The sequence below is a fragment of the Sphingomonas tagetis genome (assembly GCF_024211275.1).
GTDB classification, from domain to species: Bacteria; Pseudomonadota; Alphaproteobacteria; order Sphingomonadales; family Sphingomonadaceae; genus Sphingomonas; species Sphingomonas tagetis.
The window spans coordinates 1-57,671 of sequence record NZ_JAMLDX010000022.1 but is presented as its reverse complement, the minus strand read 5'-3'; the positions used below and the strand labels follow the sequence as shown (position 1 = coordinate 57,671).

Sequence of the window (57,671 nt, the reverse complement as noted above, 5' to 3'; positions counted from 1 at the left end):
TGGCTCGCTGCATGCGCACGGCTTCGACAGCCGCTATTTCGGCCTAGTGCCGATCGAGCGACTCAAACGCATGGAAAGGCTCTTCTGAGTAACCTGGTGGCAGGGGCTAGAAGTGACGGCTCGCAGGTGCTTCGCAACTTACGGCCACACCGGTGCAATCGCTGCTTCGCGCGGTCTCGTAGCTTCCTCGGCGCGACAACGGCGCAATTGGCCTGCCACGCCGGCTAAAAGCCAGGCTTATCGAGTTGTTGCTGTCGGCGCTCGCGGGACGCCTGCGCATGTCCGCTTCGACTCGGTCAACCTTGCTCGATGATCGGGTGCTCAAGCCTCACCTTATCGAGCAACCGCTCGACCTCAGCCACCTCCCGCGATGCGCCTGAAGGCGCGATCGATCAGTTGCAGTGCCAATGCGTGGACAGGTCGAGCAGTTCGGCGGGGCCAACGACTGCGCGCCAGCGGCGCTGCGTGCCTCCGGCCATTCTACAAGCTGCCCGACCAGCATATCCCGAAGCGCGCCAGCGAACCCCGCGCCATAAGACATAAGCCTCGGCGTCGCTCAAGTCCCATGACCTGCGGTGAAATGCGCCTCAATCCGCGAACAGCAGCACCGGCGTCTCGAGCAGCTTCTTCACCGCCTGGACATAGCTCGCCGCGTCCCAGCCATCGACCACGCGATGGTCGCAGCTGATCGACAGGTTCATCAGCTTAGCACGGCGAATTTCATCGCCGTCAAACACTGGCCGCTCGACGATCTTGTTCGGGCCGATGATCGCGACTTCGGGCTTGTTGATCACCGGCGTCGTCGCGATCCCGCCGAGCGGACCGAGCGAGGTGATCGTGATCGTCGAGCCCGACAGTTCCTGCGAGGTTGCCTTGCCGGTCCGCGCCGCCTCGGCGAGCCGCGTGATCTCGGCCGCCAGCTGCCACACATTCATGTCCTGCGCGTCGCGCAGCACCGGCACCATCAGGCCGGCATCGGTCTGCGTCGCCATTCCGAGATGCACCCGGCCATGCCGCGTCACCACGCCGGCTTCGTCGTCATAGCGCGCGTTGAGCATCGGGAAATCGGGCAGCGTGCGGCAGATCGCGACGATCATGAACGGCAGCATGGTAAGCTTGGGCCGCTGCCCACGATTGGCGTTCAGGTCGGCGCGCATCTCCTCCAGCGCGGTCACGTCGATCTCGTCGACATAGGTGAAGTGCGGTATCGTCCGCTTCGCCGCCGCCATATTCTCGGCAATGCGGCGGCGCATCCCGATGACCTTGACCGGCACGTCCTCCCGCGCCCGGCTGGCGTGCGGGGCGTGATAGCCCTGGCCCGAACCATAGCGCAGGAATGCGTCAAGATCGGCGTGGCGGACATGCTGGCCATCATGCTTCACGTGAGCGAGATTTACGCCCAGGTCCTTCGCCCGCTGCCGCACCGCGGGCGAGGCAAGAACCTGTCGCTCTTCTCCCCTCCCGCTCGCGGGAGGGGTCGGGGGTGGGCCTTCTTCTGCGACGGGCGACGGTGCTGCCTGAACAGCCCTACCCCCAGCCCCTCCCGCAGGCGGGAGGGGAGCAGTGACTTCCTCGACGCCCGGATTCTCGGCCTCGATCGTTTCCTCGACCTGCTCGCTCACCGGCGCAGCTTCAATCTCAGCCGCATCCCCCTCGATCTCGACCACCATCAGCCCCGACCCGATCGGCACCATGTCGCCGACCTCGCCGGCCAGCTCGACCACCACGCCCGACACCGGCGACTCCATTTCGACCGTCGCCTTGTCGGTCATCATGTCGGCGACCTGCTGGTCTTCCTCGACGCGATCGCCAATCTTGACGTGCCAGGCCACGATCTCGGCCTCGGCGATGCCTTCGCCGATGTCGGGCAAACGGAACGTGAAACGAGCCATCAACGGGCCTCCATGACGCGGGACATTGCCTTGATCAGCCGCGCGGGCCCCGGGAAATAGTCCCACTCGAACGCGTGAGGATAGGGCGTATCCCAACCGCAGACGCGCTCGACAGGCGCTTCAAGATGGTAAAAGCAGCGCTCTTGAACCAGAGCGGACAATTCGCCGCCAAAGCCGCCAAAGCGCGACGCTTCGTGAAAGATGATGCAGCGGCCGGTTTTTTTGACTGACGCCTCGATGGCTTCGATGTCCAGCGGGACGATGGAGCGTAGGTCGAGCAATTCCGCGTCAATCCCACATTCCTCGATGGCTGACAGCGCGACATGGACCATCGTGCCATAGGCGAGGATCGTCACCGCTTCCCCGCTGCGGATCGTTGCCGCCTTGCCAAGCGGAAGCCGGTACAAGCCATCGGGGACCTCTGCGGCAGGATGCCCATGCCAGCTCGCCACCTTCTGATCGGGCCGTCCGTTGAATGGGCCGTTGTAAAGCCGTTTGGGTTCGAGGAAAATGACCGGGTCGTCATCCTCGATCGCCGAGACCAGCAGGCCTTTAGCATCATAGGGTGTTGATGGGATCACCGTCTTGAGCCCGGTGATGTGAGCGAAGATCGCCTCGGGCGATTGGCTGTGCGTTTGCCCACCGAAAATGCCCCCTCCATAAGGGGATCGGACCGTGATTGGTGCGGAAAACTCGCCGCCTGAGCGATAGCGCAGCCGCGCAGCCTCGCTCACCAGTTGGTCGAATGCCGGCAGGATATAGTCGGCGAACTGAATTTCGGGGACCGGGCGCAGGCCGAAGGCGCCCATGCCGATCGCCGCGGCAATGATGCCGCCTTCGGCAATCGGCGCATCGAAACAGCGCTGCAAGCCGAACCGCTCCTGCAATCCATCGGTCACGCGGAAGACGCCACCGAAATAACCGATGTCCTGGCCGAACATCAGCACGTCGGGATCTTGCTCCAGCTTGTTGGCGAGCGCCGAGTTCAACGCCTGGATCATGGTCATCGAAGGCATCGGCTAAATTCCCAACTCGGCACGTTGCTCGATCAGGCGCCAGTCGGCGGTGCTGAAAACGCCTTCGAACATCTCGCTTACGGGTGGCTTGGACGCGCCCAGCGATCCGACCGCTTCGCCGGCTTTCATCGCCTGCTTCACCTCATGACCCAGCCGCTCGATCAGCTCCTGGTGCCGGTCCTCGCTCCATGCCTGCCGGCGCATGAGGTAGGTTTTCAACCGCTCGACTGGATCGCCTAGCGGCCACGCCTTCGCTTCATCATGCGGCCGGTACTGAGTTGGATCGTCGCTCGTTGAATGACCTTCGGCACGATATGTGACAAACTCGATCAGGGTGGCACCTAGATTGGCCCTGGCGCGCGTGGCGGCCCACCGAGCCGCGCCCCAAATCGCGAGCAAATCGTTGCCATCGACGCGCAAGCCGGGGATGCCATAAGCCAGCGCCTTGGCTGCAAAGGTCGTCTCCTCCCCGCCGGCGATGCCAGCGAAGCTCGATATCGCCCATTGATTGTTCGTGACGCACAGAATGGCAGGCGCGTGATAGACTGCGGCAAATGTCATCGCTTCGTGAAACGCGCCCTCGGCCGTGGTGCCGTCACCAACAATTCCGAGAGCCAGCGAAGTCTCGCCGCGATAAGCCGATGCCATCGCCCAGCCCACCGCATGACCGATGCGGCTGCCCAGGTTACCCGATAGCGAATAGAAACCGAAGTCGCGTGCCGAGTAGAGGATCGGCAGCTGACGGCCCTTCAATGGATCGGCCGCATTCGAATAAATCTGGTTGACCAGATCGGTCAGCGGGTAGCCGCGTGCCATCAGCCAGCCGAGCATGCGATAGGTCGGAAAGCACATGTCGGACTTTCCCGACGCCAGGCTTAGTCCGACCGCGATCGCCTCCTCGCCAGTCGATTTCATGTAGAAGCTGGTCTTGCCCTGCCGATGCGCCCGAAACATGCGTTCATCGAACACCCGCGTGCGGACCATCGCTTCGAGCGCAGCCAGAACGACCGTGTCATCTAGGCGCGGATCCCACTCGCCCCGAGCATCTCCTCCGTCATCCAGCACGCGGACCAAGGTGTGGGGCAAATGCCGCAATTGGTCCTCCGGCGTCGTCGGTGCAGGACATGAAACCACCCCGGCATCGGCGAGCCGAAGATGTGCGAAACTGGCCTTGTCCCCTGGGCGGGCCTTGGGTTCCGGAATGTGAAGCCTGAGGGGCGCGTCGGGCAGGTCGTCATTCATTCAGCTTGACTAGCATCGCATCGCCGCAAGAATTTTGCCATTTCTCCTCGCCACGCGAGTTCCTTTCGAACTATATTTCGGATGGATGGCTAACGACGAAATCTCATCCTCCGACTCGCGCAAATCTGCGGAACCCGCGAAGCTCGATGCGATGGATCGCAAGTTGTTGCGGAAGCTTCAGGCTGAGCCGCACCTTACCATGGCTGAGCTGGCCGAGCGGATAGGCCTTTCGCACACGCCATGCTGGCGACGTGTCAAGCGGCTGGAGGATGCAGGCATCATCCTGCGACGACCGCTCATTCTGGATCCAGTCGCGCTGGGCTATCCGGTCAACGTGCTGGCCTTCATCAAGATCAAGAACCACGAGTCAAAGGTACTCGAAGCGTTCGAGCATGAGGTGCTGGCACATCCCGAGATCGTGGCCTGCTACACGATGAGCGGGGAGAGCGACTATGTCCTGCGCGTGATGGCCCGCAGCATCGAGGACTACGAGACATATCTGAAGCGGATTCTACTGCATCTACCGGGCGTCGGGTCGATCAACTCAAGTTTCGCGATGAAGCAGATAAAGCAGACAACCGATGTTCCGATCTGAACCTTGAACCAGTCAACCTTTTCACCTCGTTGCGGCACGCTTCACGGTGAGCGAGGTCACCGTCCCGCCAGGCATGTTGCGCTCGCGATCTTGCGGGATCGCACAAGAAGCCGTTGGCTCGGCGCGTTCGCGTCTGGTCGGAGGGCGGCCCCGGCAAAGTCGCCAGCGTGGCATTGCGTCATCCATGCCTGCAAAGTGACGTTCGAAGGCGCGTTGCGCGCGACCGCGTGTGCGCAGAGGTTTACCGCCCGCCGTTTTTAAACGACGCGACGGCATCGGTGAATTGGCTACGCACATGTTCGTCCCGATAAAACATATGGCCTCCATCGTAACAGCTGAACGTCATGGCGGCACTGAGCGAGACTGGTAGGCGGCGCTGCTGCTCGTCATTGCCCGCGCAACTGGCGAGCGAATCGAAGCGTCCGGCAACGACCAACACCCGCAGCCGAGGATTGATCGCAACCGCTTCGTCCACCGCAGGCAGTGGCGGCCCGAGCTTTGGCGGGCCGTCACCGCTCGCCGCCGCCGCTTTTACCGCTTCGGCGACTTCCGCCTCTGACATCGAGGCAGTCGCATCATTCAATCGTTCGCCGACTCTTGGCTCGGCCTTGCCATTTTGGCAGGTACATTCCCGGGTGTCCCACAGGCCCACATAAGGCAAAGCGGTGACATAACGCAGGTCGCGACGCAAATAGCGCTCAACCGCCGCGCTGAACGCCACTGGCGGCTCGGCGGTAAGCCGCATGTCGAACATATTGAGTGTCTTGCGCTCTGACTTCAGAAGTGATTGCAGGAATTTGCGAGGCGAGATCGATAGCGTCGTTCGATCGACCGCATCCGCTGGCACCCCCGTAAGTCGCGCGAGTCCGGCTACGATGCGTGTCCGGTCCGCGGCGGTGAGCTTAGCAGGGCTTTCCAGCGCGAGCAGACAGACCGTACGCGGCTAGGCTTCCGCCGCACGCCGTTCATCCGCGGGCGTGCCGCTCAATTTGCGGTGATAAGCCGCAGTCTCGGTATAGTCCGCCACATTGAGCGCAGTTGCCGGGGGACGCGGCAAGGCCCGGCCGGGCAGGCCCGACCGGGCAGGCCCGGCCCGCCCGAGATGAGGATAAGCCCGGCAACCGGTATCTTCTGTTCAAGCAGACGATGACCGACGCTCGCCGCCCGGCCCCCACCCCAGCTCTCCCCGGCGCGGAACACTGGCGTGTCGGCCGCGTCGTTGAGGTGGCGCCATGCGCGGACGAACTCCGCTACCGAAGCGACATCGCCAACCGTGTTGCAGAATTCGGCAGCATATTCCCGCTTGTGGGCCGACTAAAGCCGGTGCCGATCGGATCGACGAATACCAGATTAGGGTAGGCGAGCCAGGTCTCCCGATTGGCAACCAGCCCCTCTCCATGTCCGGGCAGAGGGCCGGCAACTTCGAAGTGCAATGTCGAAGAGTTTGCATCGGGTCCGCCATTTCATACGAAAATTACCGGGCGCGGCATGCGTGAGGGAATGCGATAGGCGATATAGCCCATATGGCCATGCGGCGCGCCGGTTTTCCCCGTCGCGAATGGCAATCCGCCCAATTTCGGCCTGATAGCTTGTCTCGCGTCCTGCGATTGGGCCGGAATGGACCGACTTGACAGCAGGCGGCGCCCCGTAATCAGATTCGCCTGAAGCCGCGCCCGGCCCGCTTACGCACGCAAGCGCCGCCATCATCGCTACTCGTCGAAACGTCCGCGTCCCTCGCATTCACGCAGCCCCGAAGCAGGGCAATGGGCTAATTACGTTGATGTGTCGGGCGCCTCGCGCGTGCCGTCAGCGTCCACGCCCAGCTTGCCGCCATTCAGGCAAGTTTCCTGTTGGCACGTCAAGACATGTGTGTATCCTCGCTGCACCGAGGAGAGCATTCGTGAACGCCCAAACCAGCCTGATCGTGCCGGAACTGCTGCGCACGTCGTTCGTGTGGGACACGCATTCCGGGTTCATGCCTGATCCGCGCGCCGATCTTGCCAACCTGTCGATCTGGCGCAACGCCGGTGTCGATTTCCTATCTGTCAATATCGGATTCGACCTGATGCCGTGGCAGGACACGGTGGCGACGATCGCGTCGTTTCGCCACTGGTTGCGTCGACACGAGGACGAATATCTGCTCGTCGGTCGCGTGGAGGACTTGGCCTTGGCGCGCGAAACCGGTCGCATGGCGGTCGCCTTCGATCTCGAAGGCATGGCCGCACTGGACGGCCGTATCGAAATGGTCGAATTCTATCATGCGCTGGGCGTTCGGCAAATGCTGTTCGCGTATAACCGCGACAACGCCGCGGGTGGCGGCTGCCATGCCGATGATACTGGCCTCACTCCGTTCGGATTGGCTGTGATCGACGAGATGAACCGCGTCGGCATCACGGTCGACGTCAGCCACTGCAGTTATCGTACCAGCATGGAAGCGATGGCGCGAAGCAGCGCGCCCGTGATCTTCTCCCACTCAAATCCTCGCGCGGTTCATGATCACCAGCGCAACATAGTGGACGAGCAGATCCTTGCGTGCGCGGCAACTGGCGGCGTCATTGGCGCGGTCGGGGTGACGCTGTTCATTGGCAGCGAGGGACCTGACATCAAGCGGTTCGCCGATCACATCGATTACCTGATCGACCTCGCCGGCCCTGATCATGTCGGTCTCGGCCTCGACTATGGCTTTCCGGTCGATGCGGGTGACCTCGGCGAGCTCGTGGCGAACAATCCGCAATTCTGGCCGGCGGATCAGGGCTATTTCGACTTCCACCCAGAGTTCGTGTCGCCGGCGCAGCTTGCCGACCTGATCGAAGAGATGCTGCTCCGGGGATATGACGATTCCGTTGTCCGAGGCGTGTTGGGCGGCAATTTCCTGCGCGTGGCGCAGGCTTGCTGGCGCTGATCGTTCTTAGTCGCCTTCGGGATCGGCGAATTCGGCAAAGCCAGTGAGCACATAGCTATAGGCTCTCCGCAGCTTGCGACGTGCCTCGCGAGTCTCGTCCAGTGCCAGGGCATAATAGCCGACCTGCAAAAAATAGGTCGTGCGTGCACGAACGAGAGCGATGGTCGGATCGTAGCCGGCATCAAGGAACAACGCCACAAACGCGTCCACGCGCTGCTGGTCTATCCGGCGTACCACATCGGCGGCGCGTGCATCATGTACCGCCCAGCCCCGCACAGCCGTGTCGAAGCGAGGGTCGAACTGCGTTTCTTCGAGCCACAGCGACGCGACGCGTTCGAACCGCTCGGCTGGCGTGCCGGTGCTGTTCAGCGCATCCAGCAACGGGGTCGTGTTGGTCTGCACCCACTCGTTGAGCAGTTCGTCGAGCAGTTCCGCTCGATTGCGGAACCGCCAGTAGAAGCCGCCGCGCGTCACACCGCACATCCGGGCGATGCGATCCACTTTCACCGCGTCGATGCCTTCGCGTATCAGCAATGCTTTCGCGGCATTGATCCAGTCGCGGGTCGACAGCGTTTCGGCATCCCGCTCGGCCAGCATATCGCTGCCGGAATCAACTCGTTCAGCGGCGTTCGGCAAATCCCATCCTCATCAATTGGGTCGGCGACGCCATCTTGCATGGCCTGCCCCACGATTCAACGTCTGCGGCCCGCCCGGCGCTCGGCATTGAGTTATAGCACCCCTTGCGCCCATTGGAAGGTGAGATACACTGCTGTATTCAAAGTGTCCGATCCGCGCAGCGGGGCAGCGGAGGTATGGCCGCCAGCCCGCCTCCAACAGGTCCAAGGAGTGTCACGTGAAGCGACTTGCAAACATTTTGCCGATACTATTGCTGGCTGGCGCACCCGCTGGCGACGCGATCGGGCAAACTGCTCCGGCAGCACAGGCACCAGCCAAGTCGACCTGGCTCCCAATCACCAATTCGGCCAAGTCTGGCAGGCGTTTTGTTCGTGAGCGGGTCGGCCGGTTCAACGGTGAGATCGTTCGCTACCAAGCGATTCTCGCGGAAACGATCCTGGCGGACCCGAGTGGCGTCCCGGCATCTTCGATGTTCACGACATCCTTCATCGCCAAGTCGAGAGAGGACGCGCAACGTCCAGTCACCTTCGTATTCAATGGGGGCCCGGGTGGCGCGTCGAACATGCTCATGTTCGGCGCTTTCGGACCCAAGCGCATGGCCCGGTTCGATACCTCCGCGCTTGCCGATGTGAGCGTTCCGCTGATCGACAATCCGGACTCGCCGCTTGACGCCACCGATATAGTCATCATCGACCCGCCTGAAACGGGGTTCGGGAGACCCCTGCCTGGCACTGATCCCAAGCTGTTCCGATCCGTGGATGGCGACTCCTACGCCGTAGGGCAATTCATCCTGCATTGGTTGACTACGCATCGGCGGCTTAACTCGCCGGTCTATATCGCCGGCGAAAGCTATGGCGGGCATCGCGCCGTTGCGCTCGCACGCGACTTGGCCAGGGCCGACACGCCGGTCAACCTCGCCGGCCTGATCCTGATCTCCCAAGCGCTCAACTATAACGGTCCATCCGGGGCCGGGGTCATCCCCCGCCTCCCCGACCCGCTGCGCAATCATGGCCGGATCCAGGATGCCGCCGGGCTCGCCTGGTATCATGGCAAGATCGACAACAAGTCCCAGACGCTGGCGCAGGCAATCGAACGCGCCGCGAAATTCACTCGTACCGAATATGCCGAGGCGATGCTGCTGGGCAACAGGCTGGACGATCTCGCCCGCCAGCGAATCGCCTCGCGACTGGCCGAATTGACGGGCATCCCGGCCAGCTACTATCTTGGCAACGGCCTACGTGCGCCGAATGTCCGCGCCGAGTTGCTCCGCGCAGAGGGCAAGGCGCTTGACCAGTTCGACGGCCGGGACACCGAGCCCGCAAACGAGAAGCGGATCGATCGTGAGCGAGACTGGGACGCGATACTGGCAGGCCTTACCGCCACGATGGAGCGTTACGCCACCGGCGAACTGCGCGCGACAGGGCTGCCCAGCTATCGTACCATCGTGCCTGATCCCTATGGCTATGAAGATACCTGGACCTACATCCAGCCGCCGGCGCCGGGGCTTGACCTCGTCTTGTCGCAGCAGCTGCGTGCGCAACCGAAGCTGCGCGTCATGGTGCCCATGGGCGTATACGACACGACGAGTTCCGTCGGAAGCGCGCAATCTCTCTTCGCGCAGATGGATGCACCTCGCGAGCAGGTCGTCCTTACCTATTATCCCGGCGGGCATGCTCTGTATTCATCGCCTGCCGGACTGAAGGCTTTCGCGAACGACGTACGGTCGTTCGTGGCCGGCCGCGCGCCATCCAGCACCGCCATTCCGGTGGATGCGCCGCGCCTCCTTTGCTGCTGAACGCGATGGCGACACCGACAATTCGCGACGGAGTCCGATATTGATGACCGATCAGCCAGGCGCGTTGGCGCCGCTTACCCGGCGGAGCGCGCTCGTTGCCGCCGGCACGTGCTTCGCGATGGCGAGCCAGCAGGCGTCGGCTGCTCAGCGCCTGCTCGACAAGGGAGTGCCGACCGTGTCCAGAAAGCCGACCTATGCCAAGATGTCGGAAGCGGACGGCATGCGCGAGATCGTGGGCCTGCACGATGGCTCTGGCACAAGCAAGATCAGGTTCTTTGGCTTCGACGGCGCGCCAGCGCCTGCCCATTTCATCATCTACGACTTGCCGCCCGGGGCCAGCGAGGGCACGCACACGCATTATCTCGACGACCGCAACAAGGAAGGCTCGTTCGACGAATATTATTACATCATCAGCGGTCAGGGCCGTATGGAGATCGACGGTGAGCAAGTGCCGGTTGTTAAGGGCGATCATGTCCACACGCCGCTTGAGGTCTCGCATGGCATCGAGAACACGCATGCGACCGAGCATCTGCGCGTGTTCCTGACCTTCATCCGGCGCGGCACTGAACAGCCATCGGCGCGCATGAAAGCGGCGCACAGCGAGCGATAGCATGACGCCGCCCCAAAAGAACGGCCACGATCGGTAGATCGTGGCCGTTTGCGTTCGAATCAGGCGCCTGGAGAACGGACCTCAGGGTGCGTCTCTTCGATCAGCTTCGTTCAGAACGTAACGCTCGCATTCAGGCCGATCGTGCGCGGGCGGCTGAACACCGCCAGCGGCAGCTGAGTCCCGTTGCGCGTATCGACGCTGGTAATCCCGGCTTGATCGAACAGGTTCTGAACAAAGGCATTCAGCTTCCACATCTTGCTCAAGGTCAGGCTCGCTCGAAGATCGACCGTCGTGTAGGCGGGGATGCGCACACGTGGGATGCGGGCCGTGGCAGCGTCCTGATTGAACAAGGCGTAGCGGTCCCCGACATGGTTGACGTTGAAGCCCAGCGACCCCTCGGCGTCCGCACCGATTGCGAAACTCTGTTGGGCACCGATATTGCCGGTGAACTTTGCCGAATAGGGCAGCCGATCGCCGTCCGTGCCCCTCAGGCGCTGGACAATCGGTGCCGTCGTCGTGGTTCGATCCAGCGTCTGTGTGAGCGCGGCATCCAGCAACGTCGCGTTGGCATCAATCGTCATGCCTTCCCACGGCCGAACGCTGCCAGTGAACTCGATGCCACGACTGCGCGCCTTCTTGCCGTTTACGAAGAACACGAACTGTGAGGGCAAGGCCGTGTTCTGGAGCTGAATGTCCTTCCAGTCGATCTGGAACACCGATGCGTCGATTGTCACGCGGTGGTCGGCGAACTGCCCTTTGAACCCGAGTTCATAGTTGATCACTGTATCGGCGCCGAATGTCGGCAATGCGCCCGGCGTTTGCGTGTTCGGCCCGCCTGGACGATAGCCTGATGCGACGCGCGCGAACAGCATCATGTCAGGTGCCAGACGGAAGGTCGGCGTGACCAGCCAGGTGATTGCATCCTCCTTTGAAGTGAAGAGCCGGTCCTCGCCAGGACCGAAAATTGGCTGCGCCGGTGCTGCGATGGTGCTGCTCACACGATAGGTCTGCTCGTTCGCAGCGTAACGTCCCCCCAATTGCAGGTCGAATTTCTCGCCAAGATGTAGCGTGACATCGCCGAATACCGCCTTCTCCCCATAGGTCGAAGCGTTGTTGCCGTCATAGATGCGCACATTGGGTGCTGCACCCGTGCGATCGATCGTCTGCTGGATCAGCGAACGCTCGTTGGTGTAGAAGGCACCAACCAGATAATCGGCAAATGCGCTCACGCCTTGAAGCCGCAGTTCCTGCGTGAACTTGTAAGTGACGATTGGCTGACCGAACAGATACGTGCCGCCCGCCGGATAGGGCGAGCCGAACGCTGGATTTTCCAGCAGGGGCGGTCCAAATCGCGATGTCGAGTCAGTCGTGTTCAACTGCTCGCTGTGACCCCAGGCACTGATTGAAACCAGGTCGATATCGCCGAGGTCGAGCGTGGCGCGCGCGGTGTAAAGTTCCTGCTTGTCCGTGCCCGGAACGACCGCGGAACGCACCGTGCGAACGTTGGGCACCGTGCGTGGGTCGAACACGACGGGTGTGCTGCTGCCGACCGCGACGCTGCATCCGGCGCAGACCGCCACCGCTGCCGAGCCAGCATATTCACGGCGCTGGATCAGCGCCGACCCCGTCAGCGTCAGCGATTCCACGGGGCTGATAGTCACTGCGGCACGGCCGCCCCAAACGACGTTACGATTGGCGTCGGGCACAGTCGTACCCGCCGGCGTGATGCTGTCGATATAGCGTGGGTCGTCGCGATAGTAGGCACTGATGCTGGCGCCAATGCGATCAGCGAGGATCGGGACGTTCAGCGCGCCCCGCGCCGACCAACCCTCACCGCCATCGGCGACCGAACTAACGCCGATCTCCGCACGGCCCGACCATTCGGTCGAGCTTGGATCGCGCGTCACATATTTGATCAGGCCGCCGAGGCTCGAGGCGCCGTACAAGGTTCCCTGCGGACCTCGAAGCACTTCGACCCGCTGGAGGGTTGCTGGGTCCAGGTCCGGAATTGGCGGGCGCCCAAGGTAGGTGGACGACCCGAACTGCACGTCGTCGATCAGGATCGCAACGGTCGGATTGGTGCCCCCACCCGCGTTGATCCCGCGCAGCGAAATGTCCTGAGTGGTATTGCCTGACAACTGGATGCCCGGGACGCGCGTGTAAAAATCGCGGATCGACACGAGGTTCTGGTCGATCAGATCTTCTGCGGCAACGGCACTGACGGCGACCGGCACGTCGAGCAGCCGCTGCTCGCGTTTTTGCGCGGTCACGACGATCTCCTCATCGGCCGGAATGCGGCTTGGCGCGCTTTCCTGCGCGAACGCGCCCGACGACAGGGTCATGATTGGCGCCGTGGACGCCATCACCGCAACCTTGAAAATGCTCTGCATGTCTCGCTCCCTCCCCGAGGAAGCAATGCTGCCTGGAATGACGAGCATCGCGCCCTCAGATGAGCAACGCTACGATACACTACTGTATTGTCAAGACAGATATGTATTGCAATACTCGAAATTTGTCGATAACCGCGCCTGCACCGCGCGACTTAGCCCCGCTCTCGAAGCGCGCGTGCAGCCAACATGAAATGAATTGCTCCCCATATTCCGGTGAACGCACATGCCAAGAGCGCGTATCGCAGCGAGGACTCGGGATCGGCTAGCAGTGGACGCAAGCGATCGGAGAGAAAGCCTATGCCTTGCGGCGCGATCACAAGATTGGCGATGTTGGCGGTGAACAATACGATCGCTACCGCGGTCGCGCGCATCGTCGGCGGGAACAGATTGTTCAACAGCGCGAGCGTCGGCCCGATATAGATGTTTGCAAGTGCGATCAGCAGCCAGAGATTAATCAGCGCGATCTGCCTGTCCGACACGGCATGCGCCGTCACGGCGGGGATCGTGATCATACCGGTGATGACTGCCAGGAAGGTCGCGAGCGCCGCAGTGGGACGTCGAGCCAGCACGATCATAAAGGCCGCGCTCGCCAGCATGGCGATGGTTCCGCCGATGCCGTTCATCAGGCCGATCTGAACGCCCGCGTCCCCTACGCTCATCCCGTGAGAGCGCGCGAGGAAGGCCGGACTCCACCAGACCAATCCCATGCCGGAAAATGTCGCCACGGTCGCCCCGGCGATGACATGAAACACAGCGTTGTTGCCCAGGATGAACCGCAATGTCGTCCGGAGCCCCACCCCAGTCGGCGCGTCTCCCGTCGTCGGCTGCGGATCGAATCGGCCGCGACGCGGCTCCTTGAGTGTAAGAACCAGCAGCACCACCGGGATGCTCATGGCAGCTGCGACAAGCAACGCTGACCGCCAGCCATGAACCTCAGCCACGCTGGCTGCGACAATGCCGCCTACCGCCGATCCGATAGGCACGCCCAGCGAGAACAGCGAGGCGGCCAGTGCGCGACGTTCGGGCGGAAAATAGTCCGCCATCAGCGATTGCGAAGGCGGCGTGCCGCCCGCTTCGCCGACGCCGACGCCGGTGCGGGCGATCAAGAGATGCCAGAAATTCTGCGCCATTCCGCAGAGTGCCGTCATGACCGACCAGGCCGTAAGCGCTGCCAGGATCATCCGACGGCGATTGACCTTGTCAGCCAGCACCCCCAGCGGGATTCCGGCCGTGACGTAGAAGATGGCCAGTCCCACCCCGGTTACGAGCCCCAGGGCGCTGTCGGACAACTGGAACTCATGCCGTATCGGTTCGATCAGCGTCGAGAGGATGTACCGGTCGGCAATGTTGAGCGCATAGACTGCCGTCAGCACGAACAGAGCCCAGTAGGCCGCTTGCGGGCTCATATGCGCATCGTCCTGGGGCGCCACTGCTACGTCTATCTGCCGGCTCTGCATGTTACCCCCTCGTCTCGAACACAGTTGATATCCGGCCCAGTCAGTACAGCTGCCGACGCGGCGCGCTAAGTGGATGGGCGACGCGCGGATAGCGCATGCAGTGCCACCGTGCTGACAATGGCGATCGGTACCAGCGCCCCAAGCACCATCGCGCCGCTGACACCGATCGCGACGAGCCCGGCCGCAAGCAAAGGACCCAGGATCGATCCCATGCGGCCGACCGAGACGACCGCGCCGACGCCCAGGCCGCGTATATCGGGCGGATAGCAGACGGGCGCGGTAGCGTAGACAATCGACTGGATCGCCATCACCCCGCCGCCGGCGATCGCCGCAGCAGCATACAGGCCGAACGGCGGCGCGACTGCCAGCATCCCCAACGCGACGATCGTCGCGGCACCGGCAAGCAAGGCGACTCGACGTGGATCGACCCGATCGAGCGCAACGCCGCAAAGATAGGCTGTGGCGGCACCGCATAAATTGAAGATGATTTGTATCGCCATCGCCTGTTGCCGCCCGATCCCGCGCTCGACCAGCAGCGATGGCAACCAGTTGAGCAGCAGGTACAGGACGATCAATGCGCTGAACGACCCAGCCCATAGCAACAGCGTGCGCGTGACCCTGCCATTTGCGAACAGCGCCCGGCTCAAGCTCGTCCCCGAACGTCTCGCTGGCCGAGGCTGATGATCCGGTCGCCACATCAACGCCGGCACGAGCATGAGTAACGGCACGATCCCGCCCACAATGAAGACGGTCGCCCACCCGGCGTGGAGTCCAGACCAAGACAGTGCCGCCGCAGCCGCGCCGCCAGTCGGCATCCCGGCATAGACTGTGGCGACCGAAGCAGACAAGCGCGAGGGCGGGCTGGCATCTGCCACGATCGCGATGAGGATCGGAAACGCGCCACCGAGGCCCAGCCCGGTGAGAAATCGCATCGCTACCAGCATCGGCACGTCGACCGACGCAGCCGTCAGCAACGAGAAGGTACCGAACAGCAGAAGCGAGCCAATCAGTAAGGGTTTTCGGCCGAACTGGTCGGACAGCCGCCCGCCGGTCACCGCGCCCAGCGTCAACCCGATGATTGCAGCGCTGAACACCCATCCCATTTGCGGAGGCGTCAGACCGAAGGCTGGTCCCATCAACGGCGCAGCCACGCCTGCCGACTGCAAATCGAAGCCCTCGATCACAGCGAGCGCAAAGCACAGCGCCAACGTGAAAGTGAAACTGCTCGACTGCCTGTTCACGTCCTGCTCCCCACAACGCGCATTGCCTCGTAACCGTACCCTCTCGGGCAGAGACAATTAGCAATACAGCTGTGTACTGTGAACTCGCCGACGCGTAGCGTCAATTGTCGGAGGATTTGCTGAAACAGCCATGAAACTCCGGGCCGTAATTGCTCTCCTGACCTCCATGACCGCCGGCACCGATGCAGCGGTGTCCAAGGTTGCGGCCGCTGCGGCGGCAAGCGCACCGCCGCGCGTCACGGCGCTGCTCGGGCCAGTCATCGAAGGTGGCGCGGTCGCGCGCATTCGGATCGCAGACCTTTGTCGGACTCGATGGCGAGCCTGGGCGAGTTCTGGTTTCAGTTCCGGCGCGTGTCGCATTGACGTTGGGACAAGCCTATCGCGAAAGCGATGTCGTGTTTCGCAATGATGCGGGCAGCCTGCCAATGCGATTGGCAGTTGATACGCCGGCGCCCGGTATGCCCTTGCAACTGCGCAGCTTCACGCAGCTGCGCCGGACGCGCGGCCCGACCAGGCGCGCTTATGAAGACCTCGTCACGCCGGCGCTTGCTCCGCGCAAGCCAAGCTTCATCTTTTGACCTGCGCGGCGCGGAGGGCGGCGCGGGCGGCGCCTATTTCTCCTTCCTGCTTCTCCCGCTCGAAGCGCCGAAGGTACGACTCAACTCGAGTAGGGGCTTGACCGCGCGATGCTGGGTGCACGCGCGTTATCGACGCGTGGCGAGGCGGGCTTCGACGGCGATTTCGCCCCGATGGAGGCCTACCCGACCTTCTTCCTGGCGGGCAAGCTCAACGGCATCGATGATCCGGCATGGGCATTCAACGCATATTGGATCGGTTCGCCGCCCTTGGACGCCGGGCGCGCAAGTGCCTGGTCGGTCCGATCCTTCGATGTCTTCCGGCAGTTCTTCGCGGATCCTTCGAGGCGACCCTATACGCTGCTCGTGCGTCCTTATGCACGCCCGCGGGATGGCGGTGGCGCCTCGAATGGTGGCGTCATGCTCGAATATGGCTAGGCGCGATGAGCGACGCCTCGCGGCGCATCATGTCTACGCATGAAATGGTTCGTCATTTCTTCGGTGGGCTGGATGGTGATAATGGCGCCACCGCGTTCTTCTGAGAGGGCTTGGTCGCATTCTACAAAATCCGGTTGCCGCTTCGCGCGGGTCTGATCGATGTCGTGGATGCCGCACGTGAAATCGGGATCATGACCGATGCCTAAAATGTTAGTCCCTTGATCAACGTTCCGTATAAACAGAGCAACGAACAAAGCTGGGCGGGTGGCGCGGCCCAGTCAGTGCCTTAAAGTCAGGGCTTCGTTTACATCAAGACGCTTGATGCCGCAGTGCGGGCGCGGTCGCGGGATAAGCGCTCGCTCGACGATCTGGTGCTCGCCATGCTTGCCCGCCGCCGTGGCGGCCAGCGCTATCACCAGACGAGCTGGCGCGCGCTGTTGGCTGCCGAACTGGGTGCGGGTGGCACAACTGGATTGAATGATATGCCTGCCGGGAAGCTGACGGTGCCGCGCGAGAGCGCCTTTGGCCCGTGCTTCACGCGCCAGCCGGACAAGCGCGCTCGGCCGGAACGCGGCATGTCGGAAAATTCGTTTCTGGTTGCACCTACAAGGTCACTGGACTCCTTCCGGCATCACGCGCCGCAGCGAGCGGCCGGGTCGAGGGTGACTCGATCCTCGTCCTTCCAAGCGGTAACCGCACACGTCGCGCACAGCGCACCGAATGTCCTCGTCGATCCGCAGGTAACGTGGGTCGTGAAGCGGGCCGGATCTCCCGTCGTGCATCGCTATCTGGTCGGAGGACCGACAGTGATCAGCTACAAATGACGTAGCAACCCTCAGTTGGTGATTTGCGATGTTCGGCACGGAGCGCTTGCCGGTCGTGGCTGAACGCGTTCTCACGTGTCGGACACATCAGAAAGTGTGACGTTTTCCTGTGCGACACTCGCCAGGCCCGCGCGAAAGCGGAGCGACACCGCAAGATAGGCGAGGCCTGAAATGACGTAGAGCGGTGGCACGACGAACAAGGCATAGCGCAGCGAATCATCGCCAAAGCGGGCATGCAACAGGTCGCTGATGCCACCGATCAGTACGGGCCCCAGCCCGAGGCCGATGATATTGACCAGAAAGGTCAGAACTGCCGTCGCGGTCGCGCGCGACCGCGCGCCGGCCAATGTCTGAATCATCGCGTAAGCAGGGGCGAGGTAGAGGCCGCATGCAATCGACGGTATGATCAGCATCGCCAGTGCCAACTCCTTGCTGCGCAGCAGAAACAGCAAACACATGGACGCCGCCGCGACCAGCGTGCCAAGCGCGGGCAGCCACGCCATCCAGCGCATGTCGCGCCGAATCAGTCGATCGCACAGCACGCCACCTAGCATCGTGCCCGCAAGCAGCGGCACGCCCTGAAACAGGGTCAGCTGAGTCCCGATGGCAATGGTCGTTTCGCCGAAGGCCCGGGCAAAATAGGAAGGCAGCCACAGAAAGAAGCTGTATTCGGCAAGCCCGGTTGCCACCATGGCAGGTACGAGCAAGGCGAAGGATGGCCGCGCGAACAGCCGCTTGATTGCGACCATGAACGGCGGCGGCCTGCTCGCCGACCCACTCAGCCCGTCGCTATGCCCGCGCGGCGGATCCTTGGCCATCGCTAGCACGAGTACAGCCACCGGCAACCCGATCGCGCCGAGCGCCAGAAACGCCCCGCGCCAGCCGAACTTCGTCTCCAGCGCGCCGCCGATCGCCGGAGCCAAGGCGGTGCCCAGCGCACCTCCTGTGCTTAGGATGGCGAGCGCGCTGCCGCGTCGAGCCAACGGCACGCCATCACCGATGATCGATTGCGCCGGCGCGATGGCGCCGGACTCGCCCAGCCCCACCAGCATCCGCGCGAGGAACAAGCCGACAAAGCCGCCGGCAACACCGCACAACGCCGTACCGGAACTCCAGATCAGAACAGCACCGACAAGCACATAGATGCGGTTCCCATGCTCCGCGAGCCGCGCCACCGGCAGCGCCATGGTTGAATAGAGCAGCGCGAACGCCGCGCCAGTCAGCAAGCCGATCTGCGTGTCCGACAGGCGCAGGTCCGTCTTGATTGGTTCAAGCAGGATCGAGAGCGCGTACCGATCGAGATAGTTTAAAAATACAAATAGTGTGAGGACGGCGAGCGTACCGCGCATCTCGAAAGCCGGTGTCCTTCCACCGGTCAGGTTACGCCCTGCTTTCTGCTCGAGATCCGTCATTTCGGCAGCTTCATGTCGCGGTCCTGGGTTGTCAAGACAGTAATGTATCGAGACTAACCAACCAGCCGGCCCATTATTTCAAGGTAGGATGCCACGAAGGAGGCGGACTGCGATTCCAGTGCAGTGTAGGGCCCCGGCCGATAGGCACGCGAGCGCACGCCAGCGGCATTGTCTTCGATGATCCGCTTGTCCTGCTTGGTCGTCACGTCCCACATGAAGGTTAGCGAGCCGATGTCCAAGGTGCCGGGGTCCGCATCGGCATCGACCAGCCAAGTCGCGACGACATTCGTTTCCTCCACGCCGCGCGGCATGAACTGGAAGATGACGGCATGGTCGTTGTAGCAGCCGGCAAAGCTTAGCCGTCCGAGATGCATGGCGGTTTCCCCGCCGTCGTAGTGCGTGAAATCGCCCATCAATGGCGCGATTGGCTTGCCATCGTGCGACTGGGTGTCACGGCCAAGCCCGATCGGCTGGCGGTACAGCGAGTATTTGACCTCGTCGATATCGCCGGCATGGCGCACGACGCGATCGAGCGCCGGTGCAACAGCCTGCTCGCGCCATGCGCTAACGCCCCCTTCCCACTCCGCGGCCGCCACCTCGTCGCTGACCGCGGTCGCCGCAACATGTCCGTTCATCCGGAAATATTCGGGGTGCGATGGCCGGCAATGATAGCACTCAAAGAAATTCTCGAGCACCAGCTTCCAGTTGGCCGATGTCGGATAGGAACGGCGTTCGGCAATGCGCGCGTTATGGAACCCGTGATGGCGCAGCGCAGGGAGCAGCGTGTCTAGCGCTGGCGCAAGGTCAGGCAGACTTTCCTCGTCCAGCCCGCAGAAGATCAACCCGCCGGCCTCCCGCACGCCGATCCGGTGCAGGCCGAGTTCAGCCTTGTCGGCACCCTCGGGCAAGTCCCGGCCGCTCAGCAGCTCGCCAGTCAGGCGAAAGCCCCACGCATGATAGGGGCAGACGAGGTTTGGCGTGCGCGTCTCGTCGCGACAGATACGTGAACCGCGATGCGTGCAGACATTGTAAAAGGCGTGAAAGCCATCCGTGCCGGCATTGACGATGATGATCTCTTCACCAAACAGGTCGCGAACGATGCGATCGCCGCGTCGCGGCAGCTCGGACACATGCGCCATCACTATCCATTGGCGCGGAAACCACAATTCGCGCTCAAGCGCATAGATTGTCGGATCGAGATAGAAGGGCTGCTCGAGCGACCAGCCAGGCCGTTGCCGCCCGAGCAACGCGGCAAAGCCGGCACGACGATCGGCGGTCCATTCCTGTTTGGTCAGCATGTACCTCTCCTGTGCTCGCGATCGATCGCCTTAATCGTTTCGCGTGACCGCGCGCGCGTGAAGGTAGCGCACTGCCGCCAGATCCTGCACGATATGGCCCAGTGATTTGTAGAAGGTGATGTCGAGATCGCCGGTGCGGCCCGCAACCTGACCCAGCAGCACTTGGCCGATTTCCGCGACGATATGGTCGTCCGTCAGCGCGCCCGCCTCGCGCGCGACGATAAGCTCCGCTGCTGCCGCCCTCGCCGATGCGCGGCTATCGGCGATGTACCGGCTGGCCAGGACGAGCTCGGTGTCGACCTCGACCGGACCGGCGTGGCTTGATCCCACCGCGTTGACATGCGTGCCGGGCGCGACCCACTCGCCCAGCAGCACTGGCGTCGGCGAGCCGGTGACCGTGCAGATGATGTCCGCCTGCGCCGCCGTTGCCCCGTCCGGCTCGGCGCGGACATCGAGCCCGCTCTCCGCCGCCATGCTCGATGCAAAGGCCGACGCGCGCGCCGCGTCCCGTCCCCAAACCGTCACGCGTTCAAGCGACCTTACGCGCGCAATCGCGCGCAAATGAGTCCTGGCCTGAGCCCCGCAACCGAAGATCGTAAGCGAGGTAGCGTTGGCACGTGCCAGCGCATCCGTCGCGACAGCGGTTGCCGCTGCGGTCCGGATATGCGTCACCTCGCCGGCATCGGCGATGCAGACCGGCGCGCCGGAGCTCGCGTCGAACAGAACGACGATCCCCTGATGCGGCGTGCGCCCAGGGGCGTCCGGATCGGCAAAGGCGGTGATCACCTTCGCGCCGAAGCCTTGCGGCTCAGGCAGCGTGCCAGGCATCAGCGCGAACAGTCGACCCGGTGAAAGCTGCATGATCTGGCGGAGCGGCTGGACGGTCCCGGCGGCGGTAAATTCTGCCATCGCTTCTCTCACTGCCGCGATACATCCGTCATAATCGAGAAGCTCACGCACCGTGGAAGCGTCGTAGGTGGGGCACAACATTGGCGATCCTCCTGTCGTGCTGACAGCCTCACCAGGTCGGCGAGTGGCCAGCAATTCGCTGATTGCAAACACGATACACATGTGCATTGTACCTGTTCAAGCGCATTTTGCGGCGCGCGGCCAGATTGGAGAGATGGCGTGAAATCACATGTTCGGGTGGCAGTGATCGGCGGCGGCGTGGTCGGGTGCAGCATCCTGTATCACCTGACGAAACTCGGCTGGACCGATGTCGCCCTCATCGAGCGTAAGGAATTGACGGCCGGTTCGAGCTGGCATGCTGCAGGCGGCTTCCACGCGTTGAACAGCGATCCCGGCATTGCGGCACTGCAATCCTATACGATCAGGCTGTACAAGGAAATCGAGGCGTTGTCCGGGCAGGATGTCGGGATGCACATGACCGGCGGCCTCAACATCGCCGCGACGCAGGCCCGATGGGATTTTCTCCGCGCCGATCATGCGCGCCATCGTGTGCTCGGATTGGAGACCGAGCTGCTCGGGGCAGCCGAGATCAAGGCGCTCTGCCCACTGGTCGACACGACCGATGTGCTGGGCGCGCTGTACGATCGCAACGAAGGCCATGTCGATCCGTCCGGCGCAACCCATGCCTATGCGAAGGCTGCGCGCATGGCGGGCGCGGAAATCTATCGCCACACCCGCGTCGTTGACCTCAAACCCACCGGTCGCGGCAGCTGGCACGTCGTAACTGATCAGGGTACGATCGAGGCCGAGCATGTCGTCAACGCCGCCGGCTTGTGGGCGCGCGAGATGGGCGCGATGGTCGGGATCGATCTGCCGTTGATCCCCATGGAGCATCACTATCTGCTGACCGACGACATCCCTGAGGTGATGGCGCTGGGCAAGGACGAGCTCCCGCTGATCCTCGACCTCGACGCCGAAATCTACATGCGCCAGGAGCGCGGCGGCATGCTGGTCGGCGTGTACGAAAAGGATGCCACGCCGTGGGCGGTTGCGGGTACACCGTGGGACTATGGCGACACCGAATTGCTGCCGCCGCAGCTCGAACGGATCGGCGACGCACTGGTGAAAGGCTATGCCCGCTTCCCGGCGGTGGCCGCGGCGGGCATCCGGCGCATCGTCAACGGCCCTTTCACCTTCGCCCCGGACGGCAACCCGTTGATCGGGCCTGTGCGCGGCGTGCCGAACTATTGGTCGGCATGCGGCGTCATGGCCGGCTTCGCCCAAGGCGGCGGTGTCGGCCTTTCGATCGCCGAATGGATCATCAACGGCGAGCCCTCGACCGACATCTTCGCAATGGATGTCGCGCGCTTCGGCCCCTATGCAAGCGAAGCCTATGTCATCGAACGCGCCAGCGAATTCTATTCCAAGCGCTTCGTGCTCGCCTATCCGAACGAATATTGGCCCGCCGGTCGGCCAGCCAAGACCGATGTCCTGTACGATGCGCTCAAATCGCGCCGCGCGGTGTTCGGGGTCAGCTATGGGCTGGAGATGCCGCTCTATTTCGCGCGCGAGGGCGAAGAAGCCGTGGAGATTCCCTCGCTCAAGCGCTCGAATGCGTTCGAGGCGGTCGCTGCCGAAGTCGCAGCGGTGCGTGACGGTGTCGGCGTGCTCGACGCCTGCTCGTTCGCGAAATACGAAGTCAGCGGCCCGGATGCCGCCGGGGCGCTCGACCGCATCCTAGCCTGCAGAATGCCGTCGATCGGCCGGGTTCGGCTGGCGCCGCTGCTGTCGGAAAGCGGCCGCCTGATGGGCGATCTTACCGTCATGCGGACCGACGAAACCCGGTTTCTGCTGTTCGGATCGGGCTATCTCCAGACCTGGCACGGCCGCTGGTTCGACCAGCACCTTCCAGCGGACGGCGCTGCATTTCGCAACCTGACCGACGAGCTGGCGGGCATCCATCTGGTCGGACCCAAGGCGCGCGAACTGCTCCAATCGCTGACACGTGCCGATGTTTCGGCGGCAGGCTTCACCCCCTTCACCGTCCGCCGCATCGACATCGGTCTGGTGCCGGCGACGGTTGCCCGCCTGTCGCTCACTGGCGAACTGACATACGAGATCTATGTCGCGGCGAACCAGGGCCGCGTCCTGTACGACGCAATCCTCAAGGCTGGCGAGGCGTTCAGGATCACCGATTTCGGAGTGCATGCGCTCAATTCGATGCGGCTGGAAAAAGGCATCGGGATTTGGTCGCGTGAATTCAGCCGCGACTATACGGCCGGGTCATCCGGACTGGATCAATTCGTCCAGTTCGCAAAGGACAGTTTCGTTGGCAGGGACGCGGCGCTGTGCGAACGCGACACGCCTAGCGCGCGGCGGCTGGCGACCTTTGCGGTTGATGCGAGCGACGCCGACGCGGCAGGTTATGAGCCGATCTGGCGGGGCACCGAGATGGTCGGTTTCGTGACCTCCGGCGGCTATGGTCATCGTGTCGGGCACAGTATCGCGATGGGCTACGTCGCGCGTGACGCGCTCGCGCACGCGGATGGGTTCGAGGTGTCGATCCTGGGCGAACGCCGGCCGGCACGGCTGCTCGACGCACCGGCCTATGACCCAAGCGGCGCACGCGCTCGCGCCTAGCCGAGCCGGGCAATCGCCGGACGCTTCAGGACGCGCTGCCTATCGGCAGTGCGTCCTTTGCTATGCGCGCAACGCACATGCCCCTACCCGATCGCCATCCGCCACGATCGCACAAAAAAGCGAGCAGGGCGCGGTGCGCCCTGCTCGCCAATGGGACGCCGATGCGTCCTGAACGTGCTCGTCAGAAGTTGACGCTGGCGGTCAGACCGATGGTCCGTGGCTGGGTAAATGTCGCGCGGGGCAAGTTGACGCCGTTGCGGGTGTCCACATTGGTCACGCCCATCTCGTCGAAAAGGTTGCGGACATAGGCGTTGAGCTTCCACATCCTGCCAATGGTGATGTTGGCATTGAGATCGACCAGGGTGTAGGCCGGGACACGGACACGTGGAATGCGGGCAGCCGCGGCGTCCGTGTTGAAGAAGGCCAGCCGGCTGCCGACATGGCTCACATTGAAGCCGAACGTTCCTTCGAGATCGCCTCCAAGCGGCACCGTCTGCTGCGCGCCGATATTGCCACTGAACTTAGCAGAATAGGGAAGGCGATCGCCGGCCACGCCGCGCAGCCGTTGCGTGGTCGATGTCGATCGATCGAACGATTGAGTCAGCACGGCATCGAGCAGCGTCGCATTGCCGTCGATCACCATCCCCGTCCATGGACGGATGCTGGTTGCGAACTCGATGCCGCGGCTGCGCGCCTTCTTGCCGTTCTCGAAGAAAACAAAGTTCGACGGCAATGCGGTGTTCTGCAGCTGGATGTCGCGCCAGTCGATCTGGAAGATCGACGTGTCGATCGTGATGCGGCGATCCGCGAACTGGCCCTTGAAGCCGAGCTCGTAATTCAACACGGTGTCGGGACCGAAGGTCGGCGCTACGCCGCTCAACTGCGTATTCGGCCCACCCGGCCGATAGCCGGACGCGATCCGCGCGAACACCATCGCGTCGCGCGAGAAGCGGTAGGTCGGCGTAACCACCCAGGTGAAGGAATCCTCGTCCGAGTTGAACACCCGGCTCGAGCTTGGCCCAAAGATCGGCACAGCGGCCGGGTCAATGGTGCTTACAACGTTGTAAGTCTGCTTGTTGGTGGCGTAGCGTGCGCCGATCTGGAAATCGAACTGTGATCCTGCGTGAAACGTGACATCGCCGAAAACAGCCTTTTCCTCGTAGGTCGAGATATTCGATCCGTTGTACGCCGTTACGCTCGGCGCCGCCCCGGTCCGATTGACTAGCTGCGCGAGGGTGGAGCGCTCATTCGTGTAAAATCCGCCAATCAACCACTCAGCATCACTACCAGCCCCTGACAAACGCAGTTCCTGGCTGAACTTGTGCGTGATCGTGGGTGCAGAAAGAAGGTAGACGCCGCCAGCACCGTAAACGCTGTTGAGCGGGGCAGCGAACACGGCGCTCACATCTTGCGCGGTGTTCAAGGCGCTGCGCCCCCAGGCACTGATCGAGACCAGCTGCACCTTGTCCAGATCAAGGGTCGCCCGCGCGGTGTACAATTCCAGATCAGCGTCCGATGGAACGACAGCTGCCGCTGCCGTGCGCAGGTCAGCTACCCCGCGCGGATTGAACACCACTGGGCTCGTCGATGGGGCGACGCAGCTGGTACACACGGGGATCAAGGTATCGCCGGCCGAATCGCGTCGCTGGATCAACGCGGAACCGACGATCGTGAGCGCGTCAAAAGGCTTGACCATCAGGGCGGCGCGTCCGCCCCACACTTGCACCTTATTCGCGTCCTTGACAGTCACGGTGCCGAGCGTGCTGTCGATATAGCGGGGATCGTCACGATAGAAGCCGCTGATGCTCAACGCGACGCGATCCGCGATAATCGGCGCGTTCAAAGAGCCGCGTGCTGACCAGCCTGTGCCGCCATCGGCAACCGAAGCGATGCCGGCTTCGGCCCGACCGGACCAGGCCGTAGCGTCCGGATCGCGCGTCACATATTTAATCAACCCGCCCAGGCTCGAAGCGCCATATAGCGTGCCCTGCGGGCCGCGCAGCACTTCGACACGCTGGAGCGTGCCGGGGTCAAGGTCAGGGATCGGCGGCTGGCCGAGATAGGTCGACGAGCCGAACTGAACGTCATCGATCAGGATGGCGACCGTCGGGTTGGTGTTGCCGCCGGTGGTGACGCCGCGCAACGCGATGGATTGGACGCCACCTGCGGAGATCTGGAGGCCGGGAATGCGAGTCGCGAAATCTCGCAAGGTCACCAAATTCTGATCGACCAAGCTGTCCGCTGTCACGGCCGTGACAGCCATCGGTACATCGATGAGACGCTGCTCGCGCTTCTGCGCAGTCACCACGATCTCGTCATCCGCCGAGGCAGCGGGTGAGACCGGACCGGCGTCCTGCGCCCAGGCCCCGCTGACGGTTACGAACAACGCCGGCATTGCCGGCAACATCAGTGACTTCTTAAAGGCGCTGGCCATCGATTGTCTCCCTCATCCTCCGAGTTGCGCCGCCGCCCCCTTTTGGCTTGATCTTCGCCAGCTCGGATATTGCACGCTACGATACATCAATGTCTTGTCAAGACAGATATGTATCGCCTGGCCCGATTCTGAAGGGTTGTGACTTTGCTGCGGCACTTGGCGCACTCGCGCCGCAAGTGGGTTCATGAGATGCAGCCATGTCCGGCGACGCTGGACTCGCGCCGGGCATATGGGCCACGGGTGTCGCATGAACCTGGTCGCAAAGTCGCCTACTGCTCGTCGCTTTACGCGCGAAGACTGGATTGCCGCCGCCCGCAAGGCGCTGGTAAACCGCGGCATCGACGACGTGAAGATTGACCGCCTCGCGCGGCAGATGCGCGTCACGCGCGGCAGCTTTTACTGGCACTTCAAACATCGGCGCGACTTGACCGACGCGCTGCTTACCGACTGGGAAGCGCGCAACTATTTCGAGATGGCGCAAGTTCGCGCACGCTGGGCGCGTACCGTGCCCGACATGGCCGAAGTGATCGGGATCTGGCTGAGCGAGGATGCCAACGTACTCTCGTTCGATTTCGCGGTCCGCGCCTGGGCACGTCGCGACGCAGCCGTCGCTGACTCGGTAAAGCGTATCGATGCCGGCTGGATTGTACTGTTGCAGGAAAGCTTCGTCCGGGAAGGCGGCTCGGAGGATGAAGCACTGGTGCGCGCGCGGATCACCTATTTTCACCAGATCGGCTATTGGGCACTCGACCTCGACGAGGATCCCGCGATGCGGCTGCGCCTGGTCCCGCTCTACTATCGAATTCTGACCGGCCGTGAGCCTCCGGCTGACCTTGTCGACACGCTGGAGCGACAGCTGTCGCCAGCCAAGGGAAAACGCACGGTCACGACTGCCCGGCGCAGGCCGGTGGCGCAAGCGACCTGACGGCCGCGAAGGCGGCGCTTCAATACACTCTTGTATGGATACAGGACTGTATGTAGCATTGCCCGGTGCCCAGCATCATCAAGCTATCGCCACGGCGACTCCAATGAACCGGTACTCCGCCTGGTCGTTGTTTCGCGCGGGCCTCGAACGTCAGCGCAACTGGCAGCCTGCCTGGCGCGATGCCGAACCGAAAAAGGCATATGACGCGATCGTCATCGGCGGCGGCGGCCATGGCCTCGCGACGGCTTACTATCTTGCGAAGGTGCATGGCATCCGCAACGTAGCACTGCTCGAGCGAGGGTGGATCGGCGGCGGCAACACCGGCAGGAACACCACGGTCATCCGCTCGAACTATTTCTTCCCGGAAAGTACCCGCTTCTACGATCACGCATTGACCCTTTACGAAGGGCTTTCGCGCGAGCTGAACTACAATATCATGTTCTCGCGCCGCGGGATGTGGACGCTGGCGCATGATCGTCATGGCCTCGAAGTGCTGCGGCGGTCGGTCAACGCGATGCTGCGCAATGGCGCCGAAGTCGAACTGGTTGGCGGCGAGGAAGTATTGCGCCGCATCCCTGGACTTTGCCCTACCCGCTTTCCGGTGCTGGCGGGCCTGCTTCAACCACGCGGTGGCACTGCTCGCCATGACGCCGTTGCCTGGGGCTATGCGCGCGCCGCCGACGGGCTGGGCGTCGACATCATCCAGAATTGCGAGGTGCTCGGCTTCGACATCCGGGGCGGTGCGATACGCGGCGTGCGCACCTCTCGTGGCGATATCGCGAGCGATCGCGTCGGCATGGCCGTGGCCGGACATAGCTCGGCGATGGCCAAGCTCGCAGGGTTTCGCCTGCCGATCGTATCCTACGCCCTCCAGGCCTTTGTGTCGGAGCCGATGAAGCCGGTGCTCGACACCGTCGTGTTGGCTCCGGCGACAGGCGTTTATGTCAGCCAGTCGGACAAGGGCGAACTGGTACTCGGCGGCGCGCTTGATCTCTTTCCGTCCTATGCGCAGCGCGGCAGTTTGCCAGCGCTGGAACAGGTGGCCGGCGGGCTGATCGACATGTTCCCGCAATTCTCTCGTGTGCGCCTGTTGCGACAATGGGCAGGGATCGTCGATGTTGTGCAGGATTCGACGCCGATTCTCGGTCAAAGCCCGATCGACGGCCTGTACCTCAATTGCGGCTGGGGCACTGGTGGGTTCAAGGCGATACCGGCCGGCGGCCACTGCCTTGCGCACGTGATGGCGACGGGTAAGACGCACCCCTTGGCTGCCGCCTTCACGCTCGATCGCTTTCGCACCGGCGCGCTCATCGACGAAGCCGCGGCTTCGGGCATCGCGCATTGAGGGGCCAACCATGCTGTTGATCGATTGCCCTTGGTGCGGGCCGCGTTCCGAGCGGGAATTCCGCTGCGGTGGGGAAAGCCATATCGTCCGCCCGGAGACGCCGGATGCGGTCGATGACGCGGCTTGGGCCGACTATCTCTTTTATCGTCACAATACCAAGGGCGTCAGCTTTGAACGCTGGCTCCATCGGTTCGGCTGTGGTCGCTGGTTCAACGTTGCCCGCGCGACGACCGATCACCGGCTCGCGGCGGTGTATGGCATGACCGATCCGCGTCCTGAACTGGAGGACGGTCGATGAGCGGTACGCGCGTGGCGGGCGGCGTCGCCATCGACCGGTCGCATAGGCTCGACTTCAGATGGGCTGGCAAGCAATATCGCGGCTTTGCCGGCGATACGCTTGCATCGGCACTGCTCGCCGATGGGGTGCGACTGTTCGGGCGCAGTTTCAAATATCACCGCCCGCGCGGGCTTATTGCCGCCGGCCTCGACGAGCCGAATGCAATCGTCCAGATCGAGCGTGGCGCGGCTACCATCCCTAACCTCAAGGCACCCTATATCGAGCTTTACGATCAGCTCGATGCGCAGCCGGTGAATGCCTGGCCCAGCCTCGGATTCGACCTGATGGCAGTCAACGGCCTGTTCAAGCGGTTCATCCCAGCCGCGTTCTACTACAAGACGTTCATGTGGCCGAACTGGCTGCTGTTCGAGCCCCTGATCCGCAAGGCCGCCGGGCTGGGCCGCGCGCCGCAAGAGCGCGATCCCGATCTCTATTCGCAGACATCGGCGCATTGTGACGTTCTGGTCGTCGGCGGTGGCATTGCCGGTTTGGCTGCGGCTCTGGCGGCGGGGCGTCGGGGCGAGCGCGTGATCCTGGCGACCGGGGGCGCGCTGTGGGGCGGACGCCTGGCGGGAAGCGACCAACTGGTCGAGGGCCAGCCGGCAACTGACTGGATCGCGCATACGCTGGCCGAACTCGATACTTTGCCGAACGTCCTGCGTCGCAATCGCATGCTGGCGACGGGCCATTACGATCAAGGGCTGGTCGCGCTGTGTGAGCGCATGACCGATCATCTGCCAATCGATGCGCGCATCGGTCCACGCCAGCGGCTGTGGCATGTGCGGGCGGGCCAAGTCATCCTTGCGACCGGCGCCTTCGAGCGCCCGCTGGTTTTCGCCAATAATGATCTCCCCGGGGTGATGCTGGCAGGCGCCGCGACGGCCTATCTTCACCGTTACGGTGTGCTGGTCGGTCAGAATATCGTCGTTGCAACCAATAATGACAGCGGTTGGCATGCGGCGATGTCGCTCGCACAGGGGGGCGCCCGCATCGCGGCGATTGTCGATGCCCGACCTTCACCGGCGACAAGCCTCCTTGCCGCAGCCGAAGCGCTGGACATTACAGTTCGTTGTGGCACCGCCCCCGAAAAGGCGGTCGGCGGCAAGCAAGTGCGCGCAGTCGACGTCGCTCGGCTCGATGCGGCGAGTCGGCTCACCGGCCGCACCGAGCGCCTGGTGTGCGATACGCTGCTGATGTCGGGTGGCTGGAACCCCGCCGTCCACCTTCATTCACAAGCCGGCGGCGCGCTGCGCCTCGATCCCGCACAGCATAGTTTCATGCCCGCCGCCCTGCCCGGTTCGCCCAGCATCGGTGCTGCCGCAGGCGATTTTGCTATTAAAACCAGTCTCGCGGCGGCGCGCGGCACGGAATTCGTACCGGTCAGCACGCCCATTCGTCCGCTATGGTCGCTGGCGCGGACTGCCGAACCCGACCCGCTTGCCTGGGTCGATTTCCAGAACGACGTCACCGCTGCTGACGTGGCCCTGGCCGCGCGCGAGAATTTCAGGTCTGTCGAGCATCTCAAGCGCTATACGACGCTGGGCATGGCGTCCGACCAGGGGAAGACGTCCAACGTCAACGGCATCGGCATCTTGTCGCAGTTTCTGGGGCGGCCGATGGAAGCGATCGGCACGACGCGTTTCCGCCCGCCTTATGACCCGACCACGATTGGCGTCTTCGCCGGGCACCGTATCGGCGATGGCCTTGCTCCTCGCCGCCGCCTTGCACTCGACGCATGGCATGTCGCGGCGGGTGCCAAGCTCGAGGAATATGGCGGCTGGATGCGACCAGTTGCCTATCTCCAGGAAGGCGAGACAGAGGCGCAGGCGGTCGCGCGCGAGGTAATTGCGGTGCGCACCAGGGTCGGGTTGTTCGAAGCCTCACCACTCGGCAAGATCGAAGTCAAGGGCCCGGATGCTGCGCGCTTCCTCGATCGCATCTATGTCAACACGATCAGTACGTTGAAGGACGGCCGCTGCCGCTATGGCGTGATGCTCGACGAAAACGGCACGATCTTCGATGATGGCGTGGTTACGCGGCTGGCGGATGACCATTTCCTGGTCGGTACGACCAGCGGCCATGCCTCGGCGATCGCCGAGATCCTGGAGGAGTGGCTGCAGTGCGAATGGGTCGATCTGCGCGTTCTGGTGCAGGACGTCACAACATGCTGGGCGGTGCTGACCGTCGCGGGCCCCAAGGCGCGCGATGTGCTGCAAACGCTTGAAGGAACGATTGACTGGAGCGCTTCCGCCTTCCCGCATATGCAACATCGCGCGGGATTGATCGCCGGGATGAACGCCCGGGTGGCGCGCGTAAGCTTTTCGGGCGAATTGTCTTATGAAGTTAGCGTCCCTTGGCGTCAGGCCGATCGGCTAGGCGAACGCTTGACCGCTGCAGGCGCTGTGCACGGCCTCACCCCGTTCGGGATCGAGGCGCTGATGACCATGCGTATCGAAAAGGGGTTCCTGCATGTCGGGTCCGAGACTGACGGCACGACCCAGCCGCAGGACGTCGGCTTTGCCGCGGTGCTCGCCAACAAGAAAAGCGACTTTGTCGGCCGCCGCTCGACGCGCCGCCCGGACTCGCTGCGTGGCGATCGGCGACAACTCGTGGGCGTCGCAGTCGATGGCCCACTGCCCGTCGAGCCCGGCGCTCATGTCGTCACCCCGGGTCGCGAAGATGCGATCGGCAGCGAGGGGTGGATCACTTCGAGCGCCTGGTCGCCGACGATCGGTGCGCCGGTCGCGCTCGCGATGGTTAATGGGGGCGCAGCGCGAATGGGGGAGACCGTCAAGATCTGGGATCTGGGCACTTGGCGCAAAGGCCGGATCGTCCCGCCTTGCCGCTACGATCCGGACGGGAGTCGGCTCAATGGCTGAGATCGTGGCGCCGCGCACGAGCGAAATAGGCGTTGGGATAGGCAAGGTGCGCCTGCTCGCCGACGATGTCGAGACACGGCTCGGGGCAGCACTGGGTTTGCAGGTGCCCGCAGCTGGACGGCGCACCTCGAACGGCGCGCTGTCGTGCATTCGCCAGGGTCCGGCGGAATGGCTGCTGGTAGGCGAGCAAGACCTTGTCTGCGCAGCGCTGGATCGCGTCGCCGAGCGGTTCAGCGACGATGTCTGCCTCGCGGTCGACATGAGCGACGGCGCCGTCGTCACAAACCTGGTGGGCGCGCGTGCGGTCGAGCGGCTCGCCGCCTATTGTGACCTCGACCTCGACCCGACCGCATTTGGCATCGATCATGCGACAAGGACTCGATTCGGCGATGTCTCGGTGACGCTGGCGCGGCTCGCCGACGGCGACAGCTACTGGCTGATCGGGGATCAAAGTCACGCGCCCTATATCGATCGGCTGCTCGACCATGGTGCGCCGACGCGCTAATTGTCCACGGAGAAGATATGGCCAACTCACCCGCATCCTGCGTGTTGCGCTTCCGGTGTCCCGATCGCCCTGGCATCCTGGCGCTGGTGTCGCCCTTTCTGGTCGAAGGTGGGTGGGATATCCGCGAAGCAGCGATCTATGGCGACCGGGACAGCGTCGCTTTCTTCGTGCGCATGGAGCTTGCCAGCGAGACGGCCACCATCGCTCAGCTGGAGACCGGCCTGCCGCAGCTCGCCGCCGTCCTGCAGCTCGACTGGGAAATCCACGATCTGGGCCGGCCTTTGCCCGTGCTCCTTGCGGTCTCAAAGTTTCACCACTGCCTGATCGACCTGATCCACAAGACCGAAATCGGGCAATTGCCGATCCGCATCGTGGGCGTCGTCTCCAATCACGACACCGCTCGTGCTCTCGTCGAATGGCACGGCTTGCCATTTCATCACCTTCCGGTCGATCGCGCCGCGAAAGCCGCGCAGGAGGCGCGATTCCTCGACATCATCGAGGCGAGCGGCGCCGAACTCACCGTGCTCGCTCGGTACATGCAGATCCTTTCGGACAATTTTGCGGACCGGTTGGCCGGGCGCTGCATCAACATCCACCATAGCTTCCTGCCGAGCTTCAAAGGCGCCAAGCCCTACCATCAGGCGAAGGCGCGAGGGGTCAAGCTCATCGGGGCGACGGCGCATTATGTGACGTCCGAGCTCGATGAGGGACCAATCATTGAACAGGATGTACGTCGCGTCACCCATGCTACATCGGCCGATGAAATGGTCGCGATCGGGCGCGAGGTCGAAGCTTCGGTGCTGTCGCGAGCAGTGCGCTGGCATGCGGAGCATCGCGTTCTCCTGAACGGTAGCCAGACCGTGGTCCTAGCGTGATGGTCGAGCCCTCGCAAATCGGTCCATCCGCGCAGATAATCGACGGTAAGCGGATCGCGTCCGAGCGAGCGAACGTCCTGCGCAAGCGAGTCACCAAGTTCGTCGCCGTCAACGGCGCCCCGCCTGCACTCGCAGTCGTGCTCGTCGGCAGCGACCCCGCCAGCGCAATTTACGTCCGGCGGAAAGGCGAGCAATGCCAAGCAGTCGGCATCGAATCGATTCAGCATCGGCTGCCGCACGACACGACCGAAGCTTCGCTGCTTTACCTCATAGCACAGCTCAACCGGGATGCCGGTGTCCATGGCATGCTGGTGCAATTGCCATTGCCGGCGCATATCGGTGCCGACAAGGTCCTCGCGGCGATCGACCCCGACAAGGATGTCGACGGGTTCCACGTCACGAACGCCGGGCAGCTGGCGCTCGGCAAGCCTCGCCTAGCGCCGTGCACGCCTCTTGGGTGCATGCTCCTGTTACGCGAACTGGGCACTGAGCTGCGCGGAAAGCACGCTGTTGTCATTGGGCGCTCGACGATCGTAGGCCGTCCGATGGCGCAGCTGCTGTTGATCGCCGACTGCACGGTTACCATTGCACACCGTCACACGACCGACCTTGCCGCCTTGTGCCGCGCCGCCGACATCGTCGTGTCCGCTGTTGGCATTCCGGCGTTGGTGAGGGGCGACTGGATCCGGCCGGGCGCCATCGTCATTGACGTGGGGATCAACCGAGTGCCCGATCCACGATCAGGCACCGGCGCAACGCGGATCGTCGGCGATGTCGCGTTCGAGGAAGCGGTAGGCCATGCCGGCGCGATCACACCGGTCCCAGGCGGCGTCGGCCCTATGACGATATCATGCTTGCTCGAGAACACGCTCCAGGCTGCCGAGCTGATCGAGGGGCGGCTGGCCGGCACGCTCGGATGAAGCCTACCGATGGCAGAGCAAAACTCGCAGCTTGATGGGCGCAGATGCCGCGAAGGCGCTGGTCACGCATCGATGCGTCGAGCGTTCAGACCGGCAGCGCCGTCGTATATTTGGTCATCGACAATGCGAAATGTGATGAACCGCCATCCACCGAGGGATGGTTGAGCAAGCGACCCATTAAGAACGCGTTATAATCCGCGACATCGATCGCGACGATACGGAGCAGATAATCCCAGTCGCCCGACATGGAATAACATTCGATCACCTCGGGGCAATCGTCGATAAAGGTCTCGAAGTTCCGCCGCGCATTGCTTTCATGACTGCGCATGCGAACATTGCACATGACGTTGACGCCCAAGCCGATCGCCGTCTGATCCACGAGCCGGACTGTCCTCACGAAGACACCGGCCGCTTCGAGCGCGCGAACGCGGCGCCAGCAGGACGCCGGCGAGGAACCGACTTGCTCCGCCAGCGCAGCATGACTCATATTCGCATCCGCCTGCAACGCGGCGACGATTCTACGGTCGATCGGATCCATGAGAAACGGTTGGCTCATAAAATAAGGACCCTCGCGAATTTCAGTTCAAAATGCATGTCTGTATTGTCGATATTGAAAGGTAATCGCGGCTGCAATCTGAGATTCTGCCCATATGGCAGACGCGACACGCTCCCGACCCCCAGAAGCCGCCGAGGACTGGACGGTGCCGCAATGCTGGCACGAATATTCGGCGCAAGATCACGCGACATGGGACAAGCTGTTCGCTCGCCAATTGGGGATGCTCCCGCATCGCGTGACGCCTGAATTCATGGCCGGTCTCGACGTGCTGCGAATGTCCAAGCCTGGCATCCCGGATTTCGCGGAGCTGTCCGATCGCCTGATGACGCTGACCGGATGGCAGGTCGTCGCTGTGCCCGGCCTAGTCCCTGACGACGTGTTCTTCGATCACCTCGCCAATCGCCGGTTCGTGGCGGGCAATTTCATTCGACGGCCCGATCAGCTGGACTATCTCCAGGAGCCTGATGTCTTTCATGACGTCTTCGGCCATGTCCCGCTGCTCGCGCACCCTGTGTTCGCCGACTATATGCAGGCCTACGGCAAGGGCGGGCAGCGGGCGACTGCCCTAGGCATGATCGACCGGCTCGCGCGCCTCTACTGGTACACCGTCGAGTTTGGCCTGATCCGGTCCGGTGATGGCCTCAAGCTCTATGGCGCGGGCATCGTCTCTTCCTATGGAGAGTCGGTCTTCGCGCTCGACGATCCCTCGCCGCATCGTATCGGCTTCGACCTCGAACGTGTGATGCGCACAAAATATCGTATCGATGATTTCCAACAGAATTACTTCGTCATCGAAAGCTTCGAAGACCTGCTCGAACGCACGCTGAACACCGATTTCGGCCCGCTCTACGACCGCGTCGCTCAACTCCCGGATATCGAGATCGACACGATCCTGTCTGAGGACGGGGTCTACACGCGCGGCACGCAGGCCTACGCTCATGGAAAGGTCGCGGCATGACGCTGACACTTGAACGCACGACGCCGGCCGCGCTGTTCGACACCCTCGATCGGCAACCGCCTGACGCACTGCTGGCCGTGATCGGCATGCATCGCGCCGATCCGCGTCCCGATAAGATCGATGTCGGTGTTGGCGTGTACCGCGATGAAACAGGCACCACGCCTGTGATGGGCGCGGTCAAGGCAGCCGAGGCACGGTTGCTGTCCGAGCAAGTCAGCAAAAGCTATCTGGGTGCCGAAGGCGACCAGACCTTTACCGATAGCCTGGCGCATGTCGCACTTGGCGAGGCGCTCGCGGCGGATTCACGGATCACGGGGATCCAGACGCCCGGTGGGACGGGCGCCTTGCGGCTCGCCGCCGAGCTGCTCGCACGCACCGAACGGCGCCCGACCGTGTGGGTCGGAGCGCCGACCTGGCCCAACCATGCGCCGATCTTCGGCGAAGCGGGCTTGAGGGTCGCGAGCCATGGCTATTTCGACGCGGCGCGCGGCGACCTCGATTTCAACTTGTTCGTCGATGGCCTGACCGGCGCTCAGCCGGGGGATGTCGTGCTGCTCCACGGTTGCTGTCACAATCCCACCGGCACTGCTTTCGATGCAGCGCAGTGGCAACAACTGGCGACGATGGTGGTGGCGCGAGGCCTCGTCCCGTTGGTCGATCTTGCCTATCAAGGTCTCGGCCGCGGCCTGGCTGAAGACGCGGCCGGGATGCGCGCCCTGCTGACAGCAGCGCCCGAGGCCCTTGTCGCGTATAGCTGCGACAAGAACTTCGCCTTGTATCGCGAACGCGTCGGTGCGCTGTGGGTACAGGCCCCCTCGCCTGCCGTCGCCGTGCCCGTACGCGAAACGCTGCTGGTGCTCGCGCGCAGTCTCTGGTCGATGCCGCCGGATCACGGGGCGGCAGCGGTGCGCGAAATCCTTTCGGACGCTGCCCTGAGCGCCGACTGGCAGGCCGAACTGACCGGCATGTGTGAACGGATCAACGCACTGCGGCTTGCGCTCGGCCAAGCCCATCCAGCGCTCGCGCCAATCGCCCGTCAGCAAGGGCTTTTCGCGCTGTTGCCGATCGACCGCGGCGCGGTGCGGCAATTGCGTGAGCGGCACGCGATCTACATGCCCGACTCAGGTCGGATCAATATCGCAGGGCTGCGCCACGAAACGGTGGCGCCGTTCATCGACGCACTCGCGCCCCACCTTCCCCTTGCCTGAAAGGCCGTTTCGATGACCGACACGACAAATCCGCTGGGCCTCGACGGCTTCGAGTTCTGCGAGTTCACCTCGCCCGATCCCGATGCACTGGCGGCGCAGTTCGAGGCATTGGGCTTCGTCGCGGCGCATCGCCACCCGACCAGGGCGGTGACGCGCTACAAGCAGGGCCGAATCAACCTGCTGCTCAACCGCGAGCCGAACGGTCAGGCAGCCGACTTCCGTGCGGCGCACGGCCCTTCGGCCAGCGGCATGGCGTTCCGCGTCGCCGATCCGGCTTCGGCTTACGCGCATGCGCTCGAGCAGGGCGCGGAGGCGGTCGATGCGGCGGCCGGCACGCTCGGCGAAGGCTCGTTCGCGATCGCCGGGATCGGCGGATCCTACCTTTACCTCGTCCAGGCCGGACAGGATCTTTATGCCCGCTGGGACGAAGTGCCCGGCTGGCGCGAGGCGGAGGCGGCGAACAATGTCGGGCTCGACCTGCTCGACCACCTCACCCACAATGTCCGCCGCGGCGAAATGCGGACCTGGTCGAGCTTCTACGGCCGGCTGTTCGGGTTCGAGGAGCAGAAATATTTCGACATCAAGGGCAAGGCGACCGGGCTGTTCAGCCAGGCGATGATCGCTCCCGACGGCGCGATCCGCATTCCGCTCAATGAGAGCCAGGATGAGAATTCGCAAATCGAGGAGTTCATCCGCGAATATCAGGGCGAAGGCATCCAGCACCTCGCGCTCACCACCGCCAACATCTACGAAACGGTCGAGAAGCTGCGCGACCGCGGCGTGCGGCTGCAGGACACGATCGAGACCTATTACGAGCTGGTCGACAAGCGCGTGCCCGGCCATGGCGAGAACCTCGAGCGGCTGCGCAGGAACCGCATCCTGATCGACGGCAATGTCGGCGACGAGGGCATTCTGCTCCAGATCTTTACCGAAAACATGGTCGGTCCGATCTTTTTCGAGATCATCCAGCGCAAGGGCAATGAAGGCTTCGGCAACGGCAATTTCCAGGCGCTGTTCGAGAGCATCGAGCTCGATCAGATCCGCCGCGGCGTGATCACCGTTGACGCCTGACATCCCGTCCAGGGGACTTCTCCGGGCGCATACGCGCGCCATGGAGGGGTGGACGGGTCGGGTCGCGAGGTCCCTAGCCTCGCGGCCCGCACAACCCGCGAAAAGCAGATCGAGGCCCCTGCGAGGACAGGTGCCAATCCCTGAAAACCTATCGGCATGAACGGTCACGCAGCCATGGATGTCTCCTTGTATCGATCCGGTTTTGGCAATCATGCGGCCACTCAAGCAGTGTCCGGTGCGTTGCCGATCGGCAGGAACTCGCCTCAGCGAGTGCCGTTCGGCCTTTATACCGAGCAATTTTCAGCGCCTGCGTTCACCGCGCCACGGCATGAGAACCGCCACAGTTGGCTTTCCCGGATGCGGCCATCTGCGGGCCATGCGCGATATCGTCCAATTGAAGGAGGCGCTTTGTCACAGCCCGGTACTGGCGAGCATGCGGCTGCGTCACCCAATCGACTGCGAGCGAATTCATGGGGCTGATCACCGGCGCCTATGACGCCAAGGCAGGTGGCTTCGCGCCGGGCGGAGCAAGCCTGCACAACTGCATGTCAGCGCATGGTCCCGATGTCGCGACCCATCATGCCGCGACCATCGCCACGCTCGCACCGCACAAGATCGAGGACACCATGGCATTCATGTTCGAAAGCCGGCACCCGTTCGTCACGACCGAAAGGGCCCCCGAAACCGATTTGCTCCAGCCTGACCATGATGGCTGCTGGACCGGGTTCCGCAAGGCGCAGCTGCCAGCCTCGAGCGCGAGCACCGACGCATGAGCTGGTGGGCGAGCGATGAAACCCATGACCCGGCGCGCACCAGCTGGGTCGAGAGCGCCAATGGCCATGGCGTGTTTCCGGTCCAGAATCTGCCGCTTGGCGTGTTCTCCCCGCCCACCGGCGACGCACGGATCGGGGCCGCGATCGGCGAGGCGATCCTCGACCTTCGCGCTTGCGCCGCAGCAGGATTGTTCGAGCCGGCCTTGGCGGCAGCCTGCATCGAGCCTTCGCTCAACCGCCTGTTCGGCTTGCCGTCCGTTCAGCGCAAGTCGCTGCGGCAGCGCATCAGCCACTTGCTCTCGGACCCTGTTTATCGCGATCAGCTCACGAGCCACATATTTACTGCGAGCGATTGCGAGCTGCACCTGCCGGTTCGGATCGGGGACTATACCGACTTCTATGTCGGCATTCACCACGCCAACAATGTCGGTCGCCAATTCCGGCCCGACAATCCGTTGCTGCCCAACTACAAATATGTGCCCATCGGCTATCATGGCCGTGCCTCCTCGATCCGGCCGTCCGACGTGGCGGTTCGTCGCCCATCGGGTCAGCGCAAGCCAGCGGGCAGCGACACGCCCGTGTTCGGGCCGACTGAACGGCTCGATTACGAGCTTGAACTGGGCATCTGGGTCAGTTCCGGCAACGAGCTGGGCGAACCGATCGCCATCACCGATGCCGCCGAGCATTTTGCAGGTCTGTGCCTGCTGAACGACTGGTCGGCGCGCGATCTTCAAGCGTGGGAATATCAGCCGCTCGGCCCGTTCCTGGCGAAGAATTTCCATTCGACGATTTCGCCCTGGGTTGTCACGGCCGAGGCGCTGGCGCCATTCCGTATCGCTCAGCCAGCGCGGCCCGAGGACGATCCGCGGCCCCTGCCCTATCTTCATGACGCTGCCGATCAGGCGCATGGCGCCTTCGCGCTCACGCTGGAAGTTCATCTGCTCACCGCGAAAATGCGCGAGGCAGGCTTGGCACCATATCGCCTCAGCACCGGACCGGCTTCCAGCATGTACTGGACTGTCCATCAAATGCTCACCCATCACAGTTCGAATGGATGCAATCTGACGCCTGGTGATTTGCTCGGTACCGGCACGATCTCGGCACCGACGCGAGGTGGGTTCGGGAGCCTGCTGGAGATCAGCGGCGGGGGTCAGACCGCGGTCAAGTTGCCCAGCGGCGAAGTGCGCGCCTTTGTCGAGGATGGCGATGAGATCATCCTGACGGCAAGCGCGTCAGCCCCCGGCGCGGTTGCGATCGGCCTTGGAAGCTGCCGCGCACAAGTGACCCCTGCTCGATGAGTGACGACGAGGACACGACCGCGCTGGCCGCGCGTCGGGTGGATACGACGCCCGGCGGGGTACGACTTTGCGCTTTGGCGGACATCGGCGACGCGCGCGCGCGAGGTTTCGTCCTGCAGATGCGCGCCGGCCGCTTCCACGGCTTCGTCGTTCGCAGCGCCGGGTCGGTGCGAGGCTATGTCGATCGGTGTCCGCATGCTGGGCTCCCGCTCGCGCAACGGCTTGACGACTATCTGACGCCCGATGGCGGCCTGATCGCGTGCGGGTGGCATGGCGCGCTGTTCAAAGTCGAGGACGGCGAATGCGTCGGCGGCCCCTGCACCGGCCAGCGGCTCAAGCCATGGCCCGTCAAGGTCCACGATGAATGGGTAATGACGGCATGAGCGACGACCGCGCTAACGATGCCATGTTCCTGCGGCTCACCTTCCCGGCTGGCCCGCCGGAGCGAGTCTATAACAAGGCGCTGCGGCCGCACGACCTTTGCTTTCGCGAGTGGGTGACGCTCTATGTCCTGCGCGAGCTTGGAGCAGCGCCCCAGCGGGAGGTGGTACGGCAGGTCGGTCTCGACAAGGTCGCGGTGTATCGTGCCTGCAAGGAGCTGATGCGGCAATCACTGATCGAAGCCGCATCGCCATGCGAAGACGCTCGCTTGCGCCGGCTGCGGGTGACCCGGCAAGGGCTAGAGCGGCTCGATCGCACCATGCCCGCAATCGATCATGCGCGGGAGCTGCTGTTTGGATCACTTCCCGAAACAAACGTGGCGGCTTTTGTCGCAACCCTGCACCGCGTCGAGGTTGCGGCCATGCGCGCGGGCGCCAAGCCCGGCGTGAGCTGTGATCCGGAATACGCGAGTCAAGTTGACCGGGCCGGGCGACAAGGGCCAGTGGTGCGACGTGATCGGAGCATGAATATAGCATCCGTGGTGCGAGCGCCCCACGCCGTTTGATCGGCGTGGACCATCTCGTGACGAGGCAGACATGCGATCTCGCTACTGCCAGCCCTCATTCCGAGCGGCCGCAGCGCGCGGATCCTTTGCGAACTTCAACTCCATGCTCGCAAAGGATGCAGCGCTCGTTCTGCGGTCTTCACGCTTGCCAACGCGTCGGTCGCAGCACCGGCAACCGCCTCGCTCCATCATTGCTCCCGACGGTTTCGCCACCAGCCATTCGGGCGTCTGGCGTGAAGCGCCATGTCGGTCAGATCCAGGCGACTTGCGCCATCCATGCTCGTCGACAAATAAGGGCATGGCGGCCGCGCTCGGATCGCAGCGCGCCGCCTCCCCGAGCTCCTTCCACGAACGATGCAGACATGTATTGCCAACACGAGCACCATGCGCCATCCATCGATTGGCGGAGTACGATACCGACGCGGCATCCGACAATGGGCGGAGAGAAGCATCAAGCGGAGCTTGGGAATGACATTGACTAAGACTCGATCCACGCTCACCTCGGCGTTGCTGCTCACGCTGTGCTCACCGCCCGCATGGGCCGCTCCGCAACAAAAGACCGAGGCACCCGATGGCTTCACCGTTGCCATTTCGGGTGACATGCTTGGCCCCTACACTGAAAGCTTTCCGGAAGCCTCGACCGACTTCACTGCGGTGAAAGCGCTGATCGGATCGGCCGACGTCGCTTTCGCTAATCAGGAAGGCACGACGCTAGATCCAGCCACCTTCCCAGGCTGGCTGTCAGCGGACAATGGCGGCGGTTATCCGCGCCACAGCCTTGCGGTCACGCGCGCGTTCAAGTCGATCGGGATCGACCTGGTGTCACGTGCTAACAACCATGCCATGGATTATGGGACCGAAGGCCTGTTGACGTCGGACCGCGCGTTCGATGCGATCGGGCTGGCGCATGCCGGCACGGGACGGAGCCTCTCCGATGCGCGTGCACCGGCCTACTATAATAGCGGCGAGACGACCGTGGCGCTGATCGCCACCGCATCAACCTTCCCGGCGAGCTTTGCAGCAGGGGATGCGGCGCGCGGCGTCAATGCCCGGCCGGGCCTCAACCCGCTCCACGTCAAACCGACCATAATGGTAAGCGAGCGCGAGGCGAAGATCCTGCGCGGCATGGCGGTACGGCAGGGTTGGCAGGGCTATGATCTGCCGACAGCAAAGAGCCTTGCATTCAATGTCGGGGAGACCAGCTATCGTGTCAGCAAGACGCCCGGCATTGCCTATGACGTAAATGCCGGTGATCGAGCGGCACTGCTCGCCTCGGTCGCAGCTGCGCGCGAGAAATCGCAGCTGGTCCTGTTCTCGATCCACGCGCATGAGACCCGCTCCGGTGGGTATGAGGATCCAGTGCCCGCTGATTTCCTGCCGCCGCTTTTCCATTCGGTGATCGACGCGGGCGCGGACATGGTCGTGCGCCACGGCCCACATGCGGTCCAGGGCATCGAAATCTATCGCGGGAAGCCGATTTTCTATGGGGTCGGGCACCTCTTCACCGACTTGCCGAAAACGCTCAAGATCGCGAGCGCCGATCCGGAGCCGACCGTGATCACGCTGCCCGACACCTGGTTCGAAAGCGTCATCGCCATCAACGAATATCGCGGCGGCCGCGTCGCGCGCATCGTGCTGCATCCCATGATGATGGACGGGCGCGACGGACCCGATCGCGGCATGCCGCGTCCGGCCAAGGGCGGTGACGCGGCGCGCATTCTGAGCCGGGTGGCGGCGAACTCCAGGCTATTCGGCACCAACGTCGATATCCGTGGCGAGCAAGGCGTCATCGATGTCGCGGCACATGCGGGGGGCAAGTCTCAATGACGTGGCGTCGCTCCACGGTCCAGTCGTTTGCAGGACGCAGTGCGCGTGCGGCCGTGCTTTGCCTGCTGCTTGCCGCCCTTCCGATCTCGGCTGCCGGCCAGGTAGTCGCCCCGACCTCGCCAAAGGTCGTTACGCGTACATCGCCACAGCCGCTGACGTTCGCGGATATGCCGACCCCGAGGCAGTTCGTCACCAAGCGCCGCGTCAGCATTCGTGGCAAACCCGTCGAATATACCGCGACGGCAGGCGAGACGATCGTCTCCAATCTGGCGAACGAGCCGATCGCCAGCATCTTCTCGTTCGCCTATGTTCGCAGCAACCCCGGCAACGCCAAGCGGCCCGTGCTCTTCATCTTCAACGGAGGGCCCGGCTCGTCGTCGATCTGGCTTCACATGGGCATTTTCGGGCCCCGCCGGCTGGTCCTCGACTCCGAGGTGAACCCCTCCAACACGCCGCCGTTCGGCCTGCAGGACAACCCCTACAGCCTGCTGGATATCGCCGATTTGGTGTTTATCGATCCGGTTGGGACCGGCTACAGCCATGCGGTCGGCAACGCGCGTAACGAGGATTTTTACGGCGTCGACGAGGACGCCGAGTCGATCGCTCGCTTCATCGAACTCTGGTTGACCAAGAACGGGCGCTGGAACTCACCCAAATATCTGGTCGGTGAAAGCTATGGCTCGATCCGGGCGGCAGTGCTTTCGCGCGCGCTGATGGGCGGGGTGACCTATACCGGGGTCATGCGCGGCATCACGCTCGACGGGGTCATCCTGCTGGGCGTCGCCTTGAACGCAGGTGTGGTCGCGCCGCCCGATGCGCCGCGGCCCAACGGCCCTGACCCTAGTGCGGTCACCAGTTTGCCCAGTCTCGCCGTCACCGCCTGGTATCACAACAGGATCGCGCGCGGTGGCCGCGATGCCGGCGCAATCTATGCCGAGGCGACGGCGTTCGCGAAGCGCGATTATGCCGACGCACTCGCGCGACTGGGCGCGGGCACGCTGCCAGAAGCCGAAAAGTTGGCAATCGCGCAGCGGCTTTCGGACCTGACCGGCTTGCCGGCCGAGGCGTGGCTCAAGGCAGGGCTGCGCATGAGCGTTCAGGCCTATGGCAAGCAGCTGCTGGCGCCGTCGAACCAGGAAGTCGGCATGTATGACAGCCGCTATACGCTGCCGCTCGCGCTGAGCGGCGGCGATCCGGTTTCGGACGACCCCGCGATGGGGCGATACGTGCCAGGCTTCGTGGCATCGTTCCATGACATGCTCAAGGAACTGAAGGTGGACATGCCAGTCCCCTATGGCTCGATCGTATGGGAGGGTCTCAACCCCAAATGGAACTGGGTACGCGCCGGCGTCCCGGCCGGGCAGAATTTCGCAGGCGATCTGGCGATCGCGATGCGACGCAATCCGCGACTGCGCGTGCTGTCGGCATCCGGCTATTACGACATGGTGACCACGCCGAACCAGGCAGAGAAGGATCTGCGTGGGTCCGGGGCAGCGCCTGATCGCGTGTTCTTCCGCAACTATGAATCCGGGCACATGCTCTATCTGGGCGGCACTGCCAGGCTATTTGCCGACGACGTTCGCGCCTTCGTGCTCGACCAGTTGCCACCCCAAGGCCGATAGCAGTGCCGTCGACGGATGTCGCCACAAGGCTTGCGCGGCAACACGCTCCGACCATGCATCGCAACAGCATCGCGAGGGATCGCTCGAAAATGGGCAAGCTACACGATTTGCGCGAGTTGCTGTACGAAGTGCCGCAATGGCGCATGGGACCAGGCCCGAATGGAACGCGGGGCTTCTTGAAGTGGGTCGCCCTGACGTTACTGCTGAGCGCACCGGTGCAAGCCCGGCAGGCGCCCCCTGCCCCGGCGGCGGCCACGCCTGTCTCGCTGTCGGCACCGATCGTCACTGAACATCGCGGCACCTTCAACGGCAAGAAAGTCGCCTATCGTGCGTTTGTCGAGCAGTTCGATGCGGCGGGCCTCGACGGTGCACCGGCCGCCAAGCTCGTCTCCATCTCCTATGTCGCGCGCAACGCCACTCTCGACCGGCCGGTGTTGTTCGTGTTCAATGGCGGACCCATTGTTCATTCAGCCTTTCTCCATATGGGCGCGTTCGGGCCCAAGCGGGTAGCAATTCCTGACGACATCGCCGCTGATCCGGCCACCTTTAAGAGCGTGGACAATCGCTATTCGATCCTGGACGTTGCGGATGTCGTGTTCTTCGATCCGGCCGGCACCGGTTTCAGCCGCACCGCGAAGGGCATCGATATCCGGACCCAGTTTTCGAATGTCGCGGACGCGCGCCAACTCCAGCAGCTCGTCCTCGCCTGGACCAGGGCGCATCGGCGCGAAGGCTCGCCATATTATCTCGTCGGGGAAAGCTATGGCACGATCCGGGCGTCCGAAGCGGCACGGCAGCTTGCTGAATCAGGCCGGCCGCCAGCGGGGCTTGTCCTTATCGGGCAAGCCGTCAACATCGTCGAATATGTGCAGCGGCGCGGAAACATCGTCAGCTATGCGGTTTCGCTGCCGACGCTGGCGGCGATCGCCTGGCACCATTATCGCGCCGAACGCAGGGGTCGCAGCTTTGACCGCTACATGCAGGATGCGCACGATTTCGCCGCAAAAGCCTATCTGACGGCGCTGTTTGCCGGGGCCACCGCGCCGCTTGACGAGCGCCAGGCAGTTGCGCGGCGCTTGCAGGAATTCACCGGCATCCCAGCCGATTTCTGGCTAAAAAACGCGTTGCGCATGACGAAGACGGACTACCAACGCGCCCTTTTTCCCGGCAAGCTCCTCGACACCTATGACGCGCGTTATGTCAGTCCGGTAGGACAATCCAGTCCGTTCAGCGCGGTGTCCAACAGCTATATCGATGCGCTGCTCGCGTATCTGGCCAGCGATCTCGGCGTTACAGCCAAGGTTGGCAGTTACGTGCGGGAAGTCCCGACCAGCGGCCTGAACGGATGGGACTTCGGCCCCAACAAGACGCCGTTCGGTGATTGGCCCTATGGTGAGCCGATCACCGACCTGTTTGCAGCTCAGCCTGATTTCCGCCTGCTTGTCGCCAACGGCTATTATGACACACAAACGACGATCGGCGCACAGAATTACCTCGTGACGCAGTCGGGATGGCCTCGCGCCCGCGTGCGCAGCTACAACTATCAGGGCGGGCATATGCCCTATACGATTGAGGCCAGTCTCGCAGCGATGATGCAGGACGTGCGCGCGATGGTAACGCGTAGATGGTAGGCAGCGCGCAGCATCAAATGCGAGGCAACGCCCGATCTTACATTGGTTGGCATCTGGTCGCACTCAGCAATTCGCGTTCACCTGGCCCGTCGATCCGAAATGGCTCTAAGCCAGTCCGAATGCCTTGCCGGTCGAGATATGGGGACCGCTATTAGCCATGGACCTTGCGGATCGAGACGGGCGGATCGAGAAATTCCCGTCGGCGGACGTCATCTGATGCGTCCAGCTTCCCGTTCCACATCTTGCGTACGACGCCCGTGCCCACGCTAACGCTGCCAAATGCTGCAGCCGTGATCGTCCCGGGTTGCGCATATTGGCAGAATCAAGATCGGGCTGATTCCCGATGCAGCTCAAAACGCGGCGAGCGTCGCCTACGCGCAGATGAACATTCCATCCTGAGGTCTCAAGAAACCTCGGCAGCGTAAAGATGCTCGCGTGTAGAGCGATCTGCCAAAAGATACCTTGCGTAGCCGGGCGCGAGCTGCCCGCGCCTGCTAATATGTCGAAGCGTTGCTTGCGCTGGCGGACGCAGATGCGGACACGTGCATTTCAACGATGCTGTCCGGGTCGGAATGCTATGCGATACGATCCGGCGACCTCGGCAACCGCCTAGCGCGGCTCGATTCAAATCGCCCGACATCGCCTGCAGGTCGGCTCTGCTCAAGGGCGTTCGAGATAGCGTCGCTGTCGATCCGGCGCGGTGTCGGCGGTCAGATAGGAGCCTTCGAACTCGCCGACATCAGCAAGCGCATGCCAGTCCCGAATCCTGACGCGCCCGTGCCTGATCGTCACGAGGTCGGTCAGCGTCTTGAGCGACCGGTTGACATGAACCGAGGTCAGCGCAGCCGCATCGCCAAGCTGCTCCTGCGTAATGGGCAGATCATATTCGACCAGGATTTGACGATCCTCCCCGATGCGGATGGCCATCTCGCACAACACATGGGCGATCCGCGTGCGCGCGTCGCGCCGGCCGACATTCACGACCCATTGCATCAGGACTGCCGCATCGAGCATGCAATCGCGCCAGAATGCTTCGGCGATGGCCGGGTAGCGGGCCGCCACCTCGCGGATCGCGGCATGTGGCACCCGCAGGATGGTCGCCTCGCAGAGCGCATTTAGCCCACCGATACCGACTGGCCGCACCGTCGAGTGCAAGTCGACCATGTCCCCGGCGATGTGGAATGCGGTCGTCTGGCGCGCACCGGTGGCTGTCTGCCCGAACCTCCCCACGACGCCGGACGCGATAAGGCAGGCGTAGGACGTCACCTCGTCGATGTGGACAAAGTCCTGCTTGCGCCGAAATTCCACCCGATGCGATGGTAAAGCGAGGATAGCGCCTTGCTCCTCGTCCGTCAGGATGGAGCGGGCGGTCAGGCGGTCTACGAAAAGCTGCAGCGCGGCCGTGGACGAAGCGGTCATCCGATGCTCCCCCTAGATTGCAAGCGGGAGCTTAGGACCACTCTCAGTCATCGACGCCTGCCTGGCGAATGCCGATGATGCGCGTTTCATAGGGCTTGCGAAGCGGTCCGCCATAACGTGGCTCAGTTTCCGCAATTTCAGATGCCTCGAAACAAGCTGCACAACCTCCATCAAGATGCGGAGCGGCAAGGCCTGTGGGACATTTTGCGCAGCATGGGACGCTTTTTCTTTCACGTGATCAACGACATCGGCGTGCCGGATGAGGAAGGCGAGGATTTCGACAATCTGGCGGCCGCGCATCTGCGAGCGATCGACTATGCGCGCGACCTCGCTTCCGCCTCGGTTCGCCAAGGGCGACTGGACCTTCAGCATCGCATCGAAATCAACGATGCGGAGGGAAAGGTGCTGGCGACGGTCACCTTCGCTGATGCAGTCGATGTGACGAGCTGACCACGCGCCTGGCCAAACAGCATCGGTCCCGAAGCAGGGCTGGCGACGGCACCCCCAAATGGAGTCGAGCCGGCGCGCGCCGCTCGGCAGGAGAAGAAACTGATCCGCGCGCGAAGTCGCGGCAGTCAGTTACGAGGCCGCGTGTTTGCGAACGGCCGGCGGTGCGCCGAGATCGCTTGGGGCGGCATCGCGCCTCGCTCTTGATGTGCTCGCTGACACTCGAGCGCGCGATCGGCCCTCCACACGGACGCACGCCGGCTCAGGAGCGCGCTATTTACCCCACAATTTGCAGAGATTCCCTATCTGCGGGGCAAAGCTTGATTTTTGGCCATTTACCCCGCAAATCCGGCATAGTGATCAATTGCGGGGTAAATCCGTGTCGCTGCAGTCTTTCTCGAGCGAACAATCGCGCGTCATCGTCAATCTCGAGCAGGCCTATCAAGTCTGGATGGAAGCGCTGCGCACGCTGAACGGGCTCCCCTACAATATGCGGATCAAGGAGGTCTCGGGCCGGGAATATCTTTACGAGGTGACCGATCGTCTCGGAACGATGAAGAGCAAGGGCCCGGTGAACGAGCAGAAGCTTGCCGAATTCGACGAGTACAAGGCGGAGAAAGCAGCGCTCAAGGAACGCCTGGCGCAAAGCAAGGCGACACTGAAGGAACAGGCGAGCCTCTACCGCGCGCTTCGCCTGCCGATGTTGCCGACCGAAGCCGGCAAGATCCTGCGCGAGGCGGACCGAATGCGGTTTCTCGGCCAACAGGCGATGGTCGTCGGCACCAACGCCCTCGTCGCCTATGCGCTCGAGGCCAACGCCTTCATCCGCGACGCCCCCGATGCAACGCTCGATTTCGATCTCGCGCTGACCGCGGTCGAGACCGACGACGACTGGCCGACATTGTGGAAGGTCCTGAAGGAAGTCGACATGACCTATACGGTCAATTCAGAACGGCCTTTTCAGGCGCGTAACGCCAAGGCCTATGAAGTCGAAATCCTGGCGGCACCCAGCCGCGTCGGCGGCCAGGCAACGCGGGACCGACCGCGACCAGTCCCGCTGCCCGAACAGGAATGGCTTCTCGAAGGCAGGCCGATCGATCGGGTGGTTGGCGTTCAGGATGGCGAGGCCGCCCGGCTCGTGGTGCCCGACCCGCGCTGGTTCGCGCTCCACAAGCTCTGGATGGCCGAGAAACCGGAGCGAAATCCGCAGAAGAAACCCAAGGACGCCAAGCAAGGTGTGGCCTTGCTCAACGCCGTCTGGCTGACGATGCCGCACTACAAGCTTGACGCAGATTTCCGGGACACGCTGCCAGCGGAACTCCTGCCACATTTCGAGCGGTGGGACGCGCAAAAGCCGGCAGGCTGAGGCCCCCTTCGGCATCTCAATGCCCTCGACATTGTCGCGGTCCGTCATCTGCTGAACACCGGGGCCGTGCAACCGACCCCCGCCCTCCCTTCGTCGCGCCCCGTTGCTCGCCAGCCCCACCGTCCGTGGGATCGCGCGACCGGACGCGCCCTGATCACGGCCGGCATATTGCCGCTCATGGTCCTGCAAGTCTCTGCTACAGGTCAGGCCCGCACCGAGGCACCGGCCGCCACACCGAGGCAGGGCTATTGGTGGTATCAGGCGCCGCCGCCGCCAAGGCCACCCGAGACACCTGACGACCTCGTCAAGCCCGAGATCCCGCCGATGGCGCAGCTCGCGACCTGGACGCCGCCGCGCATTCGCAAACTGATCGAGCAGCAGCGCGACTATGCCGCGACCGTGCTCACCGTCGATGCGGTCGCCGACTTCTGGCGCCTGCAGGATTTCGCGCGCCGCAAGGCGCGTGCCTTCGCCGGCGTTACCCAGCTTGCCATGTTGCAGCATCCCGAACTCAACTCGAAATCCGCCAACCCGATGGTCGGCGATGCGCGCGCCGATTTGACCGCGCAGAAGGACGCCATCCGACGCGGCTATCTGCGCGGCAAGGCGAACGAGTTCGCGCTCGTCATGTTCTCGCGTTCGACCTGTGGCTATTGCCGCGTGCAGTGGCCGATCGTGCAGCGTTTCCAGGAGGAAATGGGCTGGCAGGTCACGCTGATGGACCTCGATCGCCGCCCTGATCTGGCGGCACGCTACGGCGTCGAGATCACGCCCACGACCATGCTGATCCGGCGAAACAGCACCCAGCGCATGACCGTCGCCAGCGGTGTCGAGACCTACCCAAATTTGGCCCAGATGACCTACCAGGCGACGCGACTGCTGAGCGACGACATCCGCCCAGAGCAATTCATGACCGGCCCTGGCGAGGACGACGGCTTTTTCGATGCGCTCGGCAACGGCCCCGTCTCCGCGAGCGATCCGCGCGCGCTCGGCGGCGATCTCGTCGGCCTGCAGCCAGAGCCGCAGAAATGAAGGCTATATCGCCGCCTGCAGGCAATCTCCCACCACCGGGAAGATCAGGCCAATATGCGCGCCTGCTCGCCGCGCTCGGCCAGCAGCCGCACCGCCGTTTTGTCGAAGCTGACGAACGTCTCGCCGCCGAGCCAACGGCCATCGTGGGCGATCACGCCACCGGCGAAGTCACCGCCTGCTTCGAAGGCGGCAAGGCCAGATTCGACCGCATTTCGGTCCATTTCGACGTTCCCGGCGTCGAGCAGAAGGCGAAGCGAAGCAGCGATCTGCTGCGGTTCGTACCGATAAAGACGGCCGAGCACCCAGCAGAACTCGCACAGCGCAGGCAAGGTGACGACGACCGGTTCGGCGCGGGACAGGAGCTTTCGAGCCAACAGACCTTGAACCGGGTCATGCTGCGTCGCGGCCCGGACCAGCACATGGCTATGGGCAACGACTTTCAGGGTTCGTCAACCCAGCCCTTGGCTATCGCTTCGTCCATTTCCTCGATCGAGTTCGGCCGCTGCCCTTCACGCTTCAAAGACCCGAAAAAGCCATCGATCTTTCCCACCGGCCGCACGGTCCGAACTCGCAGTTCGCCATTCGGAAAACGGTCCAGGCTGATCTTGTCACCTGGCCGGACGCGCAAATGCCGGAGAAGCGCCTTGCTGAACGTCACATGGCCATTGGCGCTTATCGTAATCGCGTTCATCGCCTCACCTCATTGCGCCGCAAAAGTAAATTGCCTTCCTTTCAGGCAAGCGATTGACTTGGCGCTCATTCATAGATCGCTTCCCGGCTTGCCCGCCGCCAACATTATTCCGGCGGCATCAGCAACACAAAGAATGACGCGCGAGCGAGCGCAGGCGGCTGCCGTTCACCCGGTGACCGATCCCGTCTCCATGCGCCGCTGGCTCGCGCGCGTACCCGTCACACGAGAATTTCCGCCCGACCTCACGGCGACCTTGCGCGCGCATTCTTCGCTGTACGTGATCGAGATGAGCACCGCGCCCGGTTGCCTGCCCTGTGCCGACCTCTGGTCACGGCTGAATGAGTTGCGCAGCCGATATGGCTGGCGCATCCGCACCGTTTCCGGCGAGGAGGCGTTGCTGCGCTCGGGTCGGCTCGGCCTTCCCTGGGTCGGACATCCTGTCGCTTGGGTCCGGCCGCAGAATGACCCGTCGCGGATGATCCCGATAGCGATCGGCACCGATCATGCGCCGAACCTTGCGCGTAACCTCTATCTCTCGGCGAAGATGCTGACTGGCGTGCGACCCGCAGTCGCGGTGCGCGCCATGTCCAAATTCACAGGGATCGTCGGCGCACCGGCACGGCCGACCACCAAGACACGGCGCTGAGCATGGCGGGCTCGGCATTCCATTCCCTCTCCGACCCAAGGACCTCGCCATGCGCCGACTTGCCCGCATCCGCTCGAGCCTCGCACTCGGCATCGCTGCAGCCACCCTGCTGAGCGCGACGCCGGCCGCAGCGCAGAGCTGGGTCGAAAGCTGGTTCGACAATGTCACCTATTCGAGTTCGGGCAGCTTCGAGGACCAGACGCGTGGCTATGTGACCGCCGGCGGCATGTCGGGCCGCGTCGATGTCCATAATGACTATCTGATGTCGGTGACCTTGCCCAAGGTCCGTGCCGGCTGCGGCGGCATCGACATGTTCCTGGGCGGCATGTCGTTTCTCGACCCCGACTATCTCGTCCAGAAGCTCGAGAGCATTCTCCAGGCGGCACCCGCAGTTGCATTCCAGTATCTGCTCGAAACGCTCGACGAGAAGATGGGCAACATCATCTCGAAGATGGAAGCCGCCACTAACTTCCTGAACTCGATCCAGGTCAACGACTGCCGCCTCGCCAACCGCATGGTCCAGATCGCCAAGGGCGACGACAACATGTCGGGCATCATCGAAGAGATGACCGGATATCGCTCGGTCAAGCAGGGTTTCGCCAAGAGCTATCAGCAGTCGCGCGAGAAGATCGAGGCGAACAACAACAACCCGACCGAGGACTTGAAGGAGGCACTTGAGAACTGCCCGCCCGAGGTGACCGAAATCTTCCGCACTGGGTCGCTGCTCGCCAATGCCGCCGCGCGGGTCGGCGCGGCAAGCTGGGCCTCGGTGATGCGCGCCCGGGTCGGCGACGTCTACATGCGCTGGAACGCGGCCGACAAGGTGCCGCTCTTCTCGGCGATCCCGGCGTGCGCGGCGCAGGATAGCGAGAGCCCGCAGGACTTCCTCACCGGCCGGGTGCAGAAGCGCGGCCTCGGCATCCCGCCAAGCGCAGCCGATTGCAGCCCCGATGGCGGCGGCCGCGGCGCGCTCGTCATGGCGCGCGAGCGCATGCAGTCGATCGCCACGAAGATCCGGACGCGCACGGCGCTTAGCCCCGAGGAGCGTCAGTTCGTCGCCAATGTCCGCACCCTCCCCGTCTATCGCCTGCTCGAATGGGGCGTGCGGCAGGGCATGGTCGACTCGGTGATCGGCGACACGGACGAGCTCGTCGCGCTGAGCCTCGCCTATCAGATGCTGAACGACCTCACGCGGACGATCGACTTCGCGGTCGGTAATGCAGAGCGCGGTGCGAGCGCCGCCGGCGCCGCGGATGCGGCAAGCAAGAATGTCTGCCAGACTCGCATCCTCGCCAAGGGCATGGAGCAGCTGCGCGACCTGCGCGAAGAAGTACTGCGCCAGCGCGCGCAAATGCGCCAATCCTATATGGCGGCGCTCGGCACCGCCAACCTCTCGACCAGCTATGCCGGTCTGCTGCGTGAGCGCGATCGCGACGCGCGCGACGCCGCCGGCACCGCCGCTGCCCGCAACCAGTAGCAGGGTGACCGGATATGCGCGCAGCCAAAAGCCTCGCCCTCCCCGGCTTGCTGATCGCCTCGCCGGCAGCGGCATTCGACACGAGCTTCCACACCTATAACGGCTTCCAGGAGACGGTGGACGCGTTCCGCACCGTCTCGCTGATCTTCGCCGATCCGCGTTACGAGACGCTGGTGCTGATCATGGCGACGGTCGGCATTGCGCTCGGCGCGTTGCTCGCAAGCGCACGCGGCTCGGGCATCGGCCTCGTCGCCTTCGGCTTCCAGATCCTGGTCGGGGTCGGTCTGTTTGTCGGTCTCGTCGCCAACACTGGCACCGTCCATGTCTATGACCGAGTCAAGAACGCGCATCAGCCGGTCGGGGGCGTCCCTATCCTGATCGTGCTGGTCGCCGGCACGACCAACATGATCGAGCGCGCGATGGTGGAGACGATCGACGACAACACGCCCGATCCGACGACCAAATACACGTTCGGCGGCGGCGGACAGGCGTTCGACCTGTTCCTCAACGCGACGAGCCCGCGGGGTCCGATGACCGACACGTTCCTCGACGCGACGATCAAGGATTATGTCCGGCAATGCTATCCGGTCGCGCGCGTGTCGGCCGCCTATGGCGTTGACGACGACAAGCTGTTCCGGACGGCGACCGACTTGCCAGCTGCATACGCCGCCATGGCCGGGCCGGCGACTTTCTCGACCGTGTTCACCGAAGACGACAAGGGTGGCTCGACCGTCAGCTGCGAGGAGGCCTGGACGCATATCGCCGCGCGGCTGACCGACCCCAATTTGTTCGAGGACTATAGCCGTCAGGTCTGCCGCCGCAGCGGCTTCCAGATCGACCAGCCAGCCCAGCTCGCCCGCTGCAAGGAACAGCTCGGTTCGCTCGGCCAGACCATGCTTGGCCGCCCGCTGACCCAGCAGGCGCTGATGACGCATGTCATGCTCGGCCAGACGGTCGGTGACGTCTTGTTCGAGGACAGCCCGGCAAGCGCCGCGCGCGCCATGGCCAACCGCGCCGTGGTGACCAACGGCCTTTCGACAATGTCGGTCGCCAATGAATGGATGCCGACGATCCGCGCCACCGTGTTTGGCATCATGCTGTTCATGGTGCCGGTGGCGCTGCTGTTTATCCTCACCCCGATCAACCTGCGCGTTGCGAGCTTCACGCTGGGCCTCTTCGTGTTCGTCGCGTTGTGGGGCGTAATCGATGCCGGTATCTATCAGCTGACGCTGGGACGCGCCTCGGCGGTGATGGCGGAGCTTCAGTCGACCGCGCTCGCCGCGAACAGCTGGCTGCTCGCGCCATCGGCGGCGACCAAGGCGCTTGCCGTGTTCGGCAGCTTCCGCACCGCCGCAGCGGGCATCGCCGGCGCCTTCGTGTTCACCGTTTTCCGGTTCAGCGGCAATGTGTTCAGCTCGTTCACTGGCAGCGCGCTCGGCGTCACCGGCCAGGCGAGCGCCGCCGCGGCGCCGCTCGCCACCAGCGAAGGCTATGCGTCGGCGCTCGAGCGCCAGGCCTCGGCGGCGGGCACGCGCAGCCGTGCCGCCGCCGCGTCGAGCTTCGGCGACTTTGGCGAGCGCAGCAGCTTCGGCGCCAATCGCAGCTATGGCGAGGCCGGGCACATCATCGGTGAACGGCCTGGCGCGAATGGTGGCACGGCGTTCGCGCTTGGCGGGATCGAGGGCGCGCGGCAGATGGGTGCGCTGGCGCCGGCGCTCAGGGGCAAGGATCTCGCCGATCCGCAGGTCGCGCGTGACGTCCAAGCCAATGCCGCCACCACCGCGATCCACCAGTTCGCCGAGAAGGACGCGCTCAGAAAGCTCGGCACCGGCTATTTCGGCGAGGGACAGTCTGGCGAGCGGGCTTTCGCCGCCTTTGCCCAGAACCTCGTGCAATGGCGCGCGTTCGGCGACCAGCGCGCCTATGACATGATGTTGCAAGGCGCGCAGCGGCATTTCGAGCGGCAGGGCTACAGCGCCAAGGACGCATCGCTCAAGGCCTCGGGAGTGATCGGCGAAGCGCAGAGCGATCCCACTTTCGCCAAGCTCATCGCCAACAGCTACGATCAGGAGAAGATGCTCAAGAACGACCTGACCCAGGCTCAGGTCACTGCAGGCGCGATGCAAGGTCGCCGCGACTTCGCCGGCGACCAGGTTGCGCAGATCGAGCGCAGCAATGTCGCAACCGAGCAAGCGACGCGGACCGGCACCAACCAGGGCCAGCGCGAAGCCGCAGCCATGCTCGGCATCGCCCCCCAGGAAATGTCCCGCCGGATCGGCTTCATCAACGCGCTTTCCGGCGAGGCCCGATCCAGCGCCATCTCGCAGCTCAGTCACGCCACCGGCCGAAATGAGGCGCAGGTCCTCAGAGCCATCGAGACCTATAACGCTTCGACCAACCTCGGCACCGCGGACGGCGCCACCGCCGAGGCTGCGCGCGAAGGGACCAGCGTGTATTCGCGAACCAAAGAGGCGGCCGGCTACGACTTCGCCGAGCGCTCGGGCAAGGTCGATGCCCAGCGCGAGGTCGGGACGGTCGGCACTCGCGCTGCAGCCAGGATCGGCGAGCAGCGCCGCCAGGCCGACAATTTCGGGTTTGCAGAAGGCGCGGCTGCCGCCGGCACGTCGGTCCGCGAAGCGGCGCGGCTCGACAGTTTCATCAGGACGCTGAGCCAGACCGCCGGCAACCAGGTCGATATGGCCTCAGGCGGCGCGGCGGGCATCGCCGATCGCGCGCGCAACGAGCGCACCACTCGCATGGTCGAGAACGAGCGCCTCAGCCGCATGCAGGGCCTGCTGCGCGCGAACGGCATCACCATGACCAAGCGAGACCTCGCGCTCGCCCAGAATGGCGACCTTGCGCTCAATGTCTCGCCACAGGTCGCCGAGCAGCTTCACCGCGCCGGGCTTATCAACGACAGCCAATATGGGGCCATTGCCCAAGGCGGACAGGCGCGTTTCAGCTTCGCCCACAACGATTTGCTGGTGTCCAGTTCGACCAGCTTCCAGCAAGCTGCCCGCAACGACACCAGCACGAGGTTCGAATCCGGTAAGCAGGCCGGCCCGGACACGATCGAGCATTTCATGGGCGGCGGCGAAGCAGGGCAGCAAGCCATGGCCAGCTGGCTCAAGGGCGGGTTCGAAATGGACCGAAAGGGCGAATGGCGCCTCACCCCGCAGGTAGCCGACACGCTACAGCGCGACGTCAGCGCGATTATTGCGCAAACTGGATGGCAGCGCTCCCTCACGCGTAGTGCCGATAAGCAATCGACTATGACGAGTAATTTCGGCGTTAGTTTGGGTGCGGGTGTGGCCGCACGCGAAGGGGGCAATGATACGGCCCGCGGTCGTGGCCCTGCCGCTCAACAAAAGCAAGGCGGGCTTGGACGCGCTGGTGGTCAACTAGGATTTGAGAGCCGCGATAGTGGGATGAGCGGATCGTCGGCGAGGTCTTCCCTCGACATCGTCAACTACGACGTCCGTAGTTCGATCGCTGCTGCTGAAGCTGTTGCTGCTAGGTCGAGCGAGCCTGCCGCCGCCTTCTCGCGCGAGCTATCGCGTCAGGTTCTCGGACCAGATGGTCTGCGAAATCGCTATCTTGAAAATGCGGCCTCTGGCCGGGGAACGCGGGACCTCTCCTCGCCCTTTACGTCAATGGAGCAATCCTCGATTTTGGAAACCGGTCGGCATACGACGGACTTGGACCGCAGCCGACGAGACGGCGACCCCCAATATCGCATTCGTAAGGACTAATGAGGGCCGCGCTCCCGGAACGAGTAGCCGATCCATTGCGGACCGGATCGCGGATCCGTCTCGTCCATGGTCGGATGAGACATACCCGGCTTGCGATATTCTCCAACATCGTAGTCAAACCAAGTGTCGGCAGGTTCGCCTTCCGCTAGCAGACGGCGTAGATAGCCGAATCCAAGTACGAGGCCGGCAGTGATCGGCATCAAAATGATGTTGGTGGCGATGCCGAATCCGCTTGTGTAGAAGCGCTGCATCGCAGGCTCCATAGCAGTGCCTGCGGGCAGCCAGTACAGCGGGATCGCGATCCACCACGCCTTGGCGTACCACGGGTGCCAGAGGTAATCGCCAATCCGCAATGGCGGTGTCGTGGCAGCAGTTTCTGCTTCGATAGCCGGGTCGAGGTCGGAACTGGGTTCCATGCCGCGATCTCCGATCAGATTAGGGGGCGAGACGAGCCCCGACCTATAATTACTGGGGTGCATGAGTTGCGGCTTCGAGTTCGGCGATCCGCTCGCTGCATACCGTGTGGACGACGCGGCCCAACTCCTCGATCCGGCCTAAAAGCCATTTCAGTTCTTCAGCATTAATGCGATAGTGCTTCGAGTAGCGTGCCTTCACATAGGCATCTTTAAGCTTCTCGAATAACGCTCGTTCGCGACGGGTGGTCGCAGGCCATACCATGTAAAGTCTTCGGTCTAGTTTTTCTGCCTGCGAGCGCAGAAATGTAAGATTGTGCACGTGAGGCGTTTATGCCGAGCGCGCAACTATGCCGAGCGGGCGCAGGATCACGCGGTTTTCGTGGGGCTTTGAGGTAGTCGGCTCGGCATAGTTTTACGGTCCTGCCATGGGCCGTTGGCGGCGT

The 57,671-nt window shown here is 63.4% G+C and carries 49 protein-coding genes and 3 pseudogenes (1 of these 52 running past the window's edge); 33 read left to right on the top strand and 19 right to left on the bottom strand.

Translation table 11 applies throughout. From position 1 onward, the window contains the following. On the top strand, positions 1–88 hold the 3' end of the coding sequence (locus M9978_RS20245) for a S26 family signal peptidase (RefSeq protein ID WP_254296421.1). 347 nt of this gene lie to the left of the window's left edge; 88 of the gene's 435 nt are visible here — the last part of the coding sequence; its start codon lies off the left edge, out of view; it ends in the stop codon at positions 86–88. 499 nt (positions 89–587) lie between these two features. Here M9978_RS20245 and M9978_RS20240 read toward each other — a convergent pair whose 3' ends face one another. From M9978_RS20240 to M9978_RS20230, 3 genes are read right to left on the bottom strand one after another with little or no spacing between them, the layout of a single operon-like run. Further along, a complete protein-coding gene (locus M9978_RS20240; RefSeq protein WP_254296419.1) occupies positions 588–1,892 on the bottom strand; it encodes a dihydrolipoamide acetyltransferase family protein in 1,305 nt (434 codons plus the stop codon). Further along, positions 1,892–2,899, bottom strand: a complete 1,008-nt coding sequence (locus M9978_RS20235; RefSeq protein WP_254296414.1) for an alpha-ketoacid dehydrogenase subunit beta — start codon at positions 2,897–2,899, stop codon at positions 1,892–1,894. Before M9978_RS20235 ends, M9978_RS20240 begins: the two co-directional genes overlap by 1 nt. Before the next feature lie 12 nt (positions 2,900–2,911). Beyond that, positions 2,912–4,150, bottom strand: a complete 1,239-nt coding sequence (locus M9978_RS20230; protein WP_254296410.1) for a thiamine pyrophosphate-dependent enzyme — start codon at positions 4,148–4,150, stop codon at positions 2,912–2,914. Between the two features lie 85 nt (positions 4,151–4,235). Here M9978_RS20230 and M9978_RS20225 point away from each other — a divergent pair, with 85 nt between their 5' ends. Then, positions 4,236–4,745 carry an Lrp/AsnC family transcriptional regulator gene (locus M9978_RS20225; protein ID WP_254296407.1) on the top strand — a complete coding sequence of 170 codons (510 nt, stop codon included), beginning with the start codon at positions 4,236–4,238 and terminating at the stop codon, positions 4,743–4,745. A 241-nt stretch (positions 4,746–4,986) separates the two neighbouring features. Here M9978_RS20225 and M9978_RS20220 read toward each other — a convergent pair whose 3' ends face one another. Beyond that, positions 4,987–5,499 carry a hypothetical protein gene (locus M9978_RS20220; RefSeq protein ID WP_254296406.1) on the bottom strand — a complete coding sequence of 171 codons (513 nt, stop codon included), beginning with the start codon at positions 5,497–5,499 and terminating at the stop codon, positions 4,987–4,989. A gap of 496 nt (positions 5,500–5,995) precedes the next feature. Continuing rightward, positions 5,996–6,196: pseudogene (locus tag M9978_RS23475) on the bottom strand (hypothetical protein); the annotation flags it as partial. A 449-nt stretch (positions 6,197–6,645) separates the two neighbouring features. Between M9978_RS23475 and M9978_RS20215 the strand changes: the two are divergent. Then, positions 6,646–7,647, top strand: a complete 1,002-nt coding sequence (locus tag M9978_RS20215; RefSeq protein ID WP_254296404.1) for a dipeptidase — start codon at positions 6,646–6,648, stop codon at positions 7,645–7,647. Between the two features lie 6 nt (positions 7,648–7,653). Here the strand turns inward: M9978_RS20215 and M9978_RS20210 are convergent, their stop codons facing one another. Then, the gene (locus M9978_RS20210) at positions 7,654–8,283 is read right to left on the bottom strand and encodes a TetR/AcrR family transcriptional regulator (RefSeq protein WP_254296402.1); all 630 of its coding nucleotides are present in this window, start codon (positions 8,281–8,283) and stop codon (positions 7,654–7,656) included. 217 nt (positions 8,284–8,500) lie between these two features. Between M9978_RS20210 and M9978_RS20205 the strand changes: the two genes are divergently transcribed. Both M9978_RS20205 and M9978_RS20200 read left to right on the top strand, forming a co-directional pair. After that, positions 8,501–10,078: a S10 family serine carboxypeptidase-like protein gene (locus tag M9978_RS20205; protein WP_254296400.1), complete on the top strand. Its 1,578-nt coding sequence runs from the start codon at positions 8,501–8,503 to the stop codon at positions 10,076–10,078. Between the two features lie 43 nt (positions 10,079–10,121). Further along, a complete protein-coding gene (locus tag M9978_RS20200) occupies positions 10,122–10,688 on the top strand; it encodes a cupin domain-containing protein (protein ID WP_254296398.1) in 567 nt (188 codons plus the stop codon). Between the two features lie 110 nt (positions 10,689–10,798). On the opposite strand, the gene M9978_RS20195 is transcribed toward M9978_RS20200, so the two are convergent. From M9978_RS20195 to M9978_RS20185, 3 genes are all read right to left on the bottom strand, one after another. Then, positions 10,799–13,126 carry a TonB-dependent receptor gene (locus tag M9978_RS20195; RefSeq protein ID WP_254296396.1) on the bottom strand — a complete coding sequence of 776 codons (2,328 nt, stop codon included), beginning with the start codon at positions 13,124–13,126 and terminating at the stop codon, positions 10,799–10,801. A gap of 104 nt (positions 13,127–13,230) precedes the next feature. Then, positions 13,231–14,535 (bottom strand): spinster family MFS transporter, encoded by a 1,305-nt coding sequence (locus tag M9978_RS20190; protein WP_254296394.1) that lies wholly within the window; start codon positions 14,533–14,535, stop codon positions 13,231–13,233. A 65-nt stretch (positions 14,536–14,600) separates the two neighbouring features. Next, the gene (locus tag M9978_RS20185; protein WP_254296392.1) at positions 14,601–15,776 is read right to left on the bottom strand and encodes an MFS transporter; all 1,176 of its coding nucleotides are present in this window, start codon (positions 15,774–15,776) and stop codon (positions 14,601–14,603) included. Positions 15,777–16,141: 365 nt separating this feature from the next. Between M9978_RS20185 and M9978_RS20180 the strand changes: the two genes are divergently transcribed. The 3 genes from M9978_RS20180 (at position 16,142) to M9978_RS20170 (ending at position 17,613) form a co-directional block, all read left to right on the top strand. Then, a complete protein-coding gene (locus M9978_RS20180; protein WP_254296390.1) occupies positions 16,142–16,354 on the top strand; it encodes a hypothetical protein in 213 nt (70 codons plus the stop codon). A 108-nt stretch (positions 16,355–16,462) separates the two neighbouring features. After that, positions 16,463–16,789: a hypothetical protein gene (locus tag M9978_RS20175; RefSeq protein ID WP_254296388.1), complete on the top strand. Its 327-nt coding sequence runs from the start codon at positions 16,463–16,465 to the stop codon at positions 16,787–16,789. A 329-nt stretch (positions 16,790–17,118) separates the two neighbouring features. Then, positions 17,119–17,613, top strand: a complete 495-nt coding sequence (locus M9978_RS20170) for a hypothetical protein (RefSeq protein ID WP_254296386.1) — start codon at positions 17,119–17,121, stop codon at positions 17,611–17,613. 71 nt (positions 17,614–17,684) lie between these two features. Here the strand turns inward: M9978_RS20170 and M9978_RS20165 are convergent, their stop codons facing one another. Genes M9978_RS20165 through M9978_RS20155 form a run of 3 tightly spaced genes read right to left on the bottom strand, consistent with a single transcriptional unit; the run spans position 17,685 to position 21,313 of the window. Beyond that, positions 17,685–19,025 carry a spinster family MFS transporter gene (locus M9978_RS20165; RefSeq protein ID WP_254296384.1) on the bottom strand — a complete coding sequence of 447 codons (1,341 nt, stop codon included), beginning with the start codon at positions 19,023–19,025 and terminating at the stop codon, positions 17,685–17,687. 53 nt (positions 19,026–19,078) lie between these two features. Then, on the bottom strand, positions 19,079–20,323 hold the full coding sequence (locus tag M9978_RS20160; RefSeq protein WP_254296382.1) for an aromatic ring-hydroxylating oxygenase subunit alpha: 1,245 nt from the start codon (positions 20,321–20,323) through the stop codon (positions 19,079–19,081). Positions 20,324–20,353: 30 nt separating this feature from the next. Beyond that, positions 20,354–21,313: an ornithine cyclodeaminase family protein gene (locus M9978_RS20155; protein ID WP_254296380.1), complete on the bottom strand. Its 960-nt coding sequence runs from the start codon at positions 21,311–21,313 to the stop codon at positions 20,354–20,356. 138 nt (positions 21,314–21,451) lie between these two features. Between M9978_RS20155 and M9978_RS20150 the strand changes: the two genes are divergently transcribed. Next, positions 21,452–23,872 carry a GcvT family protein gene (locus M9978_RS20150; protein WP_254296377.1) on the top strand — a complete coding sequence of 807 codons (2,421 nt, stop codon included), beginning with the start codon at positions 21,452–21,454 and terminating at the stop codon, positions 23,870–23,872. 181 nt (positions 23,873–24,053) lie between these two features. Here M9978_RS20150 and M9978_RS20145 read toward each other — a convergent pair whose 3' ends face one another. Next, positions 24,054–26,306, bottom strand: a complete 2,253-nt coding sequence (locus tag M9978_RS20145; protein WP_254296375.1) for a TonB-dependent receptor — start codon at positions 26,304–26,306, stop codon at positions 24,054–24,056. 247 nt (positions 26,307–26,553) lie between these two features. Between M9978_RS20145 and M9978_RS20140 the strand changes: the two genes are divergently transcribed. From M9978_RS20140 to folD, 7 genes are all read left to right on the top strand, one after another. Beyond that, positions 26,554–27,231, top strand: coding sequence for a TetR/AcrR family transcriptional regulator (locus tag M9978_RS20140; RefSeq protein WP_254296373.1), 678 nt, complete (start codon positions 26,554–26,556; stop codon positions 27,229–27,231). A 103-nt stretch (positions 27,232–27,334) separates the two neighbouring features. Continuing rightward, positions 27,335–28,576, top strand: a complete 1,242-nt coding sequence (locus M9978_RS20135) for a sarcosine oxidase subunit beta family protein (protein WP_254296458.1) — start codon at positions 27,335–27,337, stop codon at positions 28,574–28,576. Between the two features lie 10 nt (positions 28,577–28,586). Next, entirely contained in the window at positions 28,587–28,874 is a 288-nt protein-coding gene (locus M9978_RS20130) for a sarcosine oxidase subunit delta (protein ID WP_254296371.1), read from the top strand. Beyond that, positions 28,871–31,792 (top strand): sarcosine oxidase subunit alpha family protein, encoded by a 2,922-nt coding sequence (locus M9978_RS20125; RefSeq protein ID WP_254296368.1) that lies wholly within the window; start codon positions 28,871–28,873, stop codon positions 31,790–31,792. Before M9978_RS20130 ends, M9978_RS20125 begins: the two co-directional genes overlap by 4 nt. Continuing rightward, positions 31,785–32,297, top strand: coding sequence for a sarcosine oxidase subunit gamma (locus M9978_RS20120; RefSeq protein ID WP_254296366.1), 513 nt, complete (start codon positions 31,785–31,787; stop codon positions 32,295–32,297). Before M9978_RS20125 ends, M9978_RS20120 begins: the two co-directional genes overlap by 8 nt. 17 nt (positions 32,298–32,314) lie before the next feature. Next, positions 32,315–33,172, top strand: coding sequence for a formyltetrahydrofolate deformylase (gene purU, locus M9978_RS20115; RefSeq protein WP_254296364.1), 858 nt, complete (start codon positions 32,315–32,317; stop codon positions 33,170–33,172). Further along, entirely contained in the window at positions 33,172–34,092 is a 921-nt protein-coding gene (folD, locus tag M9978_RS20110) for a bifunctional methylenetetrahydrofolate dehydrogenase/methenyltetrahydrofolate cyclohydrolase FolD (protein ID WP_254296362.1), read from the top strand. The genes purU and folD overlap by 1 nt, the downstream gene beginning before the upstream one ends. Before the next feature lie 85 nt (positions 34,093–34,177). Here the strand turns inward: folD and M9978_RS20105 are convergent, their stop codons facing one another. Further along, positions 34,178–34,630, bottom strand: a complete 453-nt coding sequence (locus M9978_RS20105; protein WP_254296360.1) for an Lrp/AsnC family transcriptional regulator — start codon at positions 34,628–34,630, stop codon at positions 34,178–34,180. Between the two features lie 112 nt (positions 34,631–34,742). On the opposite strand from M9978_RS20105, the gene phhA reads away from it, so the two are divergent. The 11 genes and pseudogenes from phhA (at position 34,743) to M9978_RS20055 (ending at position 45,982) form a co-directional block, all read left to right on the top strand. Then, on the top strand, positions 34,743–35,606 hold the full coding sequence (gene phhA / locus M9978_RS20100; RefSeq protein WP_254296358.1) for a phenylalanine 4-monooxygenase: 864 nt from the start codon (positions 34,743–34,745) through the stop codon (positions 35,604–35,606). Beyond that, the gene (locus M9978_RS20095) at positions 35,603–36,814 is read left to right on the top strand and encodes an aromatic amino acid transaminase (protein ID WP_302054131.1); all 1,212 of its coding nucleotides are present in this window, start codon (positions 35,603–35,605) and stop codon (positions 36,812–36,814) included. The genes phhA and M9978_RS20095 overlap by 4 nt, the downstream gene beginning before the upstream one ends. A 12-nt stretch (positions 36,815–36,826) precedes the next feature. Continuing rightward, positions 36,827–37,885, top strand: a complete 1,059-nt coding sequence (gene hppD, locus M9978_RS20090) for a 4-hydroxyphenylpyruvate dioxygenase (RefSeq protein WP_254296356.1) — start codon at positions 36,827–36,829, stop codon at positions 37,883–37,885. A 156-nt stretch (positions 37,886–38,041) separates the two neighbouring features. Next, a complete protein-coding gene (locus M9978_RS23570) occupies positions 38,042–38,365 on the top strand; it encodes a homogentisate 1,2-dioxygenase (protein WP_436977208.1) in 324 nt (107 codons plus the stop codon). Beyond that, a pseudogene (locus M9978_RS23565) lies at positions 38,335–38,658 on the top strand (homogentisate 1,2-dioxygenase domain-containing protein); the annotation flags it as partial. The gene M9978_RS23570 and the pseudogene M9978_RS23565, both read left to right, overlap by 31 nt. Next, positions 38,655–39,956 (top strand): fumarylacetoacetase, encoded by a 1,302-nt coding sequence (gene fahA / locus M9978_RS20080; RefSeq protein ID WP_254296354.1) that lies wholly within the window; start codon positions 38,655–38,657, stop codon positions 39,954–39,956. The pseudogene M9978_RS23565 and the gene fahA, both read left to right, overlap by 4 nt. Beyond that, entirely contained in the window at positions 39,953–40,339 is a 387-nt protein-coding gene (locus tag M9978_RS20075; RefSeq protein ID WP_254296352.1) for a Rieske (2Fe-2S) protein, read from the top strand. Before fahA ends, M9978_RS20075 begins: the two co-directional genes overlap by 4 nt. Continuing rightward, positions 40,321–40,902, top strand: coding sequence for a MarR family winged helix-turn-helix transcriptional regulator (locus M9978_RS20070; RefSeq protein ID WP_254296351.1), 582 nt, complete (start codon positions 40,321–40,323; stop codon positions 40,900–40,902). Before M9978_RS20075 ends, M9978_RS20070 begins: the two co-directional genes overlap by 19 nt. 468 nt (positions 40,903–41,370) lie before the next feature. Continuing rightward, entirely contained in the window at positions 41,371–42,729 is a 1,359-nt protein-coding gene (locus M9978_RS20065; protein ID WP_254296350.1) for a CapA family protein, read from the top strand. 167 nt (positions 42,730–42,896) lie between these two features. After that, positions 42,897–44,351, top strand: coding sequence for a S10 family peptidase (locus M9978_RS20060; protein ID WP_254296349.1), 1,455 nt, complete (start codon positions 42,897–42,899; stop codon positions 44,349–44,351). 53 nt (positions 44,352–44,404) lie between these two features. Then, complete coding sequence (locus M9978_RS20055) at positions 44,405–45,982, top strand: S10 family serine carboxypeptidase-like protein (RefSeq protein ID WP_254296348.1); 1,578 nt, start codon at positions 44,405–44,407, stop codon at positions 45,980–45,982. Between the two features lie 660 nt (positions 45,983–46,642). Here M9978_RS20055 and M9978_RS20050 read toward each other — a convergent pair. Then, positions 46,643–47,401, bottom strand: coding sequence for a Crp/Fnr family transcriptional regulator (locus M9978_RS20050; RefSeq protein WP_254296347.1), 759 nt, complete (start codon positions 47,399–47,401; stop codon positions 46,643–46,645). Between the two features lie 117 nt (positions 47,402–47,518). On the opposite strand from M9978_RS20050, the gene M9978_RS20045 reads away from it, so the two are divergent. The 3 genes from M9978_RS20045 to M9978_RS20035 all read left to right on the top strand — a co-directional run bounded on the left by M9978_RS20045 (position 47,519) and on the right by M9978_RS20035 (position 50,246). Further along, positions 47,519–47,851, top strand: coding sequence for a DUF6894 family protein (locus M9978_RS20045; protein ID WP_254296346.1), 333 nt, complete (start codon positions 47,519–47,521; stop codon positions 47,849–47,851). A 205-nt stretch (positions 47,852–48,056) separates the two neighbouring features. Beyond that, positions 48,057–49,214 carry a GSU2403 family nucleotidyltransferase fold protein gene (locus M9978_RS23470; RefSeq protein ID WP_254296344.1) on the top strand — a complete coding sequence of 386 codons (1,158 nt, stop codon included), beginning with the start codon at positions 48,057–48,059 and terminating at the stop codon, positions 49,212–49,214. A 177-nt stretch (positions 49,215–49,391) separates the two neighbouring features. After that, complete coding sequence (locus M9978_RS20035; RefSeq protein WP_254296453.1) at positions 49,392–50,246, top strand: conjugal transfer protein TraF; 855 nt, start codon at positions 49,392–49,394, stop codon at positions 50,244–50,246. Between the two features lie 44 nt (positions 50,247–50,290). Here M9978_RS20035 and M9978_RS20030 read toward each other — a convergent pair whose 3' ends face one another. Both M9978_RS20030 and M9978_RS20025 read right to left on the bottom strand, forming a co-directional pair. Continuing rightward, a complete protein-coding gene (locus tag M9978_RS20030; protein WP_436977207.1) occupies positions 50,291–50,665 on the bottom strand; it encodes a type II toxin-antitoxin system VapC family toxin in 375 nt (124 codons plus the stop codon). Positions 50,666–50,685: 20 nt separating this feature from the next. Beyond that, positions 50,686–50,937 (bottom strand): ribose-phosphate pyrophosphokinase-like domain-containing protein, encoded by a 252-nt coding sequence (locus tag M9978_RS20025; protein ID WP_254296342.1) that lies wholly within the window; start codon positions 50,935–50,937, stop codon positions 50,686–50,688. A 133-nt stretch (positions 50,938–51,070) separates the two neighbouring features. Between M9978_RS20025 and M9978_RS20020 the strand changes: the two genes are divergently transcribed. From M9978_RS20020 to M9978_RS20010, 3 genes are read left to right on the top strand one after another with little or no spacing between them, the layout of a single operon-like run. After that, entirely contained in the window at positions 51,071–51,583 is a 513-nt protein-coding gene (locus M9978_RS20020) for a thioredoxin domain-containing protein (RefSeq protein WP_254296449.1), read from the top strand. Positions 51,584–51,632: 49 nt separating this feature from the next. Then, complete coding sequence (locus M9978_RS20015) at positions 51,633–53,060, top strand: conjugal transfer protein TraH (RefSeq protein WP_254296339.1); 1,428 nt, start codon at positions 51,633–51,635, stop codon at positions 53,058–53,060. A gap of 14 nt (positions 53,061–53,074) precedes the next feature. Next, positions 53,075–56,812, top strand: coding sequence for a conjugal transfer protein TraG N-terminal domain-containing protein (locus M9978_RS20010; protein ID WP_254296337.1), 3,738 nt, complete (start codon positions 53,075–53,077; stop codon positions 56,810–56,812). Here M9978_RS20010 and M9978_RS20005 read toward each other — a convergent pair. Together M9978_RS20005 and M9978_RS20000 are read right to left on the bottom strand one after the other, a co-directional pair. After that, positions 56,809–57,228 carry a hypothetical protein gene (locus M9978_RS20005; RefSeq protein WP_254296335.1) on the bottom strand — a complete coding sequence of 140 codons (420 nt, stop codon included), beginning with the start codon at positions 57,226–57,228 and terminating at the stop codon, positions 56,809–56,811. The genes M9978_RS20010 and M9978_RS20005 overlap by 4 nt on opposite strands. 49 nt (positions 57,229–57,277) lie before the next feature. After that, positions 57,278–57,556 (bottom strand): annotated as a pseudogene (locus tag M9978_RS20000) (HEPN domain-containing protein); the annotation flags it as partial. Positions 57,557–57,671: the final 115 nt, after the last annotated feature.

Excerpts from the sequence above, each read along its gene's own strand:
- M9978_RS20200 (WP_254296398.1), top strand. The coding sequence starts at position 10,122 with ATGACCGATCAGCCAGGCGCGTTGGCGCCGCTTACCCGGCGGAGCGCG.
- M9978_RS20075 (WP_254296352.1), top strand. The coding sequence starts at position 39,953 with ATGAGTGACGACGAGGACACGACCGCGCTGGCCGCGCGTCGGGTGGAT.
- M9978_RS20160 (WP_254296382.1), bottom strand. The coding sequence starts at position 20,323 with ATGCTGACCAAACAGGAATGGACCGCCGATCGTCGTGCCGGCTTTGCC.
- M9978_RS20125 (WP_254296368.1), top strand. The coding sequence starts at position 28,871 with ATGAGCGGTACGCGCGTGGCGGGCGGCGTCGCCATCGACCGGTCGCAT.
- M9978_RS20070 (WP_254296351.1), top strand. The coding sequence starts at position 40,321 with ATGGGTAATGACGGCATGAGCGACGACCGCGCTAACGATGCCATGTTC.
- M9978_RS20175 (WP_254296388.1), top strand. The coding sequence starts at position 16,463 with ATGCTGGGTGCACGCGCGTTATCGACGCGTGGCGAGGCGGGCTTCGAC.
- M9978_RS20095 (WP_302054131.1), top strand. The coding sequence starts at position 35,603 with ATGACGCTGACACTTGAACGCACGACGCCGGCCGCGCTGTTCGACACC.
- M9978_RS20135 (WP_254296458.1), top strand. The coding sequence starts at position 27,335 with ATGAACCGGTACTCCGCCTGGTCGTTGTTTCGCGCGGGCCTCGAACGT.
- M9978_RS20195 (WP_254296396.1), bottom strand. The coding sequence starts at position 13,126 with ATGCTCGTCATTCCAGGCAGCATTGCTTCCTCGGGGAGGGAGCGAGAC.
- M9978_RS20065 (WP_254296350.1), top strand. The coding sequence starts at position 41,371 with ATGACATTGACTAAGACTCGATCCACGCTCACCTCGGCGTTGCTGCTC.
- M9978_RS23570 (WP_436977208.1), top strand. The coding sequence starts at position 38,042 with ATGAACGGTCACGCAGCCATGGATGTCTCCTTGTATCGATCCGGTTTT.
- folD (WP_254296362.1), top strand. The coding sequence starts at position 33,172 with ATGGTCGAGCCCTCGCAAATCGGTCCATCCGCGCAGATAATCGACGGT.
- M9978_RS20050 (WP_254296347.1), bottom strand. The coding sequence starts at position 47,401 with ATGACCGCTTCGTCCACGGCCGCGCTGCAGCTTTTCGTAGACCGCCTG.
- M9978_RS20235 (WP_254296414.1), bottom strand. The coding sequence starts at position 2,899 with ATGACCATGATCCAGGCGTTGAACTCGGCGCTCGCCAACAAGCTGGAG.
- M9978_RS20010 (WP_254296337.1), top strand. The coding sequence starts at position 53,075 with ATGCGCGCAGCCAAAAGCCTCGCCCTCCCCGGCTTGCTGATCGCCTCG.
- M9978_RS20020 (WP_254296449.1), top strand. The coding sequence starts at position 51,071 with ATGACGCGCGAGCGAGCGCAGGCGGCTGCCGTTCACCCGGTGACCGAT.
- M9978_RS20060 (WP_254296349.1), top strand. The coding sequence starts at position 42,897 with ATGCCGACCCCGAGGCAGTTCGTCACCAAGCGCCGCGTCAGCATTCGT.
- purU (WP_254296364.1), top strand. The coding sequence starts at position 32,315 with ATGGCCAACTCACCCGCATCCTGCGTGTTGCGCTTCCGGTGTCCCGAT.
- M9978_RS20225 (WP_254296407.1), top strand. The coding sequence starts at position 4,236 with ATGGCTAACGACGAAATCTCATCCTCCGACTCGCGCAAATCTGCGGAA.
- M9978_RS20155 (WP_254296380.1), bottom strand. The coding sequence starts at position 21,313 with ATGTTGTGCCCCACCTACGACGCTTCCACGGTGCGTGAGCTTCTCGAT.
- M9978_RS20140 (WP_254296373.1), top strand. The coding sequence starts at position 26,554 with ATGAACCTGGTCGCAAAGTCGCCTACTGCTCGTCGCTTTACGCGCGAA.
- M9978_RS20005 (WP_254296335.1), bottom strand. The coding sequence starts at position 57,228 with ATGGAACCCAGTTCCGACCTCGACCCGGCTATCGAAGCAGAAACTGCT.
- M9978_RS20240 (WP_254296419.1), bottom strand. The coding sequence starts at position 1,892 with ATGGCTCGTTTCACGTTCCGTTTGCCCGACATCGGCGAAGGCATCGCC.
- M9978_RS20220 (WP_254296406.1), bottom strand. The coding sequence starts at position 5,499 with ATGTTCGACATGCGGCTTACCGCCGAGCCGCCAGTGGCGTTCAGCGCG.
- fahA (WP_254296354.1), top strand. The coding sequence starts at position 38,655 with ATGAGCTGGTGGGCGAGCGATGAAACCCATGACCCGGCGCGCACCAGC.
- M9978_RS20190 (WP_254296394.1), bottom strand. The coding sequence starts at position 14,535 with ATGCAGAGCCGGCAGATAGACGTAGCAGTGGCGCCCCAGGACGATGCG.
- M9978_RS20120 (WP_254296366.1), top strand. The coding sequence starts at position 31,785 with ATGGCTGAGATCGTGGCGCCGCGCACGAGCGAAATAGGCGTTGGGATA.
- M9978_RS20035 (WP_254296453.1), top strand. The coding sequence starts at position 49,392 with ATGGTCCTGCAAGTCTCTGCTACAGGTCAGGCCCGCACCGAGGCACCG.
- M9978_RS20015 (WP_254296339.1), top strand. The coding sequence starts at position 51,633 with ATGCGCCGACTTGCCCGCATCCGCTCGAGCCTCGCACTCGGCATCGCT.
- M9978_RS20025 (WP_254296342.1), bottom strand. The coding sequence starts at position 50,937 with ATGAACGCGATTACGATAAGCGCCAATGGCCATGTGACGTTCAGCAAG.
- M9978_RS20145 (WP_254296375.1), bottom strand. The coding sequence starts at position 26,306 with ATGGCCAGCGCCTTTAAGAAGTCACTGATGTTGCCGGCAATGCCGGCG.
- M9978_RS20105 (WP_254296360.1), bottom strand. The coding sequence starts at position 34,630 with ATGGATCCGATCGACCGTAGAATCGTCGCCGCGTTGCAGGCGGATGCG.
- M9978_RS20055 (WP_254296348.1), top strand. The coding sequence starts at position 44,405 with ATGCATCGCAACAGCATCGCGAGGGATCGCTCGAAAATGGGCAAGCTA.
- M9978_RS20130 (WP_254296371.1), top strand. The coding sequence starts at position 28,587 with ATGCTGTTGATCGATTGCCCTTGGTGCGGGCCGCGTTCCGAGCGGGAA.
- M9978_RS20230 (WP_254296410.1), bottom strand. The coding sequence starts at position 4,150 with ATGAATGACGACCTGCCCGACGCGCCCCTCAGGCTTCACATTCCGGAA.
- phhA (WP_254296358.1), top strand. The coding sequence starts at position 34,743 with ATGGCAGACGCGACACGCTCCCGACCCCCAGAAGCCGCCGAGGACTGG.
- M9978_RS20165 (WP_254296384.1), bottom strand. The coding sequence starts at position 19,025 with ATGACGGATCTCGAGCAGAAAGCAGGGCGTAACCTGACCGGTGGAAGG.
- hppD (WP_254296356.1), top strand. The coding sequence starts at position 36,827 with ATGACCGACACGACAAATCCGCTGGGCCTCGACGGCTTCGAGTTCTGC.